The sequence below is a fragment of the Plantactinospora siamensis genome, from assembly GCF_042434095.1.
In the GTDB taxonomy this organism is placed as follows: domain Bacteria; phylum Actinomycetota; class Actinomycetes; order Mycobacteriales; family Micromonosporaceae; genus KBS50.
Window position 1 is genome coordinate 1 of record NZ_JBHLUE010000005.1, and the last position, 57,425, is coordinate 57,425.

Annotated in this window: 47 protein-coding genes and 23 tRNA genes (1 of these 70 running past the window's edge); 59 read left to right on the forward strand and 11 right to left on the reverse strand. The window is 68.5% G+C overall.

Annotation, left to right across the window (positions count from 1 at the left end):
* The 19 genes from ACFFHU_RS09000 to ACFFHU_RS09090 all read left to right on the forward strand — a co-directional run.
* Window positions 1–486: tetratricopeptide repeat protein (locus ACFFHU_RS09000; RefSeq protein ID WP_377337290.1), on the forward strand; the 486-nt coding region annotated here is incomplete at its 5' end.
* 541 nt (window positions 487–1,027) lie between these two features.
* Window positions 1,028–1,849, forward strand: a complete 822-nt coding sequence (locus tag ACFFHU_RS09005; RefSeq protein ID WP_377337291.1) for a hypothetical protein — start codon at window positions 1,028–1,030, stop codon at window positions 1,847–1,849.
* Between the two features lie 283 nt (window positions 1,850–2,132).
* On the forward strand, window positions 2,133–2,573 hold the full coding sequence (locus tag ACFFHU_RS09010; RefSeq protein ID WP_377337292.1) for a pilin: 441 nt from the start codon (window positions 2,133–2,135) through the stop codon (window positions 2,571–2,573).
* Window positions 2,574–2,731: 158 nt separating this feature from the next.
* Window positions 2,732–4,585, forward strand: coding sequence for a TrbL/VirB6 family protein (locus tag ACFFHU_RS09015; RefSeq protein WP_512699513.1), 1,854 nt, complete (start codon window positions 2,732–2,734; stop codon window positions 4,583–4,585).
* Window positions 4,582–5,508 (forward strand): PrgI family protein, encoded by a 927-nt coding sequence (locus ACFFHU_RS09020; protein WP_377337294.1) that lies wholly within the window; start codon window positions 4,582–4,584, stop codon window positions 5,506–5,508. The genes ACFFHU_RS09015 and ACFFHU_RS09020 overlap by 4 nt, the downstream gene beginning before the upstream one ends.
* On the forward strand, window positions 5,505–7,295 hold the full coding sequence (locus tag ACFFHU_RS09025) for a VirB4 family type IV secretion system protein (protein WP_377337295.1): 1,791 nt from the start codon (window positions 5,505–5,507) through the stop codon (window positions 7,293–7,295). The genes ACFFHU_RS09020 and ACFFHU_RS09025 overlap by 4 nt, the downstream gene beginning before the upstream one ends.
* Window positions 7,296–7,621: 326 nt before the next feature.
* On the forward strand, window positions 7,622–8,683 hold the full coding sequence (locus tag ACFFHU_RS09030; RefSeq protein WP_377337297.1) for a hypothetical protein: 1,062 nt from the start codon (window positions 7,622–7,624) through the stop codon (window positions 8,681–8,683).
* Window positions 8,684–8,811: 128 nt separating this feature from the next.
* Window positions 8,812–10,278, forward strand: a complete 1,467-nt coding sequence (locus ACFFHU_RS09035) for a type IV secretory system conjugative DNA transfer family protein (RefSeq protein ID WP_377337299.1) — start codon at window positions 8,812–8,814, stop codon at window positions 10,276–10,278.
* Between the two features lie 62 nt (window positions 10,279–10,340).
* Window positions 10,341–11,159, forward strand: a complete 819-nt coding sequence (locus tag ACFFHU_RS09040; RefSeq protein WP_377337300.1) for a replication-relaxation family protein — start codon at window positions 10,341–10,343, stop codon at window positions 11,157–11,159.
* On the forward strand, window positions 11,147–12,187 hold the full coding sequence (locus ACFFHU_RS09045; protein ID WP_377337302.1) for a M23 family metallopeptidase: 1,041 nt from the start codon (window positions 11,147–11,149) through the stop codon (window positions 12,185–12,187). The genes ACFFHU_RS09040 and ACFFHU_RS09045 overlap by 13 nt, the downstream gene beginning before the upstream one ends.
* A gap of 432 nt (window positions 12,188–12,619) precedes the next feature.
* Entirely contained in the window at window positions 12,620–13,780 is a 1,161-nt protein-coding gene (locus ACFFHU_RS09050) for a hypothetical protein (RefSeq protein ID WP_377337303.1), read from the forward strand.
* A 257-nt stretch (window positions 13,781–14,037) separates the two neighbouring features.
* On the forward strand, window positions 14,038–14,316 hold the full coding sequence (locus tag ACFFHU_RS09055; protein ID WP_377337304.1) for a hypothetical protein: 279 nt from the start codon (window positions 14,038–14,040) through the stop codon (window positions 14,314–14,316).
* Between the two features lie 32 nt (window positions 14,317–14,348).
* Window positions 14,349–14,696, forward strand: coding sequence for a hypothetical protein (locus ACFFHU_RS09060; RefSeq protein WP_377337306.1), 348 nt, complete (start codon window positions 14,349–14,351; stop codon window positions 14,694–14,696).
* Between the two features lie 170 nt (window positions 14,697–14,866).
* On the forward strand, window positions 14,867–15,853 hold the full coding sequence (locus tag ACFFHU_RS09065; protein WP_377337307.1) for a DUF932 domain-containing protein: 987 nt from the start codon (window positions 14,867–14,869) through the stop codon (window positions 15,851–15,853).
* A gap of 151 nt (window positions 15,854–16,004) precedes the next feature.
* Window positions 16,005–16,502: a hypothetical protein gene (locus tag ACFFHU_RS09070; RefSeq protein ID WP_377337308.1), complete on the forward strand. Its 498-nt coding sequence runs from the start codon at window positions 16,005–16,007 to the stop codon at window positions 16,500–16,502.
* Window positions 16,503–16,618: 116 nt separating this feature from the next.
* Window positions 16,619–17,035 (forward strand): hypothetical protein, encoded by a 417-nt coding sequence (locus tag ACFFHU_RS09075; RefSeq protein ID WP_377337309.1) that lies wholly within the window; start codon window positions 16,619–16,621, stop codon window positions 17,033–17,035.
* The gene (locus tag ACFFHU_RS09080; protein WP_377337310.1) at window positions 17,035–17,781 is read left to right on the forward strand and encodes a hypothetical protein; all 747 of its coding nucleotides are present in this window, start codon (window positions 17,035–17,037) and stop codon (window positions 17,779–17,781) included. The genes ACFFHU_RS09075 and ACFFHU_RS09080 overlap by 1 nt, the downstream gene beginning before the upstream one ends.
* Window positions 17,693–18,088 carry a hypothetical protein gene (locus ACFFHU_RS09085; protein ID WP_377337312.1) on the forward strand — a complete coding sequence of 132 codons (396 nt, stop codon included), beginning with the start codon at window positions 17,693–17,695 and terminating at the stop codon, window positions 18,086–18,088. Before ACFFHU_RS09080 ends, ACFFHU_RS09085 begins: the two co-directional genes overlap by 89 nt.
* A 204-nt stretch (window positions 18,089–18,292) precedes the next feature.
* A complete protein-coding gene (locus ACFFHU_RS09090) occupies window positions 18,293–18,937 on the forward strand; it encodes a hypothetical protein (RefSeq protein ID WP_377337313.1) in 645 nt (214 codons plus the stop codon).
* A gap of 62 nt (window positions 18,938–18,999) precedes the next feature.
* Here ACFFHU_RS09090 and ACFFHU_RS09095 read toward each other — a convergent pair whose 3' ends face one another.
* Window positions 19,000–19,164, reverse strand: a complete 165-nt coding sequence (locus ACFFHU_RS09095; RefSeq protein WP_377337314.1) for a hypothetical protein — start codon at window positions 19,162–19,164, stop codon at window positions 19,000–19,002.
* Between the two features lie 287 nt (window positions 19,165–19,451).
* On the opposite strand from ACFFHU_RS09095, the gene ACFFHU_RS09100 reads away from it, so the two are divergent.
* Entirely contained in the window at window positions 19,452–20,813 is a 1,362-nt protein-coding gene (locus ACFFHU_RS09100) for a Shedu immune nuclease family protein (protein ID WP_377337315.1), read from the forward strand.
* A gap of 112 nt (window positions 20,814–20,925) precedes the next feature.
* On the opposite strand, the gene ACFFHU_RS09105 is transcribed toward ACFFHU_RS09100, so the two are convergent.
* The 4 genes from ACFFHU_RS09105 to ACFFHU_RS09120 all read right to left on the reverse strand — a co-directional run bounded on the left by ACFFHU_RS09105 (window position 20,926) and on the right by ACFFHU_RS09120 (window position 28,727).
* Entirely contained in the window at window positions 20,926–21,825 is a 900-nt protein-coding gene (locus ACFFHU_RS09105) for a DUF2637 domain-containing protein (protein ID WP_377337316.1), read from the reverse strand.
* Window positions 21,822–24,566 carry a BTAD domain-containing putative transcriptional regulator gene (locus ACFFHU_RS09110; RefSeq protein ID WP_377337317.1) on the reverse strand — a complete coding sequence of 915 codons (2,745 nt, stop codon included), beginning with the start codon at window positions 24,564–24,566 and terminating at the stop codon, window positions 21,822–21,824. Before ACFFHU_RS09110 ends, ACFFHU_RS09105 begins: the two co-directional genes overlap by 4 nt.
* Before the next feature lie 289 nt (window positions 24,567–24,855).
* Window positions 24,856–26,751 (reverse strand): AfsR/SARP family transcriptional regulator, encoded by a 1,896-nt coding sequence (locus ACFFHU_RS09115; protein WP_377337318.1) that lies wholly within the window; start codon window positions 26,749–26,751, stop codon window positions 24,856–24,858.
* Window positions 26,752–26,867: 116 nt separating this feature from the next.
* On the reverse strand, window positions 26,868–28,727 hold the full coding sequence (locus tag ACFFHU_RS09120; protein WP_377337319.1) for an Hsp70 family protein: 1,860 nt from the start codon (window positions 28,725–28,727) through the stop codon (window positions 26,868–26,870).
* Between the two features lie 343 nt (window positions 28,728–29,070).
* On the opposite strand from ACFFHU_RS09120, the gene ACFFHU_RS09125 reads away from it, so the two are divergent.
* A complete protein-coding gene (locus tag ACFFHU_RS09125) occupies window positions 29,071–29,415 on the forward strand; it encodes a hypothetical protein (RefSeq protein WP_377337320.1) in 345 nt (114 codons plus the stop codon).
* 1 nt (window position 29,416) lies between these two features.
* A complete protein-coding gene (locus ACFFHU_RS09130; protein WP_377337322.1) occupies window positions 29,417–29,944 on the forward strand; it encodes a hypothetical protein in 528 nt (175 codons plus the stop codon).
* A gap of 234 nt (window positions 29,945–30,178) precedes the next feature.
* Here ACFFHU_RS09130 and ACFFHU_RS09135 read toward each other — a convergent pair.
* Window positions 30,179–30,294, reverse strand: a tRNA-OTHER gene (locus ACFFHU_RS09135).
* A gap of 159 nt (window positions 30,295–30,453) precedes the next feature.
* Window positions 30,454–30,678: a DUF397 domain-containing protein gene (locus ACFFHU_RS09140; protein WP_377337323.1), complete on the reverse strand. Its 225-nt coding sequence runs from the start codon at window positions 30,676–30,678 to the stop codon at window positions 30,454–30,456.
* A gap of 928 nt (window positions 30,679–31,606) precedes the next feature.
* Here ACFFHU_RS09140 and ACFFHU_RS09145 point away from each other — a divergent pair.
* From ACFFHU_RS09145 to ACFFHU_RS09155, 3 genes are all read left to right on the forward strand, one after another.
* Window positions 31,607–32,392 carry a helix-turn-helix domain-containing protein gene (locus ACFFHU_RS09145; RefSeq protein ID WP_377337324.1) on the forward strand — a complete coding sequence of 262 codons (786 nt, stop codon included), beginning with the start codon at window positions 31,607–31,609 and terminating at the stop codon, window positions 32,390–32,392.
* Complete coding sequence (locus tag ACFFHU_RS09150; RefSeq protein WP_377337326.1) at window positions 32,383–32,562, forward strand: DUF397 domain-containing protein; 180 nt, start codon at window positions 32,383–32,385, stop codon at window positions 32,560–32,562. The genes ACFFHU_RS09145 and ACFFHU_RS09150 overlap by 10 nt, the downstream gene beginning before the upstream one ends.
* Window positions 32,563–32,892: 330 nt before the next feature.
* The gene (locus ACFFHU_RS09155; protein ID WP_377337327.1) at window positions 32,893–33,894 is read left to right on the forward strand and encodes a DUF1889 family protein; all 1,002 of its coding nucleotides are present in this window, start codon (window positions 32,893–32,895) and stop codon (window positions 33,892–33,894) included.
* 157 nt (window positions 33,895–34,051) lie between these two features.
* Here ACFFHU_RS09155 and ACFFHU_RS09160 read toward each other — a convergent pair whose 3' ends face one another.
* Together ACFFHU_RS09160 and ACFFHU_RS09165 are read right to left on the reverse strand one after the other, a co-directional pair.
* Window positions 34,052–34,954, reverse strand: coding sequence for an aminoglycoside phosphotransferase/kinase family protein (locus ACFFHU_RS09160; RefSeq protein WP_377337328.1), 903 nt, complete (start codon window positions 34,952–34,954; stop codon window positions 34,052–34,054).
* Entirely contained in the window at window positions 34,948–35,520 is a 573-nt protein-coding gene (locus ACFFHU_RS09165; RefSeq protein WP_377337329.1) for an HD domain-containing protein, read from the reverse strand. Before ACFFHU_RS09165 ends, ACFFHU_RS09160 begins: the two co-directional genes overlap by 7 nt.
* Before the next feature lie 34 nt (window positions 35,521–35,554).
* On the opposite strand from ACFFHU_RS09165, the gene ACFFHU_RS09170 reads away from it, so the two are divergent.
* A complete protein-coding gene (locus ACFFHU_RS09170; protein ID WP_377337330.1) occupies window positions 35,555–36,007 on the forward strand; it encodes a hypothetical protein in 453 nt (150 codons plus the stop codon).
* 12 nt (window positions 36,008–36,019) lie between these two features.
* Here ACFFHU_RS09170 and ACFFHU_RS09175 read toward each other — a convergent pair whose 3' ends face one another.
* Complete coding sequence (locus tag ACFFHU_RS09175) at window positions 36,020–36,622, reverse strand: hypothetical protein (RefSeq protein WP_377337331.1); 603 nt, start codon at window positions 36,620–36,622, stop codon at window positions 36,020–36,022.
* Window positions 36,623–36,828: 206 nt separating this feature from the next.
* On the opposite strand from ACFFHU_RS09175, the gene ACFFHU_RS09180 reads away from it, so the two are divergent.
* The 33 genes from ACFFHU_RS09180 to ACFFHU_RS09340 all read left to right on the forward strand — a co-directional run bounded on the left by ACFFHU_RS09180 (window position 36,829) and on the right by ACFFHU_RS09340 (window position 56,203).
* Window positions 36,829–38,166 (forward strand): NsdA family TPR-like regulatory protein, encoded by a 1,338-nt coding sequence (locus tag ACFFHU_RS09180; protein WP_377337332.1) that lies wholly within the window; start codon window positions 36,829–36,831, stop codon window positions 38,164–38,166.
* Window positions 38,166–38,690, forward strand: coding sequence for an NUDIX domain-containing protein (locus ACFFHU_RS09185; protein WP_377337333.1), 525 nt, complete (start codon window positions 38,166–38,168; stop codon window positions 38,688–38,690). The genes ACFFHU_RS09180 and ACFFHU_RS09185 overlap by 1 nt, the downstream gene beginning before the upstream one ends.
* Before the next feature lie 273 nt (window positions 38,691–38,963).
* A complete protein-coding gene (locus tag ACFFHU_RS09190; RefSeq protein WP_377337334.1) occupies window positions 38,964–39,668 on the forward strand; it encodes an SDR family oxidoreductase in 705 nt (234 codons plus the stop codon).
* Between the two features lie 323 nt (window positions 39,669–39,991).
* Window positions 39,992–41,572, forward strand: coding sequence for a type I restriction-modification system subunit M (locus tag ACFFHU_RS09195; protein WP_377337335.1), 1,581 nt, complete (start codon window positions 39,992–39,994; stop codon window positions 41,570–41,572).
* Entirely contained in the window at window positions 41,569–43,062 is a 1,494-nt protein-coding gene (locus ACFFHU_RS09200) for a type I restriction-modification system subunit M (RefSeq protein ID WP_377337336.1), read from the forward strand. Before ACFFHU_RS09195 ends, ACFFHU_RS09200 begins: the two co-directional genes overlap by 4 nt.
* Window positions 43,059–44,246, forward strand: coding sequence for a restriction endonuclease subunit S domain-containing protein (locus tag ACFFHU_RS09205; protein ID WP_377337337.1), 1,188 nt, complete (start codon window positions 43,059–43,061; stop codon window positions 44,244–44,246). Before ACFFHU_RS09200 ends, ACFFHU_RS09205 begins: the two co-directional genes overlap by 4 nt.
* Complete coding sequence (locus ACFFHU_RS09210; RefSeq protein ID WP_377337338.1) at window positions 44,243–47,173, forward strand: type I restriction endonuclease subunit R; 2,931 nt, start codon at window positions 44,243–44,245, stop codon at window positions 47,171–47,173. Before ACFFHU_RS09205 ends, ACFFHU_RS09210 begins: the two co-directional genes overlap by 4 nt.
* 169 nt (window positions 47,174–47,342) lie before the next feature.
* Window positions 47,343–48,185 (forward strand): hypothetical protein, encoded by an 843-nt coding sequence (locus tag ACFFHU_RS09215; protein ID WP_377337339.1) that lies wholly within the window; start codon window positions 47,343–47,345, stop codon window positions 48,183–48,185.
* Between the two features lie 834 nt (window positions 48,186–49,019).
* Window positions 49,020–52,160 (forward strand): type ISP restriction/modification enzyme, encoded by a 3,141-nt coding sequence (locus ACFFHU_RS09220; RefSeq protein WP_377337340.1) that lies wholly within the window; start codon window positions 49,020–49,022, stop codon window positions 52,158–52,160.
* 692 nt (window positions 52,161–52,852) lie between these two features.
* The gene (locus ACFFHU_RS09225; protein WP_377337341.1) at window positions 52,853–53,221 is read left to right on the forward strand and encodes an MmcQ/YjbR family DNA-binding protein; all 369 of its coding nucleotides are present in this window, start codon (window positions 52,853–52,855) and stop codon (window positions 53,219–53,221) included.
* Between the two features lie 339 nt (window positions 53,222–53,560).
* Window positions 53,561–53,633 (forward strand) — tRNA-Trp (locus ACFFHU_RS09230).
* 178 nt (window positions 53,634–53,811) lie between these two features.
* Window positions 53,812–53,884: transfer RNA gene (locus ACFFHU_RS09235), tRNA-Arg, on the forward strand.
* Between the two features lie 19 nt (window positions 53,885–53,903).
* Window positions 53,904–53,977: transfer RNA gene (locus ACFFHU_RS09240), tRNA-Glu, on the forward strand.
* A gap of 15 nt (window positions 53,978–53,992) precedes the next feature.
* A tRNA-Gly gene (locus ACFFHU_RS09245) sits at window positions 53,993–54,068 on the forward strand.
* Between the two features lie 36 nt (window positions 54,069–54,104).
* On the forward strand, window positions 54,105–54,545 hold the full coding sequence (locus ACFFHU_RS09250; RefSeq protein ID WP_377337342.1) for an HNH endonuclease: 441 nt from the start codon (window positions 54,105–54,107) through the stop codon (window positions 54,543–54,545).
* Between the two features lie 35 nt (window positions 54,546–54,580).
* Window positions 54,581–54,652, forward strand: a tRNA-Gln gene (locus ACFFHU_RS09255).
* A gap of 7 nt (window positions 54,653–54,659) precedes the next feature.
* Window positions 54,660–54,732: transfer RNA gene (locus tag ACFFHU_RS09260), tRNA-Leu, on the forward strand.
* A 3-nt stretch (window positions 54,733–54,735) separates the two neighbouring features.
* Window positions 54,736–54,811: transfer RNA gene (locus ACFFHU_RS09265), tRNA-Thr, on the forward strand.
* A 1-nt stretch (window position 54,812) separates the two neighbouring features.
* Window positions 54,813–54,887, forward strand: a tRNA-Leu gene (locus ACFFHU_RS09270).
* Between the two features lie 17 nt (window positions 54,888–54,904).
* Window positions 54,905–54,977: transfer RNA gene (locus ACFFHU_RS09275), tRNA-Ala, on the forward strand.
* Between the two features lie 29 nt (window positions 54,978–55,006).
* Window positions 55,007–55,078 (forward strand) — tRNA-Asp (locus ACFFHU_RS09280).
* 48 nt (window positions 55,079–55,126) lie between these two features.
* A tRNA-Pro gene (locus tag ACFFHU_RS09285) sits at window positions 55,127–55,200 on the forward strand.
* Between the two features lie 5 nt (window positions 55,201–55,205).
* Window positions 55,206–55,280 (forward strand) — tRNA-Pro (locus ACFFHU_RS09290).
* A 4-nt stretch (window positions 55,281–55,284) separates the two neighbouring features.
* Window positions 55,285–55,376 (forward strand) — tRNA-Ser (locus ACFFHU_RS09295).
* A 1-nt stretch (window position 55,377) separates the two neighbouring features.
* A tRNA-Lys gene (locus ACFFHU_RS09300) sits at window positions 55,378–55,450 on the forward strand.
* A gap of 2 nt (window positions 55,451–55,452) precedes the next feature.
* Window positions 55,453–55,528 (forward strand) — tRNA-Met (locus ACFFHU_RS09305).
* Between the two features lie 2 nt (window positions 55,529–55,530).
* Window positions 55,531–55,603 (forward strand) — tRNA-Val (locus ACFFHU_RS09310).
* Window positions 55,604–55,606: 3 nt separating this feature from the next.
* Window positions 55,607–55,680, forward strand: a tRNA-Glu gene (locus ACFFHU_RS09315).
* A gap of 5 nt (window positions 55,681–55,685) precedes the next feature.
* Window positions 55,686–55,759 (forward strand) — tRNA-Asn (locus ACFFHU_RS09320).
* Window positions 55,760–55,813: 54 nt separating this feature from the next.
* Window positions 55,814–55,885: transfer RNA gene (locus ACFFHU_RS09325), tRNA-Val, on the forward strand.
* 2 nt (window positions 55,886–55,887) lie between these two features.
* Window positions 55,888–55,961 (forward strand) — tRNA-His (locus ACFFHU_RS09330).
* Between the two features lie 93 nt (window positions 55,962–56,054).
* Window positions 56,055–56,126 (forward strand) — tRNA-OTHER (locus tag ACFFHU_RS09335).
* A 6-nt stretch (window positions 56,127–56,132) separates the two neighbouring features.
* Window positions 56,133–56,203, forward strand: a tRNA-Cys gene (locus ACFFHU_RS09340).
* A gap of 235 nt (window positions 56,204–56,438) precedes the next feature.
* On the opposite strand, the gene ACFFHU_RS09345 is transcribed toward ACFFHU_RS09340, so the two are convergent.
* Window positions 56,439–57,425, reverse strand: the 3' portion of a protein-coding gene (locus ACFFHU_RS09345) for a M1 family metallopeptidase (RefSeq protein ID WP_377337343.1). 354 nt of this gene lie beyond the right edge of the window; only the last 987 of its 1,341 coding nucleotides appear in the window; its start codon lies off the right edge, out of view — the gene reads right to left on this strand; its stop codon occupies window positions 56,439–56,441.

Below are 57,425 nucleotides of genomic sequence, written 5' to 3' on the forward strand. Positions count from 1 at the left end.
CGGGAGCAGGCCTTGACCCCGGCCGAGGAAGCCGTACGCATCTACCGCCGGTTGGCCGAGGTGAACCCGGACGCCTACCTGCCCGACCTCGCCGGATCGTTGAACAACCTCGGCAATCGCCTGTCCGGGCTGGGGCGGCGGGAGCAGGCCTTGACCCCGGCCGAGGAAGCCGTACGCATCTGGCGCCGGTTGGCCGAGGCCAACCCCGACGCTTGCCTGCCCGACCTCGCCATGTCGTTGTGGGCGTACGGGTGGGTGTGTGTGAACGTGAAGGCCAACTACGTTGAGGCTCTGGAATCGGTCACCGAGGCGATCAGCCTCTACGAGCCGCTCGTCCGCCAGCTGCCGCAGGTGTTCGCCGGACAGCTGCTCTCGGCATATCGGACCCTGGCGGACGTGCTCGACGGTCTTGGCCGTACCGAGGAGGCCGCCGAGTTGCGCCAGCAGCTCGATGAGGCGGCCGGTAGTGGCACAGGCACGCAATGACGGATGGGGTTCGGGAGGAACCCGGTGATGGACCTGTACAGGTTCGGGTTCGGGCGTACCCAGTTGGGCACGTTGGCCCGTACGCCGCCAGAGGACCGCGACGCAGCCGTGACGGGTTGAACAAGATCGCTAACCGGGTTGAACAAGATCCTCGCCTGCTGAACACCATCGGGTTCTCCGTCTCCGGGCATAAACAAGCCTGTCCCAGGCGATTCCGCGGCCTCTCCTGACCCTCCACTCTCCCGATGTAGGTGGATCTGTTGCGGACGTGTTCAAGCCGGCCGGCTCGACGCGGCTGTGGCCTGCAAGGAGGGGGTTGAACAGCCTGACCACGGATTGAACACCTCGACTCCCGGCGTCGGCGGACTCCCGCCGAGGCGTATTGAGGCGCGCTGGCGACGACCGCATTGAACACGTATCGGGACCGCTTGAACAAGATCGTCAACGTTCAGGATCTGTTCAAAGGCCCTGGTGGCGTGGTGGCACAGCGCTGACCGGCAGTCCGCCGGCCGGCACACGGTCATCACGAGGGAGCACCACCATGGACCGTCGTTTCCCCGCCACCGGCCCGGCCGCCTGGCAGTGTCGCGAGACCCTCCTCAACGACATCGAGTACCGGTTCCGGCTGCTTGGGCAGGGGCCGAGCCCGCTGTCGGTGGATGGCCGCAGTCTCGGCCACGGCCTGCCCCGTCGGGTCATCGCCCTGCCGGAGCTGTCGGCGATCCTGATGCACCCGTCCTGCGGCTACGTCGCTCGGGATGCGGTGTGGCGGCTGCTGGTGCAGCGTGCCCGTACCGGGGATCCGGCGTGGCGGGTTGGTGCGGTCGGCGTCGCGTTGCCGGGCCTGCGGTTCAAGGCGTATCTGCTGGCCAAGCTGTTCACCGGCGACGTGCAGGCCGCCATCGTCGAGCACTTCCTTCGCGCTCTCGGCACGGTCGATCCGGCCAGGCCGGGCATGGTCGGGAACCTGTTGTCGGCCGCGTTCTCGAAGGCCCGCGCGGAACTGCGGGACCTGGAGCCGGCCTCCTCCGGGACTCCGAACCATGCCCCGGGCGCTGTGTTGCCGCCGGCCCCGTACGGCCACCCGGATCTCATCCTCGCCCGCGCGGTCACTACCGGGGTCATCACCGTTCAGGAAGCGGAGCTGATCGGCGCGACGTACCTGGAGGAGGTCAGCCTCACCGCGTACGCCGAGCGCACCGGCAAGCCCCGCTGGAACCTCTACAAGCGGCGGACGGCTGCTGTCGCCCGGCTCAAGGCCGCGATCGAGGCCGGCGACCTGTCCGATCCGTACGCCGATGTGATCAACGAGGCCACCGCGACCCTGGGCCTCGACACGCTAACCACCCGGAAGCGTCCGTAAGCAAGCCGCCTGAGCTGCGGATTTCCAACACGCAACTCGGATTTGTAATCCCCTGGTGCGGGACCTTTCCGCGCAGGTGATCCTTTCCGACCGGACCCGTTGACGGCGCTGACGCCCCCGCACGGTTCCCGGCTCACCGCCTTCCCCAGTGAGGAGGACGGCCGCGCCGGTCGGCACCGCAGGTCACCGCAAAGCGCCTCGTCCGGTCCCGTCTTCGTCGCCCACTCGCGCACCTCTGCCCCGTGACGGGTTGTTCAGACGTGCGCACCGGAGGTGCCAAGCCATGAACCACGTCCCCTTCCCGTACCCCGAGGCGGCTCGTCGCCGCCTCGGGGTAGCCAGGGGCGGACGGCCGGTCCGTCGCCTGCGTCGATGCCTTACTCGGCTTGTCCTCGGCGGGGTAGCCCTGCTCAATGCCGCCGCGATGACGGCAGTCTTTGTCGCCGCCCCCGCCGCGGCGTATGCGGCCGATCCTGCCCCGGCGGTGTTGGCCGTGGACTCCATCCAGCAAGTCGCGGAGAACATTCGGACCTGGCTCGTCGGCATCCTCGTCGCCGTTGCCACGCTGTTCCTGACGGTCGGCGGGCTGCGCTACCTGGTCGCCAACGGTGACCCGGGCGAGGTCGAGAGGGCCAAGCTCGCGCTGCGGTCGGCCGCGATCGGGTATGCCCTCGCGCTGCTGGCGCCGTTGTTCGTGACCATCGTCGGCGCGTGGGTGGCCTGATGACTGCCCGTGCGGTCCCATCCCGCCGCGCGATTCGCTCGGTGGCGCTGCTGCTTGGCGTCGTGATTCTCGCCGGCCTGGGCCTCGCCGCGGCTGGGACGGCTCATGCCGAGCCGAGTCCGACCGTCGGGCCGTCCACCGCGGTCAGCCTGCCGCCGATGCCCGGGGTGCCTGAGCGCGGTGTCCTTCCGCCGGGCGTAGAACCGTCGCCACCGGCGCCCACGCTTGGTCCGGCCCCAACTCCCGGCCGGCCTTCTGCCGACGATGATCCGGCTTGGTACGACATCGGCGGCCAGGTCCGCAAGGCCGTCGTGGATCTGGTCGTGTGGGCCGCTGAGCAGGCCCTGCAGCCCGTGATGGAAGCCCTCGGCGCGTCATGGCTGTCCACCCCGGACCTTACGACCAACGAGCACGTCACGGCGATCTGGACGACCAGCCTGACCATCGCCAACGGCATCCTCGTCCTGTTCATCGTCGCCGGAGGATTCCTGGTCACTGTCCGGGAGACCTTGCAGACCCGGTACGGCCTCAAGCAGGTGCTACCTCGCATCGCTGTGGGGGTGGTTCTGGCCAATTGCAGCCTGATCATCGGCCAGAAGGCCATCGAGCTGACCAACGCGCTGACCGTGTCCATCGCCGGCAACACAATCGACGGGCCGGCCGCCGCGACAGCGATCCGGCAGGTCGTGGACAACGCCCTGCAAGGCGGCGGCTTCCTGATGGTGCTCATGGCCATTGCCGTGATCGTGATGTGCCTGATTCTGGAGTTCACGTTCGTGCTGCGCCTCGCTGCCCTCATCATTCTGTTCGGCCTCGCTCCGGTGGCGCTGATCTGCCACGCCAGTCCACTCACCGAAGGCGTTGCCAACCTGTGGTGGCGCTGCGTGCTGGCCTGCCTCGGCCTGCAACTCGGCCAGGCCATCGTGGTCATGGCCAGCATCAAGGTATTCCTCGCCCCGGCTGGGCCAACAGCGATGGGCGTACCCGCGACCGGAGCCGGACTGCTCGGCGTGCTGGTGTGCCTGACGATGCTGTGGCTGCTGATCAAGCTGCCTGGGTGGATGCGACAGTTCATCCTCGGCCCGCTCGGGCAGCGCCACGGCCGAGGGCTGATCGGTCAGCTCGTCCACGCCATTCTGATGATCAAGACAATCGGTGCGGCGGCCGGCGTTCTGAGCGGCGCGAGCGCAGCGAGGACCGCCGGACGGACGATGCCTCGCCCGTCCGGTCCCCGTCCGCTGCCCGGTGGCCTCCGTCCGCCCCGTCCACCTCGTCCGGGGCCCGCTCCGGCCTTGCCGTCCCCGCCGGGACCCGTGGCCTTCAGCCATGCCCCCCTCACCCACACCCCACTGCCCAAGCCGTCCGGGACGACCGGCGCACCACCCTTCAGTCACCCGGCGACCCCGTCCACACCATCGGCATCGCCGTCCGGCGGCGTCCCGGCCGCACAGTTCTCCCACCCGTCCTCGCCCGAGCCGACTGCACCGTCCCCAGCCGGGTCACCGGCGCGAGTCGTCTTCAGCGACGCCACCACCACGGCCCCGAGACCCACGCCCGACGGTCCGGTACCGGCGGTGACGTTCTCAGCCGCGCCAACGCCGCAGAGCGCGCCGCGCCGGCCACCTGCCCCAGCCACCCCGGTGTTCTCCGCAGCTCCGACCACACCTGCGGGCAGCGAACGACGACGCACCTCGACCCCAGCGACGCGGCCCACGGCGGCGCGGCGTCCTACCCCGAGTAGGCAAGCCGCCGCGCCTGTGGCTGCCGTCCGTCCGGTCCCGTCCACCAGCGCGCCCCGTCCACCGGCCCCGTCCGTACCGCCGTCCCCGGACGACCGCCGATCGGTGGGGCCCGCCGTGCCGCAGACACCGTCCGCGGCGGCGGGGCCGTCCCCGACCGGCGGTATGGCATCGCCGGGTTCCGCTGCCGGTGCCGACCCGTCCCCGTCCCCGCCGCCGGCCCGGTCGTCCGCCCCGGTACGGCGGTCGAAGCGGAGGGGTGATCAGCGATGAGCCGCCGCAGCGACGAGGCGCCGATGCGGGCTCGGGTGCCCGCAGACATCGAACGGGCCGACAAGATCGCGTTCAACCTGTCCGGTCGGCAGTTGGTGATCCTCGCCGTCACGGGTCTGCTGCTCTACGCGGCGTGGACGACGGTGGCCACGCTCCTCCAGCCGCTGGTGTTCCTCGCAGGAGCGACGCCGGTCGCCGCTGGGGCGTTCCTGCTCGCGGTCGGCCGCCGCGATGGCATCAGCCTCGACGCCTGGGTCCTCGCGGCGCTGCGGCACCGCCACAGTCCGCGCCGGCTCGTGCCGACCGACGGACCGGTCGTCCCGGCCCCGGCGTGGGTGCAGACCACCGCCGGGCCGGGTGACCGGCTCCCGCTGCCCGCACCCCTGCGGCTGCCCGCGAAGGGCATCACCAGTGACGGGTTGATCGACCTCGGCTCGGACGGCACGACGAGCCTGGTCGCCGCCTCGACGGTGGCCTTCGGCCTGCGGACAGCAGGGGAACAGAACGGCCTGGTAGCCGGGTTCGCGCGGTGGCTGCACAGCCTGGAGAGTCCGGTGCAGATCGTGGTGCGGGCGCAGCGGGTCGACCTGACCTACCTCGCCGACCGGTTCCTCGCCGCCGCCCCGACCCTGCCGCATCCCGCGTTGGAAGACGCGGCCCGCGCGCACGCGGCGTTCCTCGACGACCTCGCTAGGCAGCGCGAGCTGCTGCACCGACAGATCACCGTCGCCGTGCGCAGCCGACGCGGCGCACCCCACGCAGCACAGCGCATCGCCGAGGTCGTCCGGGCGCTCGGAGGCTGTGAGATTCCGGCCCGGGTCCTCGATGGGCCGGACGCCACGGTGCGGCTCGCGGCCAGCCTCAAGCCCACCGCCCCGGCCCTCGCGCCCTACCCCACACCTGATGGAGGTGACGACCGGTGAGCCTGTTATCCACACTGCTGCCGACACGGCGGCGTCCGGCGTCTGAGTCGGCGACGGTCCTGCCCGGTTCACCGGACGCCGTCGAGGTCGACGGCCGACACGTGCGAATCGGCGATGGCTACAGCGCCACCCTGGCCGTTGTCGGCTACCCGGCCGAGGTCGGCCCCGGGTGGGCGGAGCCCATCCTGTCCTACCCTGGCCTGCTTGACGCCGCGTTCCACATCGAGCCGGTCCCGCCCGCGGTGGCCTCCGAGCGGCTGCGCAAGCAGCGCGGCCGGTTCGAATCCTCCCGCCGCCAGGACGCGGCCAAGGGCCGCCTCGACGATCCCGAACTCGACGCCGCCGCGGTCGACGCTGCCGAGCTGGCCGGCCGGTTGGCGCGAGGCGAGGCCAGGCTGTTTCGTCTCGGCCTGTACCTGACCGTCCACGGCGTCGACCTCGACGACCTCGCGGAGCGGGTGGCTGAGGTGCGGTCCTTGGCCTCCTCGCTGCTGCTGAACACCGCACCGGTGACGTGGCGGCAGTTGCAGGGGTGGGTGAGCGGCCTACCCCTCGCGTTCGACGCGTTGGGGATGAAACGGGTCTTCGACACCGACGCCCTCGCCGCGTCTTTTCCCTTCACCAGCCCCGACCTGCCGGACACCGCCGCAGACAGCGGCATGGGCGTGCTATTCGGGCTCAACCTCCACTCGGCCGGAGTCGTCGTCTGGGACCGGTGGGCGCAGTCCAACTACAACGCCGTCATCCTCGCCCGATCCGGGGAGGGCAAGTCGTACCTGGCCAAGCTCGACCTGTTGCGAAACCTGTGCCTCGGGGTGGAGGCATTCGTCATCGACCCCGAAGACGAATACCTCCGCCTGGCCGACGCGGTCGGCGGCACGGTCGTCCGCCTCGGCGCGGCCGGCGTGAAGATCAACCCTCTCGACCTGCCGCCCGGCCACGATGCCCTCCACGACCGGGCACGGTTCATGCACACGCTCGTGACCGTCATGGGCAGCGGCGACACCGCCGTCACCGCGCCGCTGCCCGGCGACGAGGCCCGCTCCCTCGATGTCGCCGTGCTGGCCGCGTACCGGGCCAAGGGCATCACCACCGACCCGCGCACCTGGAAGCGACCCGCGCCGCTCCTCGGCGATGTGATGGCTGCCTTGGAAGACACCGACGACGCCGGCCGCCGAGTTGCCGCCCGCCTGCACCCCTACGTCGCCGGCAGCATGAAGGGCCTGTTCGACGGGCCGACCACCACCGCCGCACAAGGGCACCTCGTGGTCTTCGCCCTCAAGGACCTGCCCGAGCAACTTCACCCGGTCGGCACGCTGCTCACCCTGGACACGATCTGGCGCACCGTACGCGGCGCGGCCGCCTCCGGCGCCCGCCCGGACGCGCTGCGGATGGTGTTGGTGGACGAGGCGTGGAAACTGCTGTCCGGCGGCCGCGGCGGCGTGTTCCTGGAGACCTTGGCCAAGTCGGCGCGCAAGTACGGCGTGGGCTTGACCGTGGTGACCCAGGACGCCGCTGACGTGCTCGCCACCAAGACCGGCCGCGCCGTCGTCAGCAACGCGGCCACGCAGATCCTGCTGCGGCAGGCGCCGCAGGCGATCGACGCCGTGGCGGAGGCGTTCGGGCTCACCGACGGCGAGCGGGCGTTCCTGCTGTCCTGTCAGCGCGGGGATGCCCTCCTCGCGGCGGGATCTGCGCGGGTGGCCTTCCACGGCCACGCCTCGGCCACCGAGCACGAGCTGATCGTCACCGGCCCGGTTTCCGGCCTACCGGCCCGCCGCCGCTGACCCTGTCCGACGAGCCTCCCTCGACACCGCCGATCGGAGTCCTGATGGTTCCCATCCCGGCCCTGTCCCCATCCCCGCCTCCAGAGCCCGCCGGATGTGTGCCTGGCCAGGGCGGTGGGCCCAGCTCCTTCGTCGGTAAAGTGCTCTGCGGGTCCTGGGATGACGACGTCGCCGACGCCGTGTGGCGTCTCGTCCGTGACCGGTGGCCATTGCTCCTCGTCGCCGTGGCGGCGCTCATGGCCATCCGAGTCATGTGGGCGGTGTGGCGGCGGCGCGTCTGGCGGCGGCACGCTGCCGCAGCGCGGTGGCTGGAGATCATCCCGCCCGTGACTGCCACTCCGGCCGCGACGATCGGCCTGTGGCGGCTGCTCGCCACCGTATTGCCCGCGCCGCGCCGCTGGACGCTGCGCCCAGCCCGGCTCGTCTGGGAGGTCGAAGCCGACCCCGACGGGATGCGCTGCGGACTGTGGCTGCCACCGGGGGTCAACCCGACCGCTGTCGTGCGGCTGCTGCAGCGCGGCTGGCCCGGCGTACGCGCCAAACAGGCCCGCCCACCGGCCGTCCCGACGACCGGGGCTGTGGCCGCCCTCGCGGTCTGGCCCACCCAGCCGGACTGGCGACCCCTGGTCGAGGGCGCTACACCTGCTCCGCGCCGTGGCGCGGACGCGGGCGCCCCCGAGGACGATCGGCTGCGGGCCGTCTTCGGGGGGCTCGCCTCGGCCGGGCGCACCGGCGGCGCGCTCCTGCAAGTTCACCTCGGCCGGGCACCAGCCCACCGGCTACGCGTGCTGCGCCGCGCGATGACCAACCCACACCGCGTCCACCGCCCCCGAGGGACCGCCCGTATCCCGGGGCTGGCCGCCGATGGACTGAGGGCGCTGATCCTGGGGGCCCTGAACCTCCTCACCCCCGGCCCATCGAGCCCGCAGCGGCGCACCAGCCCGACCGACCCGTACATCGCTGACCTGGCCCGGCATGCGCGGGCGAAGTACGCCGACGCACCTCACCTGCTCGTCGCCGTATACACGGTGGCCGCCGGCCCGACCAAGGCCGCTGCCCTCGCGGCGGCGGCTGATGTCACCTCCGGGTTCGGGCTGCTGTCGGCGCACTTCACCCGCCGCCGGCTACGGCACGGTGCGGCCGCGGCGGCCGACCGGTGGGTGCCGGAGTCCCGGATGAGTCTCGCTTCCATCGCGGAAGCCGCCGCCTTCGCGGGGTTGCCCGCTGAGCCGGCCGCCTACGGACTCCCCGGCGCGGCGTCACGGCGTCGGGCCGCCACCCGCGAAGTCTTCCGCACCGCGCCGACCCCGCACCGCCAGCCACCCGCCGATCCGCCAGCTGCGCCGCAGCGGTCCGACGAGCCGCCGACCGTCTGGAGCACACCCTGAACAAGATCAAGAACAGGGCTACCGGATCGAACGCCCGCCCGGAGGGTCGCAGGCTCAACCTGGTACCGCTCGACCAACGGCACGGCTCGGGCGGCAAGGTCATCGGTATCACCAACGCCGGGCCGCCGATGCGGGTCGGGATCTCCCTGACCGACTGCCGGTACCACGTCCACGCGCTCGGACCGACCGGCACGGGCAAGACGACCCTGCTGATGCGGATGGTCCTGGACGACGTGGAGGCCGGGCGCGGCGTCGCGGCGTTCGACCCGGCCAAGGGCGACCTGATCCGTGACCTGCTGGCCCGGCTACCGAAGAACTGTGGTGACCGCCTGGTGCTCATCGACCCGGACGAGCGGGCCGCGCCGCCGGCGATCAACCTGCTCGACCCGAGCGTGCACGGCGGCACCGCGCACGACGTGGCCGCGAACCTCACGGCGGTGATGGCGAAGGTGTGGTCGCGGTGGTGGGGCCACCGCACCGCCGACATCTGCTACCACGGCCTGCTCACCCTTGCCCACCTCGACGGCGCCACCCTGGCCCAGCTGCCGCGGTTGCTGTCGGACTCCGGCTGGAGGGCCGCCCGGGTCAACGCCGTTGCCAGCCGGTTGAACGCGTGGGAGGGCAACACCCTCGGCGAGTTCTGGGAAGGGTTCAACGAGCTGCCCGCCGCGCAGCGTTCCGGCCTCGTGGCCCCGCTGCTGTCCCGGCTGCGCCTCGTGCTGGCGCACCCCATGGCGAACAGCCTGTTCGGGGCGCCGGCCACCACGTTCTCCTTCGCCGACGTCCTCGACGGCGGCATCATGCTTGCCCGGCTGCCCAAGGGCATCCTCGGCGAGGACGGCACCCGCCTGGTCGGCTCCCTGCTCATCGCGGGCCTGTGGCAGGCCACGACCGCCCGCGCCCGCATCCCCGAAGACGACCGTCCCGACGCGATGATCGTGCTGGACGAGTGCCATAACTTCCTGCATCTGCCCATCGGGATCGACGACGCGCTCGCCGAGGCCCGCGGCTTGCACACCTCGTTCGTCCTGGCCCACCAGTACCTCGGCCAACTATCCGGGGACATGGTGGAGGCGATCGACGCCAACGCGCGGAACAAGGTGTACTTCGCCCTCGCCCCTCGCGACGCCATCGACCAGGCCCGGCACCTGCGCCCATACCTCGATGACGGGGACCTGATCCGGCTCGGCGGCTACGAAGTCGTCCTGCGGCCGGTCGCGGGCGGGCGGATCGTGCCACCGGTCACCGCCGACACCGAGCCCCCACCCCCGCCCGTCAAGGGGCGTGCCGGCGAGCTGCGGCGGGCGGCCCGCGACCACACCGGCCTTGCCGCCAAGGAACGTCGCCGGCTGCTCGGGGAGACCGCGACCGCCGCCGTGCCGGCCGAGGGGCCGACGTCGGTCGAGGGCGCAATGGTGGAACTGGTGGGTCGCAACACCTTCGCCCGACACCCCGAGTGGTCTAACGAGACCTCTAACGACTGGTCCAACGAGGAACGCAACGACCACGAACAGCCGGGTGAACACGCCCCCGTGAACACGCCGTACGCGCACGCGGACGGGGCTGAGGAGGACCCGTGGACCGGAACCGACTGATAAGAGATATCCCTCCCACCAGCACACCAGCCAAGGGCAGCTGCCGCCTCACGGCGTCGGTCGTGGCTGCCGAACTCGGCCGGCTCACCCCCCGAGACCGGCTCCTGCTCGACCTGCTCGACCAGCACCGGACCTTCACCACCGACCAGCTCGTCGACCTGGCCTTCGGATCCGTTGGCCGTGCCCGCAACCGGCTCAACACCCTCCACAGCCGAGACATCCTCGACCGGTTCCGGCACTACCAACGCCCCGGGTCGCAAGCGTGGCGGTGGACCCTCGGCCCGGTCGGCGCGGCCCTCCTGGCGGCCGGACGCGGTGAGGCGCTGCCCCGGCCGGCCGCTGTACGCGACGCCACCGCCCGCCTCGCCATGTCCCCGACACTGGCGCACCTCCTGGCCGTGAACGGGTTCTTCGTCGCGCTGACCGCGTACGCGCGCACGCACCCCGGCGCGCGGCTGACGCGGTGGTGGAACGAGGCACGGTGCCGGGAGGCGTGCGGCAACCTGGTCCACCCGGACGGGCACGGCGTGTGGTCCGACAACGGCCCGGCGGTGCCGTTCTGGGTCGAGGTCGACCTCGGCACCGAGTCGCTGGGCCGGGTGGTGGGCAAGCTGACCGGGTACGCCGCACTACCGCCCCGGCGGGCGTACCCGGTGCTGTTCTGGCTACCCACCGCAGCCCGCGAGGCCAACCTGCACACCCACCTGCGGCGGACCGGGGTACCGGACGGGGTAACCGTCGCCACCGCCGCCGCCGACCACACAGCCGCGTCCGGCGGCCCGGCCGGGCCGGTCTGGCGCGTCGTCGGGGGGCCCGACCGGGTGAGCCTGGCCGAGCTGCCCGCACCGGTCGAGGACGGTGACGCGCCGTGGGACGAGTAGCGGCCTGGGTCACGCCCGGGGCCGCCGGGTTGCTGCTGTTGCTCACGGCCGCTACCGCCGGAGTCGTCTCCTCGGCGTCCGGCGGGGGTAGCTGCGTCGGCGCGGTCACCGTGCCCGGCGCCACCCCGGCGGGGTTGTCGGCTGAGCAGGCCCGTAACGCCGGGGTGATCGTGACCGTGGGTGAGCGGTTGCGGGTACCGGCGCGCGGTTGGGTGATCGCGATAGCCACCGCACTCCAAGAATCCTCGCTGGTAAACCACGGCGACCTCGACCCGAACAACGATCATGACTCGTTGGGGCTGTTCCAGCAGCGACCGTCACAAGGATGGGGCACCCCGGAACAGATCATGAACCCCGAATACGCCGCGGGGAAGTTGTACGAGCGTCTCCTCACCGTCCCCGGGTGGGAACGGCTGCCGCTCACCGAGGCCGCGCAGAAGGTGCAACGGTCGGCGTACCCGGACGCGTACGCCAAATACGAGCCCCGCGCGAGCGCCATCGTGACCGCGTACACCGGGGGAACGCTGCCAGGCTGCGACGGCGCGCCGGTCAGCGCCCCCGGCTGGACCCGGCCCGTGGCCGGCACGATCGGCGCCGGCTTCCGCACTGCCGACCGGCCCAGCCACGACGGGGTCGACATCATGGCCACGAAAGGCAGCGTCATCCGTGCCGCGTCCGGCGGGGTGGTGGTACGCGTGCGGTGCAACATCGGGGGCAACTCGTGGGGACCCAGCGGCGGCCCGATGCCCTGCGACAGCGACGGCTACCTCGGCCTCGGCGGGTGCGGCTGGTACGCGGAGATCCGCCACGCGGGCGGCATCGTTTCGCGGTACTGCCACATGGTGCGACAACCGATGGTGCGGGTAGGGCAGACGGTCATCGCTGGGCAGCCGATCGGACACGTCGGGAGTTCCGGAAACTCCTCCGGCCCACATTTGCACTACGAGATCCACGAAGGCTATCCCGCTACCGAGAACAATGCGGTTGACCCGGTTCCATTCATGCGCCGAAAAGGCGTGGCCCTGTAAATTCATGAAGTGGTTTTTTTACACATTCCGAGGAGATCCGCATCGGTTGCGGTGAGCGCCGCGCGTCCGGTCCGTTCGGGGCACGCCGCGTAGTCGTTTCGGCCCGGAAATCGCGAGCCCGTAAGACGGTGTGAGCGGCCGCCGCACTGTCGACCCATGCAGCACCACGGAGCGGCGCGGAACGGGTAGCAGCGTCGGGCATGGGGCCATCAAATGGCGTTTCAGGCGACGGTAGCGGTTCCTGAAATCGAGAACGGAAGCGGCGTGGCGTGGTCCCCGTAAAGAGTCTTGCGCAACAGGGTTGACAGTCGGCGCGTGCAGAGGGTCCATGGACGTGGGCAACAAAAACCGCCCCGGCGGAACCGCAAACAATGCGCATCACGCGTATGCGGAATCGCCATTCGTCAACCCCTTATGTGGAGGTGTATTGCCATGACCGCAAACATCGTTCTCACCCCCGGCACCGACGAGGCCCGGTCCGCCGTCGCCGAGGCGCTGCGCGATTACCCCGGCGTGACCGCCCGGAAGCTGGCCGGACAGGCGAACCTGCCGCTACCGGTCGTCACCGAGGCGCTCACCGCCATGGAGGCCGCCGGGACCGCCACCCGCACCCCCGACCCGGCCAAGGGCAACCGCAAGAGCGCCGACACCTGGCAGACCACCACCGACCCGACCGCCACCATCGACCCGGCAGCCGAGGACGACCCCGCCACCGACACGACGCCGGACGCGAGCGACGAGCCCCCCGTTGACGAGCCCACCGCCGACGAGCGGGCGGCCGAGGACGCCCCGGCGACAGACGCGGCCAGCGACGAGGCCGGCGCGGACACGACATCGGACACGGCCGACGAGGCACCCCTGCCCGAGGCCCCGGTATCCGATGCGCCCGTGTCCGGGGCACCGGTCGGCCCGCGTCAGCCCGACCTGAAGGTTTTGATCATGGCGGGGGTGTTGGGTGGGCACCCGGACGGGATCACGGCCGATGCGGCGATCGGGGAGAGCGGCCTGTCGGTGGCGATGGGAGACACGATCCTCGCCGCGATGGAGGTTGCCGGTGCCGCCCGCCGCCTGCCCGTCACCGAGGACGGTGACGAGCTGTGGGTGATCGGCGACGGTGACCTCGCCACGGTGGACCCGGCCAACGCGCCGACGCACTCCACGTGCCCGACGTGCGGTCACACCCGCAAGATCCGCCGACCCTCGGCCCGCCGCACCACCGGCGTCGGACGCACCACGGGTGAGATTAACAGCGACGGGTCGGCCAAGCTGGGCAAGAACGAGTTGCGCAACCGGGTGGAGGCGTTCATGCGTGACCTCGGCCCCGACCACGACGTCACCCCCGGCACGGTCGCCCGTGAGATCGGCGGACGGAGCCCCGGGGCGGTCCGCAACGGCATGGACAAGCTGACCGGGCTCGGGGTGCTGATCCTGACCCGTGAGGCCCCGGAAACCTACGCCCTCGCGGACAACCCGCCCGCCCCGACCGCCGAGGTCCGCGCATTCATGGCCCCGCCCAAGGACACCACCGCCCGTGACCAGGCCGATGACGAGCCGGTCACCGACGAGGCCACCGCCGCGCCGGTAGCGGCCTGATCTACCGCCCCGCCGGGGCCGGGCACCACGCCCGGCCCCGGCACCCGCGCGCCCACCCACAAGCGCCACGGAAGGAACGAACCATGACCACACACGACCATGAGCGCCACGCCCACGGCCCGACGGTCGCGCCTGGGTCGCTGCGATGCCCCGAATGCGGCGAACCGGCCCGGCCCGTGCCGCCGCGCCGCTGGCCCCTCGACGGGTTCGCCTCACTCCCGGCCGCATCCCACCACCACGGCACCCCGCTATGCCCGGTGCCCGGCCCGAAGGGCTCACAACCGGCCGAACCGATCGGCGCACCGGCGCGGCTGACCATGTGGCAGGCCGTCCGGCAGTCGTGGCTCATCCACCCTGACTGGACGGTCGCCGATCACCTCGCATGGCTCGATGACGAGGCGTACGACACCGGCGCCCTGATCGGCGACCCGGCCGAGGTGGTCGGCCGGTGGCTGGCCGAACATCGCCGTACCGCCCCGGTGGCCTCGCCCGCCGACGGCCCCGCGTCTACGTGGTCGCCGGGGGCGACATGGTGACCGTGTTCGACTCCGCGCAAACGGCTCGCATCATGGCCGTGACGATGACCGGCGCGAACCTCGAAGCGGTGACCCGGTGGATGACCGAGGCGCGATGGGAACAGGCACACGCCGTGCTGCGGTCACAGCCACCGCACCCCACCGTGACCGATGCCCGGCCCACCCGCGCGGCCGGCGCCCCCGTGACCGGCCCCTCCATCCCGCCCGGACCGCTGGGCGACAAACCCGACCGGTACCTGTTCGACATCACCCGCATCTACCGGACCCGGTTCACCCCCGAACACGCGTTCACCGTGTACCGACCGGCCCCGTTCAAAACCGTCCGCGGCTATGTGTACGGGCCGGACGGGCGGCTACGCCCGGCCACCGACACCCGGTAGGCCACCCCCAGCGGCGGGGCGTCAGATTCGCCGCAGAAACCTCGATCGACTCCAACCGATCGCCTTGATCCGTCGGTAGAGGTAGTAAACATTGTTTATGACGGCGGGGCCCGGGGGTTGCAACCCCCGGCCCGCCGCCCGCCAAAACACAATCTGGAAGGGGTGCCACCGTGGCACACGCACTGGAAACCCTCGCGAACGGCCAGACAGCCTTCGCCTCCGCCCGACTGTCCGCCTGGCACCAACTCGGCACTGTCACCGAGGCGTGCATGACCGCCGAGGAGGTCATGAGCAAGGCGTGGCTCGGCGGCTGGGAGGTCCGCAAGATCGCCCTCCAGGGCATCGAGGTCACCGAGCGCGGGGTGACGAAGGTCGACTGCCCCGACAAGTACATGACCGTGCGCACCAACCCGGCCACCGGGGAGACCGAGTACCTCGGGGTGGTCGGCGAGGACTACAGCGTGGTCCAGAACGAGCAGGTCGCCGAGACGCTCAACCTCCTGGTCGACCAGTCCGGCGCGCACTTCGAGACCGCCGGCTCGATGCGCAAGGGTCGGTCGGTCTTCGTGACCATGAAGCTGCCCACGGCCATGCAGATCGCCGGGGTGGACGACCTGGATCTCTATCTCGCGGCCACCACCTCCCACGACGGCACGGCCTCATTGCGTCTCGACGCGACCCCGGTGCGGATCGTGTGCGCGAACACGCAGGCCCTCGCCTACCGGCGGTCGGTCAGTTCCTACACGTTCCGACACACCTCGAACGTCAGCAGCAAGATCGCCGAGGCACGGCAGGCCCTCGGCCTGATGTGGAAGGCATTCGCCGACTTCGAGACCGAAGCCGAAAAGATGATCAACGAGTCGCTGGCCATGGGCGAGTTCGAGAAGATCGTCGCGCAGGTGTGGCCCCTCGCCGACGACGCCTCCGACACCGCGAAGAACAACGCGAAACAGCGCACCGCAACGCTGCGGTACTTGATCCGCGACGCCGACACGCAGAAGGCGATCAAGGGCACCCGGTGGGCCGGATACCAAGCCATCACCGAGTACGTCGACCACTTCGCTCCCGCCAAATCCGACCTCGTTCGGGCGACGCGGGCGCTGACCGGTGCCGGTGCGGACCTGAAGGCCCGCGCGTTCGAGTTGCTGGCGGTCTGAGGTGGGCCGGCATTGGGGCCGGCGCGGGAACACCCCGCCCGGCCCCGGTACCGGCGCGCACCCCGCCACCGGTACCGCACCCGTCCCCACCGAGCCCCCTGCCACGGCCCCGCCGACCCGGGAGGCTGCCGCAACGGCCCTGCACCCCCCGGTGCCGACGGCCACCTCGATGATCGAGCTGGCCAACCGGGTGTGCTCTCACTTCGCGGCGGCCCAGGTCGCTCACGCGATGGCCGAACACTCGGCCAGCGAGGCCGAACACGCCGCACTGACCGCCCGCGCGCAGCAGTGGGAAGCCCTCGTCAACGAGCAGTGGACCGCACTCTGCTCGGCGATCTGGACCACGGCGCCCGAAGGCGCGCAGGTCGAGCGGTTCCTGCCGGTCCGGCCGCTAACCAACGGTCACGTCGAGCTGCACGTCCACGACACCCAGGCCCACCGTCTCGTCGTCCTGCTCACCGGCGCGCAGGCCCTCGCCGTGGGCGCGCACCTGACCGCGTCCGGTGCCGTGAGCCTCGACCGCATCGGCCAGAAGCTCGACTCCGGCCTGCCCCACGTGAAGGCCGCCCCACCGTTCCCCACCAGCGGGGCCGCCCGCCCAGGGACCACCCCGGGCGATGCCGCCGGGCCACCACCCGGCCGACCTTGACCCCCGTGACGTAGGCCGCGCGGCCCCGGTCCAAACCCCGGGGCCGTCCGGCCCCGCTTTCGCGGGCCACCGACCCGCGGCGAGTTCGACCACCCCATCCGCTGAACGGAGTTGTGATGTACCGATCCTTGGAGTACGGCGACACCGCCCGAGTGACCGAGCCGACCGACGCCATCGAGTACCGCCTTGGCACCGTCACCGACGTCCGCTATTCCACCCCGCACACCACCTACGCTTGCCGCTACACCCTCCGCTTCCCCAACGGCACCGAGCGCACCTACCCGGCCGCGGACATCAGGCGAGCCACCCGGGACGACGACCGCGCCGCCCTGCAGGCCGCGCTCACCACGGCGGCCGAGGCGGTGCGCGACGCCTGCCGCATCGCCCACGACTACGACGACGACCTCAGCAGCGGAACCGCGAGCCTGCTGCGGCGGCTGGTCGACCTCGCCCGCCTGCGCCTCGGACTGACCCTCGACCGCGCCGACCCCGCTCGACCGCTGATTTGCGACCAGGACGAAGGCGACCAGTAATGTCACACCTCCCGTACCCCGAGGAATCCGAGCGTCCTCCCGAAGTCGGAGCAATCGACGCGAGCAGCGCGCGGATCCCGGAGTCGCTCTACTGCCGCCGCTGCCGTCGAGCGCTCAACGTCCGCTTCAACAACCAGGGCATGATCCTTGAGTACCTGCACGCGGCCGAGCAGCGCGGCCAGCGCAGCGACCACCGTCCCGAACCCGCACCCATCACCGAGATTCCCGACCCGATCGTCGAGTGCGACTTCTGTACCGCACCCGAGGCCGCCTGGATCTACCGGTGCGCCAACCAGGTCACCGACGCCCGGCGGATCACTGCCCAGGTGGTCGCCGTGGGCGACTACCAGTCTCGGCACCACGCGGCGCGGGTACGCCGCACCGACACCGAGCACGCCTTCACCCAGGCATGGGGAGAAGCCTGGTCGGCGTGCGAGGGATGCGCTCGATGCATCGAGGACCGTGACCTGTATGGGCTGATCGGCCGGGTGATCGAGTCCCTCCCCGCGAAGCTCACCCGAGGCAGACACCTGACCCGGACCCGGGGCCAGCTCCACGAGCGTTACTCCGACGTGTTCGACACCCTCGCCCCCAGCCGAGGTCGCATCGCCCCCGGCCACCCGCTCGGCATTTGGACCCACCCGCCGGGGCGGCGCCATGACGGGCAACACGAGGCGGCACAACTGGCCCGTCTTCACTCACGCGAAGGCCCGCCGCCGGATGGATCCGGTGTGTGGCGCAGATGACGTGCCGTTGAGCCGCCTCACCGAAGACCCGCACCTCGTGGCCTGCCCCGACTGCGAAGGGCTGGCCGACATCGACGCGCTCCCCAACGACGCGACAGCTGGTGACCCTCGGGTGATCGAGCTGCTGCGGGAGGCAAAGGGTGGCGCATGCTGCAAGATTGACGGGGTGCTGGTGGACGCGACCACCGCCGCCGCGATCCTGACCGTGTACGACGCGGCCACACCCGTTACCCGTGCGAAACTGGCCGCGCTGCGCATCGACCGCATGGCGCAGGTGGTCTGGAAGGCGCTGCGCCCACCGGAGTAACCGGGTGGGTCGGTGGCCGGCGGGCACACCCGAGGGTGCGTGCAAGTCCCGACCGGCCACCTCGCCCACTCCGGGCCGCCTGCGGACACAAGACCGCTTCTACCCGAGTCAGGGCGTGCCGCCGATCCTACGGCGAGCCGTACCGCCTCGACGTGCGGTGCCGGCGGCGGCTGCCCGGAGGGAGGATGGGGTGTGGCGCGACGCATGATCGGCGGACGGCTCGCCCTCAACCGAGCCGAAGTCGCCGGGCTAACCGGTGCCGCCTACTCCACGGTCAATCATTGGTGTCGTCACCGCGCCCGGTTCGCCTTCCCGGAGGGCTTCCAGTACGACGACCGTGAGTGGTTCTGGCTCGACGACATCGAGGCGTTCCATACCGCGCACCAAGCGGCGAAACGCGCCGAGCTGACGAAGGTCGACCGCCGCGGCGACCCGCAGGATCTCATCGGCTCGGGCGCGGCCGCGAGGGTCCTCGGATACCGCTCGTACCGCAACCTGCCCGACACCCTGTACGACCGCCCCGACCGCGTCGAGACGCTGCCGGACGGGCGGCTGCGCCGTCTATGGTTCCGGCGCACCGTGTGGGCCGTGGCCGACGCCCGTACGGGCCGGCAGTCCACCGGCCGCACCCCCGGCACGCATGGCGCCCGCAAGCCGCATCCGTACGCCGACGATCCTCGACTCCCCGCCGCCATCGCACTCCTGGCCGAGGTCGACCGCACCGGCCGAGACCGGCGCGGCCTCGGTGTCGCGCTCGCCCAGCAGCTCGGCATCACTCAACGCACCGCGCAACGACTGCTCGCCGCCGCCTGCGCGGCGAGCGGAACCACTACCGGGCAAGGAGCCTGAGTACGACAGGTGCCGCCGAGTTGAGTCTGCTCGGTCCCGGCGGCACCTGTCCTGCGAGCTGCTCAGTCTTCGTCGTCCTCGTCAGCAGTCCGAGGCGTCGGAACCTCAAGCAGATAGCGCAGCGCGCCGTTGATGTCCGTCCCTCGGCTGCCGGCGGTGCGCTTCAGCACGTCGTACACGTCGTCAGCGACCTCGATCGCGCGAAGGCCGGGCTTGCTGTCGGTCATGGATTTTCCCTTCTGGCACATCGGCGTGGTGCCCGTACGGACAGCCGTGCCCATCCACGCCGACCTCGACGGTGCGATCAAGACCGCCGCCGGTCCCAGACCTGATTACGACTGACGGTTCTCCGCCAGACAACGAGCGCATAGGACCGAATGTGCAGGTAGGTGCGCCAGGCTTATGGACCGACGGCGGCAGCGCCGGCAGCGCCGTGATGCAAGATCCTCGTTGTACGGCATTAACCGATACGATCGGTTGCAACGGGTACAGTGGCGGCGCTCGAGGAGTTGACGTGGCAGAGTTCGGATCCGGTGAGTTGAACCGAGGGCTGATCAGCCTGGAGGGAAGCTCGGCGGGAGTGGCTGTTGTCTACTTTCACGCAACGCTTGAATCCCTGAAGGCGCTACACCTGCCTGAAGGCGAAAACTTCGAGCCGGTCCGAATAATTGAAATCGACGAGAACGAGGATCGCATTCTAATCTATCCAATTGGCACCCAGCCGGTGGCTCACCGATTCGGAAAGCCGAAATACCGTAGGCTCCGGACGATCAGTGTCCCGTTGGATTACCTCACTCTCCCAACGAGTGCAAACGAAGTGCCGGATCTACTTGGAAGCCTTCCGCGTGGCTTCCTGAAGGATTATCAGTTTGGTCTTGGTTTGGCAAAACCCTACCAGGCCATCGTCACGGCAATTGAGACGCAGGCCAGATGCTCACACTTGCACCTCACCACGAAGGGGGAGGCCAGGGTTGACATTGATACGTTGTACATCTCTTTATCTGATTTCGACCTTGCACGGTCGGAATGCGATCGTATAGCCGCACGAGCCAATACTGCTGCGTTGAATGTTAAGGTGGCAACCGCAGCTAACTGGCTGGCGGGCCATCTTGGCACCGAGAGCATGCAGTACAAGCGTGGACGCCATCCCATGATTCAACGCTTCGCTGACGCCTCCGCAGGTCAAGATGGCCTTGACGAGGAAGATACCGCTGATCTTTTGGCTCTTATGGAGCAGAATGTAGATTCGATATCTAGTAGGCGCCCAGGGGCGGTGGCGAAGCTAAGGAGAGATATCGAGCTCGTGCAGTTGGACGGACTTATTGATAGGTTTGAGACGATGCTCACCGCTTCTCACAATGAGGAGGCCTGGCAAAGTTTCTTCACGGAGAATCCTTTCATTCTGACTTTCGCCTTCGGCTATCCTATGATCTTGGTTCAGGACCAAGCCGTCGCTGGTGGCCGCAAAATCTCCGGCTCGGGCGAAAAGATAGCGGACTTCATCTCGAAGAATCCTACTACCAACAACGTAGCGATTATTGAAATCAAGAAGCCGGACACCTCTTTACTCCAGCGCACTGAATATCGACGAGGTGTTTACGGCCCATCGAAGGAATTAACCGGCTCGATTACTCAAATTCTCGATCAACGATACCAATTGGTTAGCGAATTTGCATCGATGCAACGAGCATCGAGAATCTTTGACATCGAGTCGTTCGCCGTGCAGCTGTGCCTGGTTGTTGGCCGCACGCCGACGAATCCTGACGAAGCTAAGTCGTTTGAGTTATTTCGTGACTCTCTCGCCACGATCGAAATCGTCACATTCGATGAGCTGTTGGAGAGGGTTCGGCTACTTAGATCGTTCCTTGCCGATTAAATGTTCCAGGATGGCAAGTTTGGGCGGGGGACGGCATTGACCGGTCGGGCGGACTGGGCCAACAGGCGGCCTCCTCCCGTGTCTGATCCTGCGGTGAACTGACAGCGGCATGTCATACCGGTGCCGCAGTACGGGTGCCGTTGACCGGCTGCGTCTCCTGACGCAGCGTAACGAGCAGTTGTGAGACGGCGCTGTTGCGGATCGAGTGGCCGTTCTGGCGTAGCCGCCGGGCCAGGGCATCCCGGCTGACGGTGTGGCCTTCGCTGGTCAGCTCGTCACGGGCCGCGCGGGCCGCGGCTAGTAGCGGCACCAGATCCGGGCCGAGGTCGACATCGGTCTCGTTGGCCGTCTCGTAATCGTCAGGTTGAGCAGCGAGGTCACGGTGAGTCTCGCTGCCGTCTGTTCCCTGATCGTCGTTCCGGTGTTCGGCAGCGTCAGGAGTCGTGCGCTGGGCTGGTTGGCTGGTATCGACATCAAGGAGGGGAAGCTTGGACCGTGGACTCCTGCCGGGTGGCCTGGTGTCGTTGATCTCAGGCGTGGGCTCGATGGGCGATGCGATGGGCTGGCCTGGTGATGGTGCCGGTGGGGTCTTCGCGGCTACGACGCGCGGTGGGTGTTCAGCTTTGCGGCGGCGGGCGGCGAGTTCCACGAGCGATACCGAGGCGACGATGATCAGCCCGTCGACTGAAAGCGGTAGGAGGTAGGGGACGGTGCCGGTCTCGCCGTACCTGGCGACGACTCCCACCATGTGGTGATAGCTGATCCAGGCGGCGATCGTGGCGATGGTCGAGGCGGCGACGATCCGGATGACGCCGAGCGCACGGTGGTGAACTGGTATGCGGGTGACCAGCTCGACGGTGATAAGGAGGGCCATGGGAGGCCACGCCGCGATGGTCTGAGAGACCGGGTTTGGTTTGGCGTGCAGGATGTTCGCGGTGACGGAGGCTGCCACGCCGAGGACCAGGGTGGCCCGCACGGCCCATTGCGTCCGCTGGAGCCGTCTGTCGGTCATGGCCGTCCTCCTGGAACGGGGGCGGCGGGTCGGAATTGACGTTCGGCGATGCGGCGGGTGGCTTGGGATGGTTCGGCGCCGCCGAGGTCGGCGAGGCGGTCCTCCAGGCGGCGGAGGGTGCGGCGTACGGCGTCGGGCCGGTGCTGTCGGCCGTGGATGCGCATGATCCGCTGGTACAGCTCCTCGTTGACCGGCTCGAGTTCGGCGGCGCCTTCGAGCGCGGCAAGAGCTTGGTCGGGATGGTCAGCTTCGACGATCTCGGCGATCCGGGCGTAGGCGGTCAAAACCTGGTGCCGGTAGCTGGTGGCATGGTCGGCGGCCCAGGTGTAGTCGTGGCCCTCGGCGAAGTCGCCGCCGTAGAGCCCGGTGGCCCTGCGCAGCGCCGCCAGCGTGGCGGCCTCGTCGTCGCTGTTGAGGGCCTCGTTGATGGCGGTGAGCATTTGCCACAGGTCGACGGAGACGGTCTGCGGGTCGAGCTGGTATCGGCCGGTGGCCGGGTCGTAGACGATGAACATGGGCTCGTCGTGGCCGCTCGCCGTGCGCAGGACCCGGCGAGCGGAGGTGATGTCTGTGCGGACGCGGTTGACCGCGGCGGCCGGGTCGACGTCGGGGTGCAGGGCTGCGGCGAGCTGGTCAAGGGTGCGGCCCGCAGGGTGGGCGGCCAGGACGGCGAGGATCAGGTAGGAGCCGCTGCGCATGCCGGTAGTGATCGGCCCGGCGTCGGTGGCGACGGTAACCGGGCCCAAGACCCGGAGGCGGACCAGGGTCGCCGTCTGACAAGGCTGGGCCGGTACCGGTTCGGCGGCCTCGGCGCTGATCGCAGCTGCCGGGTTCTCGGTGGGTCGTTCGTCAACGTCGGTGCCTGGCTCGGGGCGAGCCGTGGTCTCGGTGAGCATGGTGAGGATGGCGGCGAGGTCGTCCGCGCTGAGCGTGGAGAACCGGACCACTGTGTGCGGCTCGTCGCTGCTGGCGGTGCCGTCGGCGGTGATGTCGATGGTGGGGATGCCATCTTGCGGGCCGAGGATGACGGGGTGCAGGTCCAGGGCGGTGCGGTGGGTGGCTACAGCCTGCAGGCGGGCACCGTGCGGGGGGTTGGCGTCGATGAGCAGCACGTACGGCGGTTGCGTCTCGGCGTGGTCGGTGCGGGTGTTGAGGTCGGTGATCGTTTCGGCGTTGAAGGTCTCCAGCAGGCGGCACCGGCCGACCGTCTCCTCCTCGGCGTGGGTGACCGCCGCCGCGGTGTCGGCGAGCACGAGGAGGCGTTCCCCGTCGTAGGAGGTGCCGTCGGGGTCCAGCCCGACCGCCGGGGCGTCTTCGGGCAGGAGCCGGGCGAGTAGGTCGGCGGTTGTGACCACCACCGGGCGGCTAGTTGCGGAATCGAGCACGTCGCTGGTTAAGACGGACGCGAGGACGGCGCGGGCCGCTGGTACGGCCCCGTCGCCGTGCAGGGCGACGCCAGGACCGGGCAGCTGGAACAGGCTCACCTCGGTGCCCTCCGAGTCGACGCCGATCGGCGCCGCAACGGCCGGACTGGCGAGGTGATGGGCACCGCCGCTGGAGCCGAGGTAGCGGCTGCCGATGTTGTCGACGGCGGCCCGACGAGGCGGCGTCGGGGCGGGCTGCGTCGCGGTGCTGGTCGGGGCGGGGAAGGTGAGTCGTGCTCGGCGGCGGCGTTGCAGGCGCAGGAGGGTGGCCACGGTGGCGATGGCGGCGGCTAGGCCGAGGCTGATCCAGCCCTGCGGCGGCACTGCGATTCCGGCCTGGTGCTGGGACGGGGCGGTGTTCGGTGCGGGCGTCGTGACGTCGGCCGAGTTGGCTGGTGGGCTCGGTTCGGTGGCACGTGGTGCTTGAGCGCTGGGCGTCGGGGTGCCGGTAGCTGGCGTCGGGGCTCCTGGAGCGGTCTTGCTGCCGCTGGGTGCAGTGTGTCCGGAACTGCCCGACGGTGGTTTCTGGGTGCGGTGTGGGGCGGCGGCTGGCTTGGTGTCGCTGCCGGGGAGGGTGAGTATCCAGCCTGTGTGGATCATGTCGGGGTCGGTGAGGGCGTAGCCGTTGGCCTGCTTGTGTCCCCGGTTGAGTTTGTAGATCTCCGGCCAGCGGTTGGGATCGCCGAGATGGTCGGCGGCGAGGTCCCACAAGGTATCTCCGGCAACGACGCGGACCGCGCCGTTCGGAGCGCGACGCGCATGGGCGGCGCTGCGTCCGCCGGGTCGGTCTCGGTCCAGGGGCGTGGCGAGGGCCGCCGCCGACATCACGATCTCTGGAGAGTTCGACGAGGTACGGGAAGGCGTCCATGCCGCCGGCTCTTCATGGTGGACCGGGGTGCCCTGATCTGCTTGAAGTGGCGTGAGCGGAAGGAGGCTGGCGCCGGTGGCGGCGGACTCCTGCGCGGCGGCAGGCAGAGCTGCGGTGGCCACAGCGGTGGAGCCCAGCACCGTCGCGGCGAGGGCCTGGACGGGGCCGGGTAGGCGCAGGTCGAATTGGCACCGGATGCGAGCGGCGACGTGCCGGTGGATGTGGTTGACCACGGCAGAGACCAGAAGTGCCCACAGCAGCCAGGCGCAGGCCTCGCCCAGTACCACGAGGAATTCGGGGCTCAGCGGCTCGTGTACCCACTCCGACAGCCACCGCGTCGACAGGCTGGGGGCGGTGAGTCGGCCAGTCGAGTAGAGCAGCAGTGCCGGCGCGAGCGCGACAACAGCGGTGACGGCACGTACGACTCCGGTCAGGCTCTGCTTCGCCATGGCTAGTCCTCCACCTTGTTGCGGCGGCTCATGGACCAGACCGTACGAGCAGGACGCGGCGCCGCGACCGTCGAGCGATCTGACAGCACCTCACACTTCCTTACACGACCTCACACCCACAGGTCAGACGGCCTGACGCCGTGGACGTGACCGGCCGGACAACTTCAGCCATCCCGGGCGGCCGGAGCGCAGGGTGAACGCCGCGAGCGGACGGGCGTGTGCGGACCGTGGTCCTGCGGGCATCGGCGGTCGTCAGGATCGGCTTGGACAAGCCGACCGGTGCACCGGCTTATGCGGCCGCTCCGCGCAGCTGTTGGCTGGGCTCAAGGCCGACCGCGGCGAGCCGCTGCGTGTAGCGGTCGACCAGGTCGTCAAGGGCTGTCTGGTCTCCGGCGGCGGCCAGCAACCGGATGGCTCTGTGGTGGAGGTCTTCGTTGTAGGGGTCGACGCGTATGCCCTCCTGCACCAGGGCCAGCGCCGCTTGCGGGTCGGGCGCGATCTCAGCAAGGTGGCCGTAGGCGTCCAGGACGAGTCGGCGGCCGGCTTCTCGTGGCCCGTCGATCCAGGCCCAGGATCGGCCGGCGGCCAGGTCACCGGTGTAGGCGTCAATGACGGCCTGCCAGGCGGCGGTGGTGTCGGTGACTGCGGTGGCGGCATGGCGGGCGGCGTCGCGGAGGCGCCATAGGTCAACTTCGAGGTGATCGCCTTGGAGGTGGTACCTCTGGTCGGTGGAGGTGATGACGGTGGTGTCGGCCGCGGTGCGGGTGATGACGCGCAGGTCGCTGAGGGTGGTGTAGAGCCGGCCCGTGACGGTGCGCGGGGAGATACCCGGCCAGATCGCACCGACCAGTTCCCCGGCAGTGGCGCCCTCGGGACGAATGGCTAGGAACGCCAGCACCTGCCAAGTGGCGTTGCGCCGGATCGTCAGCCCCTGTCCGGCGTAGCGCAGCTCGGGTTCGCCGAGGAGCCGCAGCCGCAGTTGCGGGGTCGGTTCGGACGTACGTACTTCGGCAGGCGGAGGTGTGGTCTGGCGGGGAATCCGCACCTGCGATGCTGCGGAAGCCGGTTGGGGTGGCGGCGCCGGAGAGGCCGCGTGCCGGATCACGGTCAGCAGGTCAGCCGTCGCGGTGGCGTTCAGGACACACAGCCTTCGCCCTGCCGCGTCCGGGCGGTACGGGTCGTGGACGTGGCCCGACGGATTGACCTGCCATGTCGTCCCGGCCTGCCACTCGCCGAGCAGTACGACAGCTGCCACACCCGAGCCTTCACCGAATGCGGCGGTCCTCCGGGCAACCTGGGCGTCGGTGACACTGTCCATGAGCAGCAGCGTCTCAGCATGGCGATCCGGGTATGGCGGTGCCGCCGCTACGGCCATGGCCTCGTGTTCGGTGCCGGTGACGATGAGGCCGGGTAGGTCACCGATGTTTTCGGGGAGGAGCCGGTCGAGCACGGTGCGAGTGGTGATGATTCGCTGCGGGCGGTACGTGGTGGGTCGGATTGCAAGGAGCGCGGTGACCAGGATGCCGCGGGCGGCGTCCAGGGCTCCTGGCCCGGTCAGCCCCACGCCGCCCGCCGGCAGGTCGCGCAGCGGTGGCGGTAACCACCCGATCTCCGGGCCGGTGGCCGTGGTGGGTTCCGAGGACAGCGAGGAAAGGGCGGCTTGGACCGCTCGGACGGTGACGGGCAGGTCGGCGAGGTCGAGGTCGGCGTTGCCGGGCCGGTTTGTGGGACGGGGTCGGTAGACGCGGCGGCGGCGTATCCACAGCAGAGTAGCGGCGGCGCCGACCTGTTGAGCCGTGTGTGCAGGCATCCATCCGCCCGGAAGGTGCACCCCATCTGTCGGTGCCGTTGCCTCCCTCTCGCCGCCGGGCAGAATGGGGTCCGCGACGGTGGAGCGGTCGAGGACGTCCCCGGCGGCGGGCCCACCATGCCCGGGATCGGCGGGTGCGGTGGTACTGCTGCCTCCGGGGATGGCGAGGAGGGCCGCGCCAGCCATGCCGCTCGCGGTGGCCTGCATCGGTGTCGGCAGCGGAATGCGGCGCAGCCACCGCACCCCAGCCTGGACCCGAGCCAACAGCCGCAGCACGAGGGTGGAGGCGAGGAAGAGCCACACGAGCCACCCGGCGGCGGTGAGCGCGAACCGGAGGGTCTGGTCGGTGACGGGATCGGCCAGCCACTGCCGCAACTGCGGCTGTGAGGGCCAAGACGTCGGTACGACTCCGTAACGCAGCAGAACCAGCGGAGGAACCGCTACCAAGACGGCGACGACCAGCCCGCGGGCGAGGTGCTGTGGCCAGCGCATCACCGCCGGGCCCCCGTCGGAGGTTGTTGGATCGGGACGACGGCGGTCCAGAGGCGGCTGGCGTAGCCGACGGCCAGGGCGATCGTGTAGGCCACGCCGAGGAGTTGCATCGAGGCGTCGCTGTAGACGGCGGCGGAGATGACCGCGACGGGTAGGCCGACGATCAGCCGCAGGATGGGTGTCTGGGTGATCGCCATGACCATCGCGGCGCCCATCAGCAGCCCGCCGCCTCGCGCCATGAGTAGTGGGAGCAGGTCCGCGTCGACCCAGATCGCGGCGGGGAAGGCGTACTGCATGAGCAGCATGCCGGCGGCCGCTGCCGCGACGGAGGCGGTGGGGACGGCGAAGCTGGCGTACCAGCCGCCGCGCGGGGTGCGCCACTGCCGGGCGGCTACCGTGGCCGCCACGGCGGTCAACACGGCCAGCGGGGCGACCGGGAGTAGCGCCCACCGCAGGTACGGGCCGATCGGCATCTCCAGGTAGGCGCTGGCCAGCACGGCGTACATCGCGCTGATCGCCACGCTGAGCGACGCGGCGGCCAGGAGACCCATGGCGACTTGCGAGCCGGGCGCCCGCATCGGTGCGGTGGCGCCCCGGTTGGCGATCAGCGCGGCCAGGATGCTTCCCGACCCCAGGCAGGCCACCGTCGCGAGGACGCCGGCCAGGGCCAGCTCGGCCCAGTTCGCGATGACCCAATACCCGATGCCGGAGTGTTTGGTGGCGGTGGTGAGGAACTGGGCGGCCATCGCCAACGACGCCAGGCCGGGCAGGACGATGCCCAACGCCCGCCGCACCGGCGGAAGCGCGGCCCCCGCGTCGTCCACCGCCTCCGCGGTGGAGGTGTCCGGGATGCCGGCGCCGGCTGCCCCTCGTACCGCGGCGGTGGCGGGATCGGCGAGGGTGACGGGGGCGATGCCGGTCCGTTCCGCGAGGACCTTCTCCACCAGCGGCAGGTTCGCGCTGCCGCCCACGCACCACAGGCCGGCGATCTGCGAGGGGTCGATCTCCGCCGCCCCAATCGCCTCGACCGCCAGATCCGCCACCCGCGTGACTGTCGGGGACGCGGCCCGATCCAGCAGGTCCGCGCCCAGCACCACCATCGACCCGTTCAGCGGCACCGTGACCGCCGGATGCTGCGACAACGCTTCCTTCGCCGTCCGTGCCGCAGCCAGCGACGCCCAATCATGACCGGCGCCATCGGCCGGGACGTTGGCCTGTAGGGCGGTCAGCAGGGCCTCGTCTACGGCCTGTCCACCGGCCTGCGGGTCGTGCAGTGTAGAGAGCACCTCGAACCCGGCCGGACCCCGCCGTAGAACCGACACCTCACACCCGGCGCCGACATCCACCACCACCAGGAACCCGCCGACCAGGATCTGGATGCCGGAGGCCAGCAGGTGCTCGGCCACCGCTACCGGTGCCTCGACCAGCTGGGCCTGCCCGAGACCCGCGCGGTGCACCGCCTGCCGGAACCACGTCCGGCGCCGCGGACCCCACCCCGCCGGTACGACCAGCCGTACGTCGCGCACCGGGCCGTCCGCGACTCGAGCCACTTCCTCCGCCACCCGCCGCACCGTCGCCGCGACAAGGTCCGCCGCCGGTACCTGCCGGCCAGCCACATCCAACTGCTCCGCCCCGGTCGTCGTCGGTGAGGCGACGAACCGCTCCGGGTACTCCGACGCCGCCCGCCACGCCTGCTGACCGGTAACCACCTCGCCATGGGTGTCGACCAGCACAGCGCTGGGCAGTACGTCCGACCCGTCGAATGTCAACACCGACGAGCGGCCGTCCGACCACACCAACACTGCGGTCGTGCCGACGGCACCGTAGTCGACCGCCAGCCGCGCCTCCGGTGACCCCATCGACAAAGTCAAACATGAAACAGTCACTCACGTCACGCGCGGTGATCTACCAATCGCTTCTGGTGCCCTGCTGGCGCAGGCAGGCCAGTAAGGTGCGCCGGCTGCCGGGCGACCCGGTCCGGCACGACGCGGGAGTCACCACCTTCAACGAAAGATTGCGACGTACGCCCACCAGCTTTGCGAGGGCGCGACCGAGGAGTGGCAGTCCTGATATCTGGGCTCCGATCTAGTTCCCTCCCCCGCGATCTATCACCCTCCAGGCAGCATCCGCCGCCCGGCCCGTGCTAAGCGCGCGGCCCGAGACCGGATGACCCCATATCGAAGGGCCACTAGGCTGCTGAGCGTGGGGAGCATCGGTGTAGGGCAGGCGCGAGCGGCGGTGGAGACGACCGAGCCTGGCACGACGTTCAGCTTCGACGAGGGCGACTACGTGGGCCTGCATGTCCACCACGAATATCGATACATGGAGCCGAGTGGCTCTCCCATCGTGACGGTGGGCTTGTTCGTCGATAACGATGACGACGACTCGCCCCCGGTGCAGATCCGACTGCCGCGACTGTTGCTCGACGGGCCGACGGCACGGCCATTAGTCCAGACGCTTATCGCCGCAGTCGACCACGCCGAGCGGATCGCTGACGGGTTGGAGCCCGGGGCCTGCCTGAGTCCGCGAGTTGACGAATCTTTGTGAGGTGGCCGTGGACGTCAGCCAAAACTGGCTCGTGATCGGGGTCGTCGACATTCGCGAGCCCGGCCCGTACGAGATCCTCTTCCAGGACGGCGGCGTCGGCGTCCGACGGGTTGGCTCCGCGGTCGACGGCCCGGAACCGATGGTCCTGGACGTCGAGGGAGTAGCACATCCCTGCACCTCATGCGCGTGTTGTGGCGAGTGCGGCTGTAGCCATCCCTTCGGCGGGCGGCCCATGTGCGGAGACTGCGCTCAATACGGCCGATGGGCTGCCGAGACGCGGCCGCTGCTCGATCGCTACCTAGCCGCGGTCGGCTCCAAGGACGCCTTCGTCGAGACCAACGGCCGCACCCACGCCGTGGGCTGCCCCTCCCTGAAGAGGAACATCAACGCCGCTTCTGACGCGTTGACCGTGGGCTGCACTCATCGGCAGGAATGGTACGTCCGCGTGCCCCACGTCCTCGGGGCGGCGGCGCCGCGACGCAGGCGGTGCGCCGTGTGCTGTCCCGACGTCATCGTGCCGACCAGCTAAAGCCCGACGACTTTGGCGGATGCCAGTCATTGATCCGTCATCGGCTAGGCTCACTCCTGGCTCTCTACTCGAGAACGCCGCGGTGTCCGTGCGCCGACAAGAGGTCGACCGGACGGAGCCGACGCCCGAATAGCGGGCGGCCTGGGTCCTGGAGCGCCCCGTGGCTGGCATCAACTCCGGCGCTGCGGTGGTCCAGCGGACCCGCACAGGATCGACGCCGGCGGATGTTCGTTGTGCGGCAGCCGGGAATCGAACCCGGAATCTCCGGCACGCTACCCGTACCGGCGCTCTACCCCGACGTTCCCTACCCCCAGAGGGATGTCACGGCGGTCCATCTGAGCTACTGCCGCCCCGGTCCGTGCGCCGAAGGGTCGCCCTCGTTCCAGCGCACGGACCGTTCCACTCGCCTCGGCCGGGGGTTGCCGCCTCCGACCGGGCGGGTGAGATTCAGGAGCCCCGTGCCCGGCGGCGGGCTGGTGGGAGGATGCGGGTACCGGGCACGGGGCCGTTCATGAGGCCATGGTCGGCCGGTCGAATTCCCCGTTCTTCGCGCCCTCCACGAAGTCCTCCCATTCGACGTTGTCGAAGACAAGGACGAGTCCGCTCTCGCCTCGACGGATGGAGACGGTGTTCACGTTGTGTCGGACGAGAATGGCGGTTGCCCGGGTGGGATCGGCGAAAGATGATCTGAGCCATCTGCACTCTTGAGCGGCGTCGGACAGGTATCGCTCCATGGCGGTTGACTCTTTTCCGGGGCGGACGGTGGGAGTAGTCGGTCAGGGATCGATGCCGGGTCCGGCAGCGGCAAGGGGATGGGGGGCGGGACCCAGCCCTCCCAGTCACGTTCAAACACCGTCGGCGCTCCGTTGCGTCGAGGAGGACCGTTGCTGTAGCACGCGGCGGTACCGCCTGATGACCATGCGGGCCTTGAGCACCCGGGGGCAGGTACCTCCGTTCCTCGGGCAGGCGTTGCAGGGCTTGATCGTGTGGTACTCCAACACGAACGTCGAGGCGATGATCTCCCACGGCGCATACTCCCGGTGCCGGCCGGGCCGGTTCGGGCGGTCTGGCGTCGCGACCGCAGTACTCATCGGTTGTTCCGCGCCGCAGCGACAGCGGCCCGCAGTCCTGGCGCGCGAACCTCCGTGCCCAAGGTCAGCAGCGGATACCAGGCGTCCTCAGGCTTCGGCCGTGACCTCGACCTGCGGGCGGCGTGCACACCAGCGGAGCGCATCTCGGCGCCCAGCGTCATCAGCAGCCTGTCCGGGAAAGGCTCGGCCGACGCGTGACGGCCGCCCCGGCCGGACAGCACCCGGCTGGGCAGGGGAACCCCTAACGCGGTGGTGATTTCACCGTCCCTGGGCTGGAACCAACTCCAACGCATGCTCCACTCCTCACCCTGTGCGTGCCCTGAGGGATCCGGAGGGCCGCCCCGGCCCCAGCGCCGGAGACACATACCCGGGGACGGACCCTCCGGAGGCGCCTCGCCGCGACATCTGCCCAAGGATTGCCAGTCGGGCTGATCCACAAAGCGCCGCCTTCCACATTCACCGATCAATGGCTATTCTTTCAAGGAAATGGGATCACACAGAAGCGATCTATTTTGGATCTGTTTAGGCATGGGGACACACACGCAAAATCTGGGAAAGGTTTGGGAATCGAATGGGAACCGGAAGTGAATTCCTCATAAGCGAGCTTCGGACCGCCCGACAGGCTCGCGGCCTGACGCAGGGCGAGTTCGCCAAGCTGATCAACTATTCGGACACCCACGTCTCCGGAGTGGAGTGCAAGCAACGGCCGGTAACCGCCGACTACGTCAAGGCCGTCGACAACGCCTTGCGCACGGGCGGGGTGTATCTGCGGTTCTACGAGCGGCTCGGCGCTCCACAGTGGTTGCAGAACTGGATCGAGTACGAGCAGCAGGCGACCGTCCTGCGGTGGTTCGAACCGGCATGGGTCCCAGCGGTCCTACAGGTCGAAAGCTACGCCCGGTTGACTCTGGCCAGCGAGCTGCTGCAGCCGGAGGAGCTGGACCGGCTCGTCGCGGCCCGCCTGGCGCGGCGGGCTGTGCTCGACCGCGTCCCGTCGCCCATGCTCACGGTCCTGCTCGACCAGTACGCCATCGAGCGCGTTTCGGACGCCCAGCACAAGGCGATGGAGGAGCAGATGTGGCACCTCATCCAGATGGCCGCTCGACCGAACGTCCAGATCCAGATCGTGCCATCGCGCTTAGGCATCTATGGCGGTCTCGGTGGCAACTTCGTGCTCGCTGACCTGTCCGACGCCCGCCGGCTGGCATGCGTAGACAACCAGCTCCTGGCGCAAGTATCCGACCGGGCCGAAGACATTGGTACCCTCGAACAGCGGTGGGTGCGCATCGCATCCGAAGCGCTCCCGCGTCCAGAATCCCTAGACTTGATCAAGAGAGCGGCAGAGAGATGGAGCTGACCGGCGCCAAGTGGCGCAAGAGCACCCGCAGTGGGAACAACGGTAACTGCGTAGAGGTGGCCGACAACCTGGCCGAGGTGGTCGGCGTCCGGGACAGCAAGGACCCGCAGGGCCCCGCGCTGATCTTCAAGCCGGCCGCGTGGAAGGGCTTCGTGAGCAGCCTCAAGTAGTCTGAGCCCGTCCGACCCGGGGAGGTCCCGCAACCGCGGCGCCTCCCCGCGCCGGTCTCCAGCTTGGCCCGCTCGACCGGCCAGATGGGCTCCCGGGTCGATGAGCTTCAGCCCGGCGAACATTGGCTTCGGCCTGCTAGCGGGACTGCCTGATGACGGAGATGCCTTGGGCATGCGCCGCTCGTATCGCGAGACTGACCTGGTCGGGCGCAGACCTGTGGCGGCGGTGAAACGAGAGCTACCAAATCCAGGCGCTTCAGGCATCCCTTCGCAGCTGAGAATTGGGCCGGGCCACGGCGGCCCGGCCGAACCCACCCATTATGGTCACCTTTGGCCGCGGTTCTGTCGTTCCTCGTTGCGCTCCGCGGCCTGCTCGGCGCGGGCGGGGCACTCGGTCCGAGCGGTCGGCGAGTTTGGATCGTGTTCGGCCCGCCGCGCGGATCCGGCCTGCACCTGCGAAGGACCGACGAATGCACCAAGCGCGGGCCACGCACGCCCGCCATTAGTCCGACGCCGGATGTCAAGTCTTCCCCCAGCGACGACGAGCCGGTTTTGTCGGTGCATGCCCATACAGTGACGAGGCCGAAGCACGAAGAGCAGGGAGTGGAGATGTTCGATCGCGACGTGGACTACCCGACTGCCGTCGCCAGCTATGACGACGAGGGGGTGGCCGCGGCCATCGAGTGGTGCCGCGAGCACATGGGGGACGGCGACAAGCTGACCGTGTGGACCAGCCTGAAGTCCAACCTGCGCAACAGTCCCGAGCTGGAGCGGTTCGTGCAGCGGTACTCCGACGTCGAGCACATCACTGGCAGGGGCGGCGGGTTCATTCGCGGCACCGGCCCGGTGCTGATGGCGTGGGCGGACATGGAGGACATCGGCAGGCTGGTGCAGCATGGAGGTCAACGGATCCGAGCGCTATGCGTCATTGCTTGGAACGAGGACGGGATCAGGCCGTGGGTTTCAGCCGTCAGACCGACGGCCCTCGGCGACAGTTCGGCGTGGGAGGACCTGACGCCCGAACTCGATCCGGTGCTCATCGAGGCGATGAAGGGCCTCACCCAGATGGTCAACCACAACAACACCATTTCTGCCGGCTTTGAGAAGGACATGGTCGTGAGCACCCTGCTCGCACTTCACGACGACGGCATTCAGATGAACGGTGAGGCGATACAGGGCTGGGCCCTCGCGAACGGGTGGTCCGGGCGCAACCCGGAGCGGCTGGCCAAGTACGTTAAGGACATCAACGAGGGAAAGCGCCCCCGCTGTCGTCGGGAGCTCAGGGCGGACTACGTCGACAGTCTCCGACGCCGCGTTGCAGCGAACGAGTAGATCGACTCGTGCCTTGTCGGCGAGGGAGGCACCGTCGTACCGCGGCGCCTCCCCGAATCGCGTGCGATAGCCAGTGCACGCACCCGTCCGCGTAAACGCACCAGCCGCGAACCCCATCTCGTTAGCTCTGCTCAACTCAGAGGGGTTCTCGGATGGTCTATGTGAGCAACCGCATGGCGGTAGTGGCCTGCCTTCGGGTCGCGGCGAGGGTGTGGGGATCGATGGGGCCATCGGCCAGGGTTGCTTGGTGCAGGAGGGTCTCGGCGGCCCAGATGCGGTGCCAGGCGAGGGCCCAGGTTTCGGCGGGTAGGTCGGCGCGCGGTTTGAGGGCGTGGGGGTGACCGCCGGCGTGGATGTATCGGTGCAGCAGGTGGCGTAGTTGCGCGGGTTGGGGTGGATGGCGAGTGCCGTACCAGGTGGCGAGGTCGAGGATGCCGGGGCCGATGTAGGCGTTGGCGACATCGAGGAGGTGCCAGCGCTCGGTGGTGAGGTGCAGTGAGGTGGGGTGCAGTTCGGAGTGGCAGACCGCGAACGGTGGCGTCGTCGCGCCGTTAGCTCGTGGTATGGCCGCGGTGCGGAGGGCGGTGAACAGTGGCAGCAGGTCAGTGGTGTCGGGGAGGAGCTGCTCCTCACCGAGAAGCCGCAGATGGTCGAGAGCGCGCTGCGGGAGTGCGCGTAACGCCTCCTCGTCCAGCGTGCGCAGGTGAGATGGCAGCGGCGCGCTGTGTAGCCGCGCGGCGGCGACCGCCGCGTCCTGCTCGGTCGGTACGCGGGTAGCCGTGCCGAGGTCGTCGAGGATCATGCCGAGCATGCCTCCGGCGACGATCGAGGCTTGAACATCGGGGACGGGGATCCGGTGGGCGGCGAGGTGGCGCAGGGTAGCGGCCTCGCCGGTGAACGGTTCGGCGGCGTATTTGTAGATCAGCGTGGTGCCGTCTTGCAGACGAAGCCGTTCGACGCCGCTGCGGGACCAGACGCGGATCGGTTCCCGGGCCACGGTCGTCAAGCGCAGGACGGTGGTGAGGTAATCGAGCAGTCCGGTGGCCGCTTGGTTCAGCATCGGCCGGTGGTGGAGCGGGTGAGCTTTGCAAGGGCGTCGCCCAGGTGGGCGGCCATGGCGATCGGAACATGTGGCCGCGCTGCCTGGTGCATGGCGTGAAAGTGGGGCAGCAGACGCAGGAGGGCGGGCCGGGCTGCGTAGAACGCGGCGGCGTCACCGCTGGCGTGGGCGCGGTGTACGAGGGAGCGGAAGACGACGATCTTGTCGGCGGTGGAGATGAGCAGGACGGGCTGGTCGCTGGTGTTGATCGGCGGGTCCGGCTGGTCGAGGGCAGCGTGCTCGTCGTGCAGCGCGTACACGATCCGGGTGACCTCCGTCCCGTAGCGGCGGGTCAAGACGCCGGGGAGGTCGATGTCCGGCGGGGCGAACTCCGGGGCGTCGTGCAGGAGTGCTGCGGCGATCAGGGCTGTCGGTGGGTCGGGCAGGTACCGGGCGAGGGTGACGGCGACGCGAACGGCGTGCACGAGCGCGGGCCGGTCGTCGATGATCTGGCCGGCGCACCATGCACGGGCGTCAGTGAGTGCCCGCGCGACGTGGGGGTGTCGCGGCGCGGCGAAGACGTTCACTGTTTGAACCTCCTGGCGCTCGTAGCATGGCGGGATGGAGCGTGGTCCGCTGCCGCAGTGGGAGAACGACACCTGCGTGGTGTGCCCGGCGCAGGTGTTGGGACCGGGCCGGTTCGACGTGGTCGACCGGCCAGGGCCGCAGTACGCCTACAGCCCGGCGGCGGGGTGGCGGATCGGTCCGGACGGCCAACCGGTGTGCGTGCATCCGTTCCGGGTCGGTATGCCGCCGGGGTCTTACGCCTCGGCGGGAGATCCGCTGCCCGAGCCGGCGGAGGGGCGGCCGGCGCCCACCCAGGCGGCCTTGGAGCTGCCCACCGAGTTGGACGATCTGGAGGGGTGGCTGGTGGCCACCCTCCGGGTCGCCCCGCCCGATGGGCTGTTCGCGGCCGTGGCGCGGGCCGAACGGGAGGCCGGTGAACGGTTCGCACCCGGCGCGGTGGTTCGGGCGTTGCGCCGGGTGCTCTCCGTCGAGCTGGCCAACCGGTGACCCCTACCGAGATCAGACGGTTGCCGGCCGCAGCGTGTCGGTGGTGAAGGTGAGGTCGTGGCTACGTCCGCCCCGGCCGATGCCGGCGCTGCCGTAGTGCTCGTTGAGGATGGCCAGGCGCCGGTTGACCTCGCTGGCGTCGAGCCAGTACCGGGTGGGCTGTTCGCCCCATCCGGCCGCCGCGTAGTAGTCGTCGGTGATGCAGCCCCGGGTGTAGCCGAAGTCCTCCAGCTCGGTGGCGTGCGGGAAGATCACTCCGAGGTCGGCCTGCATCCGGCTCATCAGGGTGAACTGGGCGAGCACGGCGTGGACCATCTCGTCCACCGGCGCCGGTACCAGCAGCTCCGCGGCGTTCTCGTCACCGTCGGTCAGCTCGAACACGGCGGCTTTGAGGGCCAGGACCCGCAGCGCCTCGACCAGCAGCGGTCCCGCGTCGCGGTCCAGTGACCACTGCGCCACCGTCGGGTATCCGGTGAACGTGGCCCAGCACGTCGAGTACTTCATCGACGATCCGTTGAGCCGCTCCCAGCCCGGGTGGCTCTGCATCGCGTCGAGGATCTGAGCTGCCCGCGCACCGACCGCGTCAGCGGCCGGCATCCGCACCGTCGTTGTCATGGCCTCACCTTTCCGTAGAGGGGTTTGCCGGCACGGTGGCCGAGCGTTTCATCGCGTCGACCTCCGCACCGGTTCCCCTTCAAGGTATGGATCGGCGCCGATTCCTGGGCAGAGTGTGTTCCAGCCGGTTCGTGCGGCCCTTTCACACGGGGTGTGAAGGTTGCACACCCCTTCGCCTTAACGGTGATGGGTTCTACGCTGGCGGGATGGCGGAGGCGAACATCCTGCTCGATGCTCTCCTCGACCGCGCCGGCCTGTCCCACGCCGGCCTGGCCCGCCAGCTGACCAGTCTCGACAGCACACTGCGGTACGACCACGCCTCCGTCGCCCGGTGGATCCGCGATCACGCGATCCCCCGGCATCCCGTTCCGCAGCTGATCTGCCGGATCATCAGCGACCGCCTCGGCGTCACCGTGACGCCGGCCGACATCGGCCTCGCCCCTGATCCGACCGGGCGACGCACGGTGAGCCAACTCCAGCTGGTCGAACGCGCCGCCGCGGTATGGCGCGGCGACCGGAAGGGTCAGCACCCCAGCGCCGTGTTGAGCGGGGCTCAGGCTGTCGCGCCGCTGTGGGAGTGGGAACACCCGGCCGAGGACGACGACCTCACCCGTCCCGGCCGGCGCCACGTCGACCCCGCAGACATAGCCCGCCTGCGCTACGCCCGCATCCGATACCAGGAGATGTACCGACGCGTCGGCGGTGTCCCCGTCAGAACCCGGATCGTGGCGACTCTCACCGGTCAAGCCACCCCGCTGCTACGCGCCGCCTACGACAACGGGCGCGGCCGGGCCCTGTTCCAAGCCGTCGCCGGGCTCGCCGCTCTGGCCGGAGTCTGCGCCTACGACGCCGACCGTCAAGCGCTCGCCCAACGCCATCTGCTCACTGCCCTACGGCTCGCGAAGGCCTCCGGTGATCGCCCACTGGGGGCCTATGTCGTCGCGGTCATGGGTACCCAGGCCCTCCACCTCGACGAATACCGGCTCGTCGTGCAATACGCCCAAGCCGCTCTCCGCGGCGGCGGCACGGCCATCTCCCCCGCCTTGGCCGCCGACCTCCACGCCCTCGCCGGGAAGGCGTACGCCCGGATGAACGACAAGGCCGGCAGCCATCAGCACCTGCGGCAGGCCGAAGCACTCGCCGCGCGCCTCAACCCCGCCGCCGCCCCGACCGAGGTGTCCTACGTCCAACCCGGCCTCGTCGAAACCCAAGTGGCCGAGGCGCTGCGCCGCCTCGGAGACCTCACCGCCGCCCACGCCTACGCCGAGGAATCCGTCCGCACCGCCGGCGCCACCCACCCACGCGCCCAGGTGCACCGCCGCGCCGGTCTGGCCCTCATCCTCACCGCCGAAGGCGACCTCGACCGGGCCACCCATACCGGCCACCACATGCTCGACCAGCTCACCGGCATGGAATCCGGCCGGCTCACCGACCGGGTCCGCCAAGTCGCCACCGCCCTGCATCCCCACGCAACCCAACCCGCCGTCGCCGCGTTCCTCGAACGAGCACACCACCACATCGACACCGACCCGACAGGAACCTGATGCGCTGGAAAATCCACTCCGAACGCACCCTCTACCGCGACCAGTGGGTCCACCTCGCCAGCGCAGACGTCGAACTACCCGACGGGCGCCACCTCGACCACCGCCTCATCCGTACTGCCGCCCCCGGCGCCGGACTCGCCATCGTCATCGACGCCCGCGTCCTGCTGATCTGGCGCCACCGCTTCATCACCGACTCCTGGGGCTGGGAAATCCCCCAAGGCAGCATCCGCGCCGGCGAAGACCCCGCCACCGCCGCCGCCCGCGAAGCCGAAGAGGAAACCGGCTGGCGCGCCCAAGGCCCCCTCACCCCGCTGCTCTACACCCAACCCTCGCCCGGCCTCATGACCAGCGAACACCACATCTACACCGCTCATGACGCGACGCATATCGGTCAACCCGAAGACCAACACGAAAGCCAGAAGATCGCCTGGGTGCCCCTGGCTGACGTACCGGCCCTTATCGCCAAACGCGACATCGTCGCCGGCACCACCATCGCCGCACTCTGCCTCATGCTGATCGACTGACAGGCGCCGTGATCGCGTCGTGAGCAGTCCGTGCAGGCAGCGCGGCGCGAAGACGATCAACCTAAGATCCAGGAAACTTGATCGATGGGCGCAGCTCGGGGACGTCGACCACGCCGCATCGCTCGTTGCCGAGGCGATACCGCGGATCTGTGAGGCGCCTTGGAACGGAACATGCGTCGTGTCGTTCGAACACGGCAACGGCTGCGGTTCGCTAAGAACCGACCCGCGCGCTCGAGCGCTCGACGACCAGCTCACCATGTTGGGGGCTTGAAGATGGCTGATGACACCAAGGTCGCGGTGGTGACCGGCGCAAACCGCGGGCTCGGCGCCGCCATCGCCCGCAAGCTGGCCGAGCAAGGCTTGCACGTCGTGCTGGCCAGCCGGAACGAGCACTCCGTCGAGCGCGTGGTGTCCGAGCTGGCAAAGGACGGGCTGGCGGCCAGCGGCCACCAGCTCGACCTCACCGACCCGGCCAGCGTGGCCCGCGCCTTCGCCGACACCGCCAAGCGACATGGCCGACTCGATGTGCTGGTGAACAACGCCGGCATCGCGATCGACCGTGGCCAGCTCGCGGCAAGCCCCGACTTCGAGCGGGTCCGCAGCGCCCTGGACACCAACCTACTGGGCGCCTGGCGCTGCGCCGCGGCCGTACCGGAGATGATGAAGAACGGCTACGGCCGCATCGTCAACATCAGCAGCCATCTCGCCTCGCTGGCCACCATGGGCGACACGAACGTGTCCTACCGCGTGTCCAAGGCGGCTCTGAACGCGCTGACCCGGGTCCTCGCGGCAGAGCTGGCCGGTACTGGCATCCTGGTCAACGCATGCTCACCGGGACGCATGAACACCCGCATGGCGTACGGCGAGACCGACCGAGTGCCGGAGGAAGGCGCCGACACGCCCGTATGGCTCGCGACTCTGCCACCGGACGGCCCAACCGGCGGTCTGTTCGCGGACCGTGCGCCGATCGACTGGTAGGACGAGCCAGAGATGGACTTGCACCGTTCGGAGGCATTCCGGGCCTCTGACTCGGCAAGAGGACACCTTGCGTCCGGCCTGCGATTATGCGGCAGTGACTGCGCTGGTCAGCTCCAGAGTCGCCCAATCATAAGGCGAAAGCTTTGATCTTCTCAAAGTAGACATATACGGACGGAAGTGCTTCGCCTACCGACTGTTCATCACTCGTCCCACTGACGACAGGGAGCGGCAGTCAACCATGCACGCTACTTGTCCACACCTGCCGCTACGGTGGGGTGGCAACGAAAGCGCAAATCGCCGGTCGCGAGGAGATGACAAGAAGCATGTCCCTGATGGACGCTCGCCCGGCCGACCGCTACGCGCGCGCTTCCAGGCCGACGCACGACACACTCGCGGTTCCGATGAGCCTGCCAGAGCTGGAACAGTATCTCGCCCGGGCCGCCGACTTGCTGCGTGGGAGCATCGACCAGGCTGACTTCAAGGCGTACATCTTCCCGCTGATGTTCTTCAAGCGGATCAGTGACTGCTACACCGAGGAGTACGAGCGGGCGCTGGTGGAGTCGGACGGCGACCACGAGTACGCGTCGCTCGCCGAGAACCACCGCTTCGGCATTCCCACCGGCGCCCTCTGGGAGGACGTGCGCGCCCGCGCCGAGAACGTCGGGCACGCCCTGGTGAACGCGTTCCGGGCGATAGAGAAGGTCAACCCGGACGTGCTATACGGCATCTTCGGCAGCGCCGCCTGGACGAACAAGGACAAGTTGCCTGATGCCAAGCTGCGCGACCTCATCGAGCACTTCTCCACCAGGACGCTGAGCAACGCGGTCGTCGCGCCGGACGTGTTCGGGCAGGCGTACGAATATCTCATCAAGCGGTTCGCGGACCAGTCCAACAAGAAGGCCGGTGAGTACTACACCCCGCGATCGGTTGTGCGGCTGCTCGTCGACATCCTCGACCCGCAGGAGGGTGAGACGGTCTACGACCCGGCGTGCGGTACGGGCGGCATGCTCATCGAGGTCATCGAGCATGTGAAGCGCCAGGGTGGCCGGCCGCAGGCCTTCTTGGGCAAGCTCTACGGTCAGGAGAAGGTGCTTGCCACCTCCGGCCTCGCCAAGATGAACCTGCTGCTGCACGGGGTCGAGGACTTCAAGATCGAGCACGAGGACACTCTGCGGTCGCCGGCCTTCTACGACGGCGCGCGCCTCACCCAGTTCGACTGCGTGATCGCCAACCCGCCGTTCTCGCTCAAGAACTGGGGGGATGTGGAATGGGCCACCGACCGGTGGGGCCGAAATCGGCTCGGGGGTGTGCCACCCAAGGGGTACGCCGACTGGGCCTGGGTCCAGCACATGATCGAATCCGCGGCACCAGGGAGGGGTCGGGTCGCCGTCGTACTGCCGCAGGGTGCGCTGTTCCGACAGGGCGCCGAGGGGCGCATCCGCGAGTTCATCCTGAAGGCGGACCTGGTTGAGGCCGTGATCGGTCTGGCGCCGAACTTCTTCTACGGCACCGGCCTGGCTGCGTGCGTGCTGATCCTGCGCCGACGCAAGGCTGACGACCGCCAGGGCAGGGTGCTGTTCGTCAACGGCGAGACGCTGTTCAAGCGCGGCCGTAACCAGAACAGTCTTGAACCCGAGTACGCCGACACCCTGCTGCGGACCGTCCAGGCGTTCGCCGACGCGCCCGGCCTAGCGGTGGTCGCCACGCTCGACGACATCAGTGCCAACGATTTCAACCTCAACATTCCGCTGTACGTCGCCCCCGCCGACGACGGCGAACAACGCACTCTGGAGCAGGCCCTGACCGACCTCGAAGCAGCTCACGCCGCCGCCCGCGAGACTCGCGCCGCGCTGGAAGCCGAACTGGCCAAATGGGGTCTTGGCCTGGGCGAGGTGACAGTGTGAGCGCCCGCATCACTCAGCGTGAACTGGAGTCCTACCTGTGGGGTGCGGCCGTCGTGCTGCGCGGCCTCATCGACGCCGGCGACTACAAGCAGTACATCTTCCCGCTGGTCTTCCTCAAGCGACTCTCCGACGTCTACGACGAGGAGCATGCCGCAGCGCTGAAGGTCTACGGTGATGACGAGCTGGCCGATCTGCCGGAGAATCACCGCTTCGCCATCCCCGACGGCGCCCACTGGCAGGATATTCGTGGGGTTGCGAGCGATGTCGGCGCAGCGATCCTCGCCGCCATGCGGGCGATCGAATCGGCCAACCCGGAAACGCTGACCGGCGTCTTCGGCGACGGCGACTGGGGCAACAAGAACCTGCTGCCAGACCGGACCCTCAAGCAGCTCATCGAGCACTTCTCCACCAAGACGCTCTCGGTGGCGAACCTGCCCGAGGACGAGCTTGGTCAGGGGTACGAATTCCTGATCAAGAAGTTCGCCGACGACTCAGGCCACACCGCCCAGGAGTTCTACACCAACCGCACCCTCGTCCACCTGATGACGATGATGCTCAAGCCCGAGCCAGGGGAGTCGGTCTACGACCCGACCTGCGGCACCGGGGGAATGCTCATCTCCACCGCAGCCGAGCTTCGCCGGCAGGGCAAGGAGTGGCGTAACCTCCGCCTGTACGGACAAGAACTCAACTACGGAACGTCGGCCATCGCCCGGATGAACCTGTTCCTGCACGGCATCGCCGATGGGGACATCAAGCACGGCGACACGCTCACCAAGCCGGCTTTCCTCGACGGTGCTCGGCTGCGCACCTTTGACGTGGTGCTGGCCAACCCGCCGTACTCCATCAAGACATGGAACCGAAGTGCGTTCACTAAGGACCCGTATGGCCGCAACATGTGGGGAGTGCCCCCGCAGAACGCGGCCGACTACGTGTTCCTGCAACACATCGCCAAGAGCCTCGATCCGGCATCGGGCAGGGCGGCGATTTTGCTGCCACACGGCGTCCTGACCCGGCTGTCTGAGGCCACGGCCCGTCAGGCGATGGTTCGCTCGGATCTCGTTGAGGCGGTGATCGGCCTGGCACCGGGTCTGTTCTACAACTCGGCGATGGAGGCGGTCGTGCTCGTCCTCCGATCCCGCAAGTCCGCTGAGCGACGTGGCCGCGTCCTGTTCATCAACGCCGTGCGCGAGTTCGCCCGCGTGCAGGCGCAGTCCTTCCTGAGTGACCGGCACCAGCAGCGAATTCTCGATTCGTACCAACGGTTCGAGGATGAAGAAGGCTTCGTGGCCGTCGCAAGCATCGAGCAGATTGCCGACAACAGCTACAACCTTGCCATTCCGCTATACGTAAAACCGCCGCGCGGTGGGCGGGGACCGACCACCAGCGACCACGTCGAGTCCAGGGTTGCCGTCTGGCGCGACGCCGCCGCAGCAGCCGGCACCGCCGTCGACGATGTGTTGGCGCTGCTGCGGCAGGAGGTGACCCAGTGAGTCTCAGCCTCGACAAGAGCACCTGGAAACGGGTACGGCTGGGTGAGGTGATCCGTCGCTCGCGGACGCAGGTCGACCCGGTGAGTAGCGGTGTGGAGCGTTACGTCGCTGGCGGCCACGTCGACAGTGAAGGCGTGATGATCGAGCGTTGGGGCCGAGTGGGCGACGGCCAGATGGGTTCCACGTTCCGGTACGTCTTCAATCCAGGACAGGTTCTCTTCGTGTCGGCGCGGCCTTACCTGCGCAAGGTAGGAGTGCCTGACTTCTCCGGCGTGGTCGCTGACAAGACCTACGTCCTGGATGCGATTCCCGAGAACGGGTTGCTTCAAGAGTTCCTGCCATTCCTACTTTCATCAGAGGCATTCATCGAGTACGCAACTGCCGAAGCGACCGGGTCCATGAATCCACGGCTGCTGTGGGGGCCGATGCAGCGTTACGAGTTCGACCTGCCACCCCTCGAAGAGCAGCGTTGCTTTGCTGACCTCCTCTGGGCCGTCGAGCGCCATCAGCTCACACTGGTGGCCGAAGATGGGGCGCTTCGCGCCGCCCTGGCGCAGTTCTGCAGCCACCGGTTCGCTTCGGTTCCAACCACTCGGCGTCTCGGCGAGCTGACAGCTACGCGGTCAGGCCCGTCCTTTTCGGCCGCCGATGTCTCCGAGTTCCCGCAGGGTGACTCGGTTCCCGTACTAGGCATCCCAAACACGAAGCCTGATGGCTCAATTGATCTCTCCAGCGTGGGATATGTGAGTGGTTTGCCGCAGAGCACCGCGAAAGTAGACGGGGCGAGCCTAATTCTAATCCGCACCAACGGAAACCGAGATCGCATCGGCAACGTGTATTTGCCGCCAACTGTGGCCCACGGCTACGCGGTGTCGGCCTTCCAGTTCTTGATGAAGGTATTTGATCCGGCCGATCGGAAGTACATCTACTGGGTGCTGCGTCAGCCTGGGATGCAGGCGAAGATGAGTGAAGCCGCCTCTGGGACCACCGGTCTCGGGAATCTCGCTGTCAGGTGGCTTAACGAGCAGGACATTCCCTGGCCTGAGGACCCAAACGCGCGAACCGCTATCATCGGCCTCATTGAATCGCAGGCGGCTGCGGCCGATTTGGTGAGGGCAGAACTCTCAGCGCTTGCCACCTTCCGGTCATCCCTTCTCGCGGGAATCTTCGGAAGTGCTAAGTGAGCTTCAATGAGGCCAACACCGTTCGAGACTTCGTGCGTGACCTTGTCAGGTCGACTGACCTCCAGTTCGTGCCCGGCAAGGAGTTGCCGCGCCGGGAGGATGAGGTGCTGCTGGAGGGGCCGGTCAAGGAGGCTCTGCAGCGGTTGAACCCGGTCATCGAGGCCGATCCGCGGCTGGCGGAAGAGGTGATCTACCACCTGCGGGCGGTCGTCCTGTCCGCCCGGCGTACGCCGAATCCGGTGGTGGCGAACGAGCAGTTCGCCGCGTGGCTGACCGGGCAGAAGTCGATGCCGTTCGGCCCGGCCGGAGAGCACGTCACCATCCGGCTCATCGACGTCGACAATCCGGAGCCGAGCGCCAACCAGTGGATGGTCTCCACGGAGGTGACGTACCGGGTCGGGCGGGTCGAGCGCCGCTTCGACCTGGTGCTGTGGTGCAACGGTTTCCCGCTGGTCGTCGGCGAGGCGAAGTCGCCGGTCCGCCCCGCGTACTCCTGGATCGACGCGGCGGCGCAGATCAACGAGGATTACGAGGTAAACGTACCGGCGTTCTTCGTTCCTAACGTGTTCAACTTCGCCACCGAAGGCAAGGACTTCCGGTACGGCTCGGTCGGTATGCCGGTCGGCCTGTGGGGTCCGTGGCGGGACGAGACCGACGATGATGCCCCCGCGCGGACCGGCCTGGCGGTAATGCGCGAGGCCGTCGATGGCGTGCTGTCGCCGGCGGCCGTGCTGGACTTCCTGCGGTTCTTCACGGTGTTCGCTACCGACAAGAAGCACCGCAAGATCAAGATTGTCGCTCGCTTCCAGCAGTTCCAGGCGACGAACCTCGTGGTGGAACGGGTGTTGCACGGCCGGATCAAGCAGGGCCTGATCTGGCACTTCCAGGGTTCGGGCAAGTCGCTGCTCATGGTCTTCACTGCGCAGAAGCTGCGCGCGACGGCCGGTCTGACGAACCCCACGGTGATCATCGTGGTCGACCGAATCGACCTGGACACCCAGATCACCGGTACGTTCAACGCATCGGACGTGCCGAACCTCGCCTCGACCGACAGCCGCAAAGAGCTACAAGCTCTTCTCAAAGCGGGCGCTCGGAAGGTCATCATCACCACCGTACACAAGTTCGGTGAGGCGCCGGGAGTGCTGGACGACCGCGGCAACATCATCGTCATGGTCGACGAGGCACACCGTTCCCAGGAGGGCGACTACGGGCGCAAGATGCGCGAAGCCCTGCCGAACGCTTTCCTCTTTGGCCTGACCGGCACCCCGATCAACCGGCGGGACCGCAACACCTTCATGTGGTTTGGGTCCACAGAAGACGAAGGTGGCTATCTCTCGCGGTACTCGTTCCAGGAATCGATCCGCGACGGGGCGACGCTGCCGCTGCACTTCGAGCCGCGCCTGTCGGAAATCCACCTTGACGAGGCCGCGATCGATGCGGCGTTCGCCGAGTTGGCCGAGCAGCACCGACTCACCGAGGCAGACAAGAGCACGCTGTCGAAGCGGGCCGCATCGCTCGAGGTGTTGATTAAGGCGGACGAGCGGGTCCGCCGGATCGCGGCCGATATCGCCGAACACTTCCGGACCAAGGTCGAGCCACAGGGGCTCAAGGCACAGGTGGTTGTCTACGACAAGGCGACCTGCGTCGCCTACAAGGAGGAGTTCGACGAGATCCTCGGTCCCGACGCGTCCACGGTCGTCATGAGCCGCACCGCTCGCGACCCGGAGGAGTGGAGGGAGTACACCCCCGACCGGGACGAGTTGGAGCGCATCACTGTCCGATTCAACGACCCTGCCGACCCGCTGAAGATCATCATCGTCACGGCGAAGCTCCTCACCGGGTTCGACGCGCCGATCCTCTACGCGCAGTATCTCGACAAGCCGCTCAAGGAGCACAATCTGCTCCAGGCGATCACCCGCACCAACCGGGTCTACCCACCGAACAAGACGCACGGGCTGATCGTCGACTACCTGGGCATTTTCGACGACGTCGCCAAGGCGTTCGCCTTCGACGAGAAGAGCGTCCAGCAGGTGATCAGCAACATCGCCGTACTGCGGAATCAGCTCGGTCCGGCCATCCAGGCCGCGCTGGCGTTCTTTCCCGGCGTCGACCGCACTGTGGGCGGCTACGAGGGGCTGATCGCCGCCCAGACCGCGATCAGCAGCGACGAGGCCCGCGACGCCTTCGGTGCATCCTTCAGCGTCGTCGCCCAACTCTGGGAAACCCTCAGCCCGGACCCGATCCTCTCCACCTACGCTGCCGACTACCGGTGGTTGACCGACGTGTACGAGTCGGTCCGGCCGTCGGACATTGCCGGTCGGCTCGTGTGGCACGCCCTCGGTGCCAAGACGTTGGAACTCATCAACGAACACGTCACCGTCGAAGTGCCCCGTACCGACCTCGACATGATCGTCCTGGACGCCCAGGTGATCGAAGATCTCATGACGGGCCGGCGGAAGGACGTCGACCCAGTCGAGGTCGAAAAGTGGATTACCGCCCGGATCGCCAAGCACATCGGTAATCCTGTCTTCATCGAACTCGGCAAGCGGCTCACGGCGCTGCGGGAGAAGTACGCCCACTCCCAGCAGGCCAGCCTGGACTTCCTCAAGGAGCTGTTCGCCCTCGCCCGAGACACCGTGGCCGCGGAGAAGGCAGCCGCCGAAGTACCCCGCGAGGACCGAGGCAAGGCGGCGCTCACCGAGCTGTTCCAGTCCCTCAAGGGCAACGGCACCCCGATCATCGCCGAAAAGATTGTCGACGAGGTCGACGAGGTCGTTCGGGCGGTGCGCTTCACGGGCTGGCAGGACACCCGGGAGGGTGACCGGCTGGTCCAGCAGTCCCTCCGCAAGACGCTTTGGACCAAGTTCAAGATCCGCGACAACGACGTGTACGAGCGCGCACTCGGCTACATTCGTGAGTACTACTAGCTCTACCCGCCAAAACATGGCCGGACCGAACCTGCCGACATCCCGCGTTCTGCCTCCGGGTACGATCGTCGGCCGCCGGCGTCTCGCGCAACGCGCACGTGGCCGGAGAGACGAATTCGACCTTCAAATCCGGTGATTCGTAAACGGCCGTGTGCAACGATGGTGAATCGTGTACAACGTTGATCTCGGGTTCGATGTCGAGGGCACCCACCACAGCATCCTGGTCAGCGTCAGTGATCCTCAGCTGCATCGCGGGGCCGGCCAGCACGGGCTGCACCTAACCGTGACTGTCGGCAAACATGATCTGGCCGGCGGAATCCTCCTGCTGCAGGGAGACTCGACGATCGTCGGTGCTGGCGGCCACCCACGCGCATGGTTGTCCACCTTCACCCACGCTAACCCGCTATACCTCCGCAATAACGCCATTACCAGCGACTGCGCGCTGGTAATGGCGGTGACCGACGAGCAGCTGTGGCGCATCGAGGACATGCGCCGAGGCGACGACTTCCAGATCGATCTTCGGATCAACGCCGTTCTGGTCTCTGGGGGTCGCACCTCGCCCATGATCAACCCTTCTCAGTATCAAGTGCGTGTCGACCGCTACCGGTGGCTGCGGCAGTTGACCAACGTCGATCGCGCGGCGCACTTCATGGTGGCTGTGCCCGCCGTCGGCGATGGCAGCGACGGGATGGCCTCGGTGGTCAAGTTCCTGCGCGAGGCCGAGTCGGCCTACAGGGACAACCGCGACCGCGACGCCGCGACCGCGGTCCGCCGGGCGGTCGAGCGGTTCAGGACCCTGATCACACTGCCCCCGACCAAGAGCATCGACGCGACCAATCGAGAGCAGCGCGACAAGAGCCAGCGCTGGGCCGCCGTTTTCTATTCGATCATGGGTGTGCTCAACGCTGCGCCGCACGGCGACGCCGTCACGGAGGCGGTGGAGTTCAGTCGGCGCGACGGTCAGGCGGTCATTGCTATCGCGATGGGGCTCCTCGGTCGCGATTGGAGCTGATCCGGAGAGCTCGAGCTTGGGTCGACGGTTGCGCGACTCTGCGGATCGGATCCGGGCGTCCGGCCCGCCCACGTACAGCACTCAGTATGGGATATGCAGGACGGTGTCCCAGCGGGGAACTCGGAGGTTGCCCGGTTCGGGCCAAGATCGTCCGCTCATTGCCACGGTGAGGTGGGTGCATCACCGCCTCGGGCAGGGAGGGTTGGCTGTCGCAGCGGCCACGACGTCGATGTAGGCATTGGTGACCAAGGCGTCTCCACCGGCAGCACGGGTGGCGCGCTCCGCTGAGGTCGTTACGTTCCCACTGGAGAAGGGCCTGCTAGACACGAGGTGGGCTGATGCCCGTAGTGGTGCTCGTGTACCAGCGGGTCGATCTCCACGATGGACCCCTCCCACCTGCCAGAAGTCGCTGACTCGAGGGTGAGCCAGGGCCTGCTCGCCGCTGAGTGCCGCCGGCACCGCAGAATGTGTGCCAGAGCCAAGGTTTAGCCGGCGTTGACACCAGACACATCCCCCGTTCGGACGCGGTATTCGGCATTGATCTATCTCGCCGTCTGTCGCATGCTGAGAGAAACGCTGTGGGCTCGATTGGCGACTATGCGTAGCCGTGCTGGGTGGTGACGGGTGGCATGTGCGCGATCGACATAGTGCAAATGAGGGCGTATGGCCAGACGAGCGACTCCCCGGGACATTGGCCAGATACCTGCCCCTCGCGGTTCCTCCGAGGCATACCACACGGCGCTCAAGGCAGCGGTCTCTCGATTTGGTGCCGCAGTCACTCCGGTGCTCCAGCTGGGATTGGCCGCCCCCGAGGACACTCTGCGGGGACCCTGCGTGGAACTGCTGCGGGCCGTCGGACGTGAGATCGGCTGCCCGGTTCGGGCCCACGGCGAGGTGCGGCTCCCAGAACTTGCCATCCGTCCCGACTACTTGATCGACGTGGACGGCGGCCCGGTCGGCTATGTGGAGCTCAAGGCTCCCGGACGCGGCGTCCCCGGACCGGACTGGCGCCCCACGGCGCGCGAGCGCAAGCAATGGAGTCAGCTTCAGTTACTACCGAACGTTCTGTTCACCGACGGTCAATCCTTCGCGGTTTACCGCTGGGGCGAGCTACATGGAGCCGTTGCGCGTCTCGACGGCGACCTGCGCCAGGCTGGCGAACGTCTCCGGCCTCTGGATACCGGCTTGGCGTCAGTGCTTCATGCCTTCTTGTCGTGGCGCCCGCGTTCGCACCGTCGGCTTGAGTATCTCGTCCGAGACGCGGCGCGGCTGTGCCGACTGCTGCGCGACGAGGTGTTGGGGACCCTTCGTCAGGAGCGGCTTGGCGCGAAAGTCAGGCTATTCAGCGATCATCTAGCGGACTGGCGTACTTGGCTGTTTCCGCACCTCAGCGAGGAGTTATTCGCCGACGCCTACGCCCAGACCGTCACATTCGGTCTGCTGTTGGCTCGCCGGTCCGGGATCGTCTTCGACGGCAAGGAACTTCCCACGATCGGCCGGGAGCTCACCAAGAAGCACCTCCTCGTCGGTCGGGCGCTTGCCATCCTCACCGAGGACCACGGTGGTCCCAGCATCGAGCAGCGCAGCGTCGCGCTACAGACGCTGCGTCGCATCGTCGCGGTCAGCGATTGGACGGATTGGAGGACCGACACAGCCGACCACCTCTACGAGCGATTCCTTGAGCTATACGACCCAGCCGTTCGGCGAGGCAGCGGCTCGTACTTCACCCCACAAGCCGTCGCTGACTTCATTGTCCGATTCGTCGATGGGCTCCTGCGGGAAAAGCTGCAGCGGAGGCTTGGCCTCGCCGAGCGCGACGTCGTGGTGGTGGATCCAGCTATGGGGACAGGCACCTTCTTGCTCAGCGTCATCGCGCGTGTGGCGAACGCGGTTACCGCAGACGGTGGGGACCAGCAGGCCGAGCTCCGGTCCCTACTCGGTCGGCTGGTCGGCTTCGAGCGCCAGATCGCGCCTTTCGCGGTGGCGGAGCTACGGCTACACCAAGACCTCGCGGCACGCGGACTGGAGGTGGCGGACGAGAAGGTCCGCTTCTACGTAACCGACACGTTGGACGACCCGAACGTCGAAACGCTCGCCAGCCCGTACGTCTACCGACCCATCGCCGACTCCCGAGCGCAGGCGATCAAGGTCAAGATGGACGAGCGGGTGATGGTCGTGCTGGGCAACCCGCCTTACCTGGAGCGCGCCAAGACGCAGGGCGGCCTGGTTCTAGCTGGTCACAAAGGCAGGTCCAGCCTGCTCGACAGCTTCCGCGGTTCAGAAACTGGCCGGCTTGAGTTCAAACTGCACAACTTGAACATCTACTTCTGGCGGTGGGCAACCTGGAAGGTCTTCGAGGCCCACCCCGAGCACCCCGAGGGAATCGTCGCGTTTGTCTGCACGTCCGCCTTCACCACGGGGCCAGGCTTCGCCGGCATGCGCGAGTACCTGCGACGGCAGGCGGACTGGGGATGGATCATTGACCTCTCGCCGGAGGGGCACCAGCCCGATGTTTCAACCCGCGTCTTTCCTGAGGTTCAGCAGCCGCTGTGCATCGGCGTGTTCGGCCGCCACGGTACAGCAGATGCTGACGCGCCGGCCCAAGTCAGGTATATAGAGATTTCAGGAGCTAGGGAAGCCAAGTTCGACCAGCTCCGCCTGCTTTCTCCTGCAAGCGGTAGGTGGCTGGACTGCCCAACCACATGGCCGGCGCCTTTTCGACCGGCGTCGGTCGCGAAGTGGAACGATTGCGTCCCGTTGGCCGACCTGATGCCGTGGCAGTCGCCCGGCATCACACCCAACCGCACGTGGGTCTATGCGCCGGACGCCGCCACACTGAGAGAGCGATGGCGGCGCCTCGCGATGGCTGCCCCCCAGGACCGGGCAGCGCTTATGAAGGAAACCGGTGATAGAAAGGTTGGCCTCGCGCTGGCTCCGAACTTCGACGCTACTGGCCAGGCTTCGTCCCTCGCTGGTGTTCTGGACCAGGAAGGGCCTGTTCGGAGGGTGGCCTTTCGCAGCTTTGACCGCCAGTACGTCATCGCTGACCGGCGAGTTGTGGACCGCGCTCGCCCTGATCTATGGGCGACACACGGAGAGCACCAGATCTACGCGACCACCTTGTTCGCCGAGTCGATCAGCTCCGGACCAGCTATCGTTTTCGCCGCTGAGGTGCCGGACGCCCACCATTACATGGGGCACCACGGTGGCAAAGCCATCCCCGCCTACCGGGATGCCGTAGGTAAGCTGCCCAACATCGCCCCAGGCCTGCTTAAACAGCTCACTCGCAGTCTCGGAATCCCGATCACCAGCGATGACATGTTCGCCTACATTGCCGCACTGACAGCCCACCCCGGCTACGCCAGGCGGTTCCGTGCTGAGCTGCGTACCCCTGGGCTACGAGTTCCGCTAACCGCGGATCTCACGAAGTGGCGCCAAGCGGTGGAGCTGGGGGAGCGGTTGGTCTGGCTGCACACCTACGGAGAGCGATACGTGAACGCCTCAGCAGGTCGACCGCAGGGACCACCATTGGAACTTAGACCCGATGTCCTTGTGCCCATACCAGGGACGCCGGAACGGATGCCCGAACGCATCACATACGACGAGGAGACGTTGACCCTGCATGTCGGTGATGGTGCCCTTGGCCCTGTCCAGATGGCCGTCTGGCACTACGATGTGTGCGGCACCCAAGTGGTGAAAAAGTGGTTCGAGTACCGCTCCAAGAAGCCACGCGTCCGGAGATCCTCGCCGCTGAACGACATTGTTACCACCCGGTGGGACTCAACGAACGACCTCCGCAACCTGCTGGCAGTGTTGCGGGGATGCGTTGCCCTCGAACCGCGACTGGCGGAACTTTTGGAAGCGGTGCTCGGCGGTCCCCTCATCACGATGACGGACTTGGAGATCGTCGGTATCCTTCCGCCTCCGCGGAGAGTTGGACGCCCGGTCATTGAGACCGATCCTCGCCTCTTCTAGGTGCGGCTCAGCAGCGTCGCTCGGACCAAAGTCCTTCCCCGGGCGCGTGCCACAGTGATCTTCCCGTCTCGGACCACAGCACTATTCTGTTGGCGGAGTTCCGCCTGGTCGAATCGGGTCGACGAGGTCCTGGGCCGCGACTGGTGCCCGACTACATGCCGACCGCTCCCCCCTTTTACCCCCCGAAAACTCCCGCCAAGTATTGACCACTGGCGACAATTGGTGAACAGCGGCTGGCCACGTTCGGGCATGTCAACCCTGGTTCTTGACGATCAACGACAAGTCCGAGCGGGCACTGGTCGACAACCATGTGTCGCAAGTTCGATTTGCGTCCCCGCCGGAGGTGTTCCTCTTGGATTGGCCAGGGACGTGCCGGCTGAGGGGCAAAGACCGGTAGAGCCGAGCAGCTACGAGCTATAGCTGATCAGCACGTCGTGGTCCACGGGTCCCGACAGTGGGGCAGCGGTATCGATCGCCCCTCGGACACAAATCATTGCCCCACGGTGCGCGCTATGATCCACTTCGGCGCGCACCGTTTGCGTTTCCGAGCGGCAAGTCTGGCCTGCCCGAGCACGGGGTCACCGACCCACCCTCAGGGCCCCGGCAGGTCGGCAGGTGATGCCGCGGCGCCCCCGGGTTTAACGCTGGCCGAGGCCGGTAGGCCGGATCCGGCATGGTTGTAGCCTCTGCGCATGGCCGATGCCGAGGACGTACGCCGGCTGGCGCTCGCGCTGCCCCACGTGGTGGAGATCGACAGCGACGGCTTCGACTTCCGCGTGGACAACAAGGGTTTCGTCTGGTCTTATCCGGAACGGTTGCCGGGGAAGCCACGGGTGATCCGTACCGATGTCGCAGTTGTCTACGTCGGTGACGAGGGAGAGAAGCAGGCGCTGCTGCTCGGCGAGCCCGAGCTCTTCTTCACGACGGCCGGGTACGACGGGCTTCCGCTGGTGATGGTGCGGCTCGCCGAGGTGTCGGTCGAGCGGCTGGCCGAACTGGTCACCGACGCGTGGCGGATGCGGGCGCCGACGGAACTGGCGGAGAGCCTGCCGGAAGGGTGACCGCTCGGCGTGACGGCCCCGTCCCGTTCTTCATAATTGATTGCTCGCGTCGACGGGCTGCCCTACCGTAGAGATCAGCACCGAGACGACCGACCAGGAACCGGGAGACCGACATGTTGTGGCATACCTCGATCGCATCGCAGCGGCTCATGCCGCGCGGCGAGGTCGCCATGACCTGTTACGGGCGACCCGGCGTGCTGGCCGATAACAAGGCCAGCGACGAGCTGAGACGGTGGCGCAGCTAGCATCCGCTAGCGATCCTCGCGCCGCCCTCCCAGATCCGGGACCGGGCGGCGTTTTCGTTGCCGGACCCACGGCAACCACATTCCTTCTCCACCTACGGGTGTAGCTCAACCGGCAGAGCGCCAGCCTCCAAAGCTGGAAGACGCGGGTTCGAATCCTGCTGCCCGTGCGCCACGCCCCGGCCCCGCCGGCGGCATCGGTTTTTGAAAACTCCACAGCGGATGGCACATCACCGACGCCGCGTACACCTCGTGCGTCGCGTCGGACGACATGGCCTGGCCGCCGGCAGAACCGCCGGCGGCCAGGCGATCCGGAGCGGGGGAGACGGCAACCCGCACGGATCGAATGTCCTCGTAGCTCAGCGGATAGAGCACCGGATTACGGATCCGGGGGCCGGGAGTTCGAATCTCTCCGGGGACGCCGAAGCAGCGACGCATACCGCCCGTGAGGCTGAGGCAGGTAGACCACCGGACTCTCAATCCGGAAGACCGGGTTCAACCCCCGGACGGGCGACAGCACCACCAGCATGTGGTTGTAGCTCAGCAGGCAGAGCGTCGCCTTGCCAAGGCGAAGGTCCCGGGTTCAAGTCCCGGTAGCCACTCCACACCCACACCGATCACGACCCAGGAAGGAGACCTCGGTGGACGTGCTCGTACTCAATGCCGACCTCGGCCCGCTGCACCGGGTCAGCCTGCGCCACGCCGTGCGCATGCTGGTCCGCCGGGTCGCCGAGGTCCACGAGGCCACGCCGGACCGGCTCATCGGTGTCTGGCCGATGCCCACCGTCGTACGGCTCACCTCCTACGTGGTGACCCGCTGGCGGCACAGCCGCGGCCCGGCCTGGTCCCGCGCCGGCGTGCTGGCCCGGGACGCCCGCCGCTGCGGCTACTGCGGCCGCGCCGCGTCCACCGTCGACCACGTGCTGCCGCGCTCGCGCGGCGGCGCCAACACCTGGCTCAACACCGTGGCCGCCTGTGGCGGCTGCAATCAGCGCAAGGGTGACCGGACCCCGTCCGAGGCGCGCATGCCCCTGCGGACCGCACCGGCGGTCCCCACCTGGGCCGCGCTGTCCCTGCGCTGAGGCCGGCCGGCGGGCCATCACCCCGCCGGCCGCGATGGGAGCTGATGTAACCGGCAGCATGACCGGCTCTGACCCGGTCCGTGGAGGTTCGAATCCTCCGCTCCCAGCTCCATCGCCCTCGTAGCCCAATGGCAGAGGCACGACGTTGAGGACGTCGCCAGTGCGCGTTCGACTCGCGCCGAGGGCACGCGCCGGCGCAGCACGACAGGCCGTGCAGCCGACTTGTAATCGGCAGGCAGGGGGTTCGAGTCCCCCCGCCGGCTCCACACCCGGGTAGCCCAACTGGCAGGAGGCGCGCCGCTCAGGACGGCGACAGTGCGCGTTCGAATCGCGCTCCGGGTACGCACCGCAGCAGCCTCGGGCTCGTAGCTCACCTGGTAGAGCGCCGCTCTCGCACAGCGGAGGCAGCCGGTTCGACTCCGGCCGGGTCCACCCACCGGGGCGGTCATCGCCCCGGTCAAGCCCTGTTAGCTCAATGGGAGAGCGCCCGCCTGTCCAGCGGGAGGCCACCGGTTCGATCCCGGTACGGGGCGCCTGGAGAGCTGGCCGAGTCCGGTTGACGGCGGCGGGTTCTCGTACCTCGGAATGTGGCGCAGCCAGGTAGCGCACCGGTCTGGGGGACCGGGGGACGCCGGTTCGAATCCGGCCATTCCGACGCAACGGGTCGTGGCGCAGCTTGGTCAGCGCGCTCGCTTCGGGAGCGAGAGGCCGCCGGTTCGAATCCGGCCGATCCGACCGTGGAGATGCCAGCCGATGGGCGCCGGCCGCCGCCTCGAAAGCGGTTGGAGGCTTGACCGCCTCGTGGGCGTTCGACTCGCCCCGTCTCCGCCACGCGCCGCAAGCTCAACCGGTAGAGCAGCTGACTCTTAATCAGTGGGTTCGGGGTTCGAGTCCCCGGCGGCGTACGCGCAGGGTGGAGGAGTTCGGTCGTCCTCGCCGGTCTCATAAGCCGGAAATCGCGGGTTCGAATCCCGCCCCTGCTCCCGTCCCGGTAGCTCAACAGGAAGAGCGCCGCCCCGACACGGCGGAGGCCGCTGGTTCGACCCCAGCCCAGGACACCTGGCGCGGTGGACGAAGTGGAAGAGTCGCCCGGTTTTCACCCGGGAAACTGCGGGTTCGAACCCCGTCCGCGCCACGCGATCCGGCGTCGCCCAACCGGCAGGGCAGCGCATTGTTAATGCGTACAGGTGAAGGTTCGAGTCCTTCCGCCGGAGCGATCACCAGGAGGACCACGTCCCGGCGGGGACGCCCCCTCCTGCGCCCATCCCGCCCGTGTAGCTCAGCGGGAGAGCACCCCGCTCACACCGGGGAGGCCCCAGGTTCGAAACCTGGCGCGGGCACTGTGGCTGTAGCTCAGCTGGTCAGAGCGCCGGGTCGTGGCCCCGGAGGTCGCCGGTTCGAACCCGGCCAGTCACCTGCACGCGCGTCGTGGACGGCGGCACGTCCAGCGGTCCGTAAAACCGTCGCCTTCGTGGCAGACCTGGGTCGGCACCAGGGACGCGCACTCCTGCCCTCGTAGCTCAGCGGACAGAGCACGGCGTTCGAGCGCCGGGGCCGCTGGTTCGATCCCAGCCGGGGGCACGGCACGGTCGTATGCCCGAGTGGTCAGGGAACCGCCTGCAAAGCGGTGTACGCCGGTTCGAATCCGGCTACGGCCTCACCCGACGTGCCACCCGCTGTGGAGCGCACCGCAGGCGAGCGTTGGCTGCTCAACCGCCCCTCATACCGGCGGTACGCCCGGTTCGACACCGGGGCCTGCACCATGCCGGCCCGGCTCAGCTGGATCGCGACGTCCGTCGTGCGGCGCATCCTGAGGGTGGCCAGCGCCAACCCGTCCAGAACAATCCCGGCCACCCGGTCCCCGACGACCCGAACCTTGCCTTGTCGCCCGGGTCAGAGCGGTGGTGGGGGCAGAGTCGGGCTGTCCAGCCAGGCGCCGAACAGATCATCCAGGGGCTCGCCGGCGAAGCGCTGGGCGTGCAGCCGGAACTGCTCGGTCGTCACGGTCGCGTGGCGGTGCTCGGCGACCCATGCCCGCAGGAGGGCGAAGAACGTCTCGTCGCCGACCCTCTTGCGCAGAGCGTGCACCGCGAGCGCGCCGCGCTTGTAGACCAGCGGGTCGAACATCCGGTCGACGCCAGGGTCGGCGAGGACGAACCGGCCCGGCCGAGCCGCGACCCATGCGTACCACCGTGCGGCCAGGGCGTCGGTGGGCAGGTCGCCGCCGACGCCGGACCACAGCCACTCGGCATAGGTGGCGAAGCCTTCGTTGAGCCAGATGTGGCGCCAGTCCGACACCGTGAGGCTGTTGCCGAACCACTGGTGGGCCAGCTCGTGGACGACGAGCCGCTCGTGCGTGCGTCGCCCGTCCACATGGTTGCGTCCGAAGATGGCCATGCCCTGCGCTTCGACGGGATCCTCGAGGTCGTCGTCGGCGACCACGACCACGTACTCGCGGAACGGGTAGGGCCCGAAGAGCCGCTGTAGCGCCGTCATGATCTCGCCGTGCCGGCCGAAGTCGTGGGCTACGTTCCTGCGCAACGCGGGTGGGATCGCGGCTCGCTGCGCCACGTCACCCACAGCGAGATCCAGCAACTCGTAACGTCCGATCTGGACGCTCATCAGGTATGGCGAGGTGGGTTCGCGGCGCTCGTACACCCAGGTGGTGGTGCTCGCGCCCCGGTGCTGGAGCACCGGATCACCGGTCACCAGGACGGCGTACGGGGAGGGGGCCGTGACCGCCACCCGGAAGGTGGCCTTGGCGCTGGGCTGGTCATCGCACGGAAACCAGGACGGCGACCCATTCGGCTGGCTGGCCACGAGCGCCCCGTCGGTCAGCTCCTCCCAGCCGAGCTCACCCCACCGGCCGGAGATGGGCAC

Bases quoted from the DNA above. Each gene is read 5' to 3' on its own strand.
- ACFFHU_RS09005 (WP_377337291.1), top strand. From the start codon at position 1,028: ATGGACCGTCGTTTCCCCGCCACCGGCCCGGCCGCCTGGCAGTGTCGC.
- ACFFHU_RS09010 (WP_377337292.1), top strand. From the start codon at position 2,133: ATGAACCACGTCCCCTTCCCGTACCCCGAGGCGGCTCGTCGCCGCCTC.
- ACFFHU_RS09015 (WP_512699513.1), top strand. From the start codon at position 2,732: ATGCCCGGGGTGCCTGAGCGCGGTGTCCTTCCGCCGGGCGTAGAACCG.
- ACFFHU_RS09020 (WP_377337294.1), top strand. From the start codon at position 4,582: ATGAGCCGCCGCAGCGACGAGGCGCCGATGCGGGCTCGGGTGCCCGCA.
- ACFFHU_RS09035 (WP_377337299.1), top strand. From the start codon at position 8,812: ATGCGGGTCGGGATCTCCCTGACCGACTGCCGGTACCACGTCCACGCG.
- ACFFHU_RS09050 (WP_377337303.1), top strand. From the start codon at position 12,620: ATGACCGCAAACATCGTTCTCACCCCCGGCACCGACGAGGCCCGGTCC.
- ACFFHU_RS09060 (WP_377337306.1), top strand. From the start codon at position 14,349: ATGGCCGTGACGATGACCGGCGCGAACCTCGAAGCGGTGACCCGGTGG.
- ACFFHU_RS09075 (WP_377337309.1), top strand. From the start codon at position 16,619: ATGTACCGATCCTTGGAGTACGGCGACACCGCCCGAGTGACCGAGCCG.
- ACFFHU_RS09080 (WP_377337310.1), top strand. From the start codon at position 17,035: ATGTCACACCTCCCGTACCCCGAGGAATCCGAGCGTCCTCCCGAAGTC.
- ACFFHU_RS09085 (WP_377337312.1), top strand. From the start codon at position 17,693: ATGACGGGCAACACGAGGCGGCACAACTGGCCCGTCTTCACTCACGCG.
- ACFFHU_RS09090 (WP_377337313.1), top strand. From the start codon at position 18,293: ATGATCGGCGGACGGCTCGCCCTCAACCGAGCCGAAGTCGCCGGGCTA.
- ACFFHU_RS09095 (WP_377337314.1), bottom strand. From the start codon at position 19,164: ATGACCGACAGCAAGCCCGGCCTTCGCGCGATCGAGGTCGCTGACGAC.
- ACFFHU_RS09105 (WP_377337316.1), bottom strand. From the start codon at position 21,825: ATGACCGACAGACGGCTCCAGCGGACGCAATGGGCCGTGCGGGCCACC.
- ACFFHU_RS09110 (WP_377337317.1), bottom strand. From the start codon at position 24,566: ATGGCGAAGCAGAGCCTGACCGGAGTCGTACGTGCCGTCACCGCTGTT.
- ACFFHU_RS09120 (WP_377337319.1), bottom strand. From the start codon at position 28,727: ATGGGGTCACCGGAGGCGCGGCTGGCGGTCGACTACGGTGCCGTCGGC.
- ACFFHU_RS09140 (WP_377337323.1), bottom strand. From the start codon at position 30,678: ATGGAGCGATACCTGTCCGACGCCGCTCAAGAGTGCAGATGGCTCAGA.
- ACFFHU_RS09145 (WP_377337324.1), top strand. From the start codon at position 31,607: ATGGGAACCGGAAGTGAATTCCTCATAAGCGAGCTTCGGACCGCCCGA.
- ACFFHU_RS09150 (WP_377337326.1), top strand. From the start codon at position 32,383: ATGGAGCTGACCGGCGCCAAGTGGCGCAAGAGCACCCGCAGTGGGAAC.
- ACFFHU_RS09160 (WP_377337328.1), bottom strand. From the start codon at position 34,954: ATGCTGAACCAAGCGGCCACCGGACTGCTCGATTACCTCACCACCGTC.
- ACFFHU_RS09170 (WP_377337330.1), top strand. From the start codon at position 35,555: ATGGAGCGTGGTCCGCTGCCGCAGTGGGAGAACGACACCTGCGTGGTG.
- ACFFHU_RS09175 (WP_377337331.1), bottom strand. From the start codon at position 36,622: ATGACAACGACGGTGCGGATGCCGGCCGCTGACGCGGTCGGTGCGCGG.
- ACFFHU_RS09180 (WP_377337332.1), top strand. From the start codon at position 36,829: ATGGCGGAGGCGAACATCCTGCTCGATGCTCTCCTCGACCGCGCCGGC.
- ACFFHU_RS09185 (WP_377337333.1), top strand. From the start codon at position 38,166: ATGCGCTGGAAAATCCACTCCGAACGCACCCTCTACCGCGACCAGTGG.
- ACFFHU_RS09190 (WP_377337334.1), top strand. From the start codon at position 38,964: ATGGCTGATGACACCAAGGTCGCGGTGGTGACCGGCGCAAACCGCGGG.
- ACFFHU_RS09195 (WP_377337335.1), top strand. From the start codon at position 39,992: ATGTCCCTGATGGACGCTCGCCCGGCCGACCGCTACGCGCGCGCTTCC.
- ACFFHU_RS09225 (WP_377337341.1), top strand. From the start codon at position 52,853: ATGGCCGATGCCGAGGACGTACGCCGGCTGGCGCTCGCGCTGCCCCAC.